Below are 57,671 nucleotides of genomic sequence, written 5' to 3'. Positions count from 1 at the left end.
TTCATCACCGGCGGTGTGCACGCCGACCGCGTCATCGTCTGCGCCCGCACCTCCGCCCCGACCGAGCAGGACCGCCGCTTCGGCATCTCCCTGTTCGCCGTGGACACCAAGTCCGAGGGCTACTCCATCGGCCGCAAGCTCGACAAGCTGGGCCTGAAGACCTCCGACACCGCCGAGCTGGCGTTCGTCGACGTCAAGGTCCCCGTCGAGGACCTGCTCGGCGAGGAGGGCAAGGGCTTCTACTACCTCGGCCACAACCTGGCCTCCGAGCGCTGGGGCATCGCCTTCGGCGCGTACGCCCAGGCCGCCGCGGCGATCCGGTTCGCCCAGCAGTACGTGACCGAGCGCACCGTCTTCGGCAAGCCGGTCGCCCACTTCCAGAACACCAAGTTCGAGCTGGCCGCCTGCCAGGCCGAGGTGGACGCCGCCCAGGCCGTCGCCGACCGCGCGCTGGAGGCCCTGGACGCCGGCGAGCTGACCCCGGCGGAGGCCGCCTCCGCGAAGCTGTTCTGCACCGAGGTCGCCCACCGCGTCATCGACCGCTGCCTCCAGCTGCACGGCGGCTACGGCTACATGAACGAGTACCCGATCGCCCGCCTGTACGCCGACAACCGCGTCAACCGCATCTACGGCGGCACCAGCGAGATCATGAAGACGATCATCGCGAAGTCGATGGGGCTGTAAGTCCCCTTGAGCAAGGCACTGACCGGTCTCCTCGATCTGCTCGACCTGGAGCAGATCGAGGAGAACATCTTCCGCGGCCAGAGCCGCACCTCCCTGGTGCCGCGGGTGTTCGGCGGGCAGGTCGCGGCGCAGGCGCTGGTCGCGGCCGGCCGGACCGTGCCCGGAGACCGCACCGCGCACTCCCTGCACTCGTACTTCCTGCGCACGGGGGACGCGGGCGCGCCCATCGTCTACTCCGTGGACCGGATCCGCGACGGGCGCTCCTTCACCACCCGGCGGGTCGTCGCCGTCCAGCACGGCCAGCCGATCTTCCACCTCTCGGCGTCCTTCCAGACGCACGAGGAGGGCCTCGACCACCAGGTCTCCATGCCGGACGCCCCGGACCCGGAGACGCTGCCCACGGCCGAGGAGGACCTGCCCGCCTACCGGCACCTGTTCCAGGACGGGGCCACGGTCGAGCGGCTGCTGGAGTCGCGGGCCGCGGTGGACCTGCGATATGCCACGACCCCGCCGTGGGGCACCATCGGCGAGCCCGTCGAGCCGCGCTCCCAGGTGTGGTTCCGCACCGCCGGCAAGCTCGACGGGGACGACCCGCTGCTGCACACCTGCCTGGCCACGTACGTCTCGGACATGACCCTGCTCGACTCGGTGCTGCTCGCGCACGGCCGGGGCGGCTGGGCCGTCGGCGACGTGGTCGGCGCCTCCCTCGACCACGCGATGTGGTTCCACCGGCCGTTCCGGGCCGACGAGTGGCTGCTGTACGACCAGGACTCGCCGACCTCGCAGCGGGGCCGCGGGCTCGGCCAGGCCCGCATCTGGACCCGGGACGGCCGCCTGGCCGTCACCGTCATCCAGGAGGGCGTGGTCCGCGTCCCGCGCACCTGACGCCGGGGACCGGGCGCGGCGCGCCCGACGCCCGGGCGCGGTGCGACCGCGCCCGGTCCGGGCGCCCGCGCCCGGTCCGGCGTCAGTCCCCGGCGAGGCCGGCCGCGTCCAGCAGGTAGGCGACCAGGGGGTCGTAGTAGCGCGGGTCGCGGACGTGGTCGTCCAGCGGGACCACCACCTGTACGGTTCCCTCGGCCTCGCCGAGGAAGAGCGCCGGGTCGTTGCAGTCGGCGTACCCCACCGCGTCCAGGCCGCGCTGCGCGGCGCAGCCCGCCCAGCCGTGGTCGGCGACGACCAGGTCCGGCAGGGGCCGGCCCGCGGCGGCGAGCCCGTCCAGGATCGCGGCCATCGGCTCCGGGGAGTGGGTGTGCCACAGGGTGGCGCCCCGCTCCAGGACGGCGACGTCGGCGAACTGCCACACCGAGGCCTCGTCGGCGATGAGCCCGGAGGGGATGGCGACGATCTCGCAGCCCGCGGCCCGCAGCGCCGCGGCCGTGGCGCGGTGCACGTCCAGCAGGCCGCCCGGGTGCCCGGTGGCGAAGAGGACGCTCTGCCGGTCCAGGGCCGCCTTGCGCAGCCGGGCCGCCATCCGGTCGAGGGCGGCGGCGGTCAGCTCGGGGTCGATGGTGTCCTGGCCCTGCCGGTGCTCGGCGTCGTCGACGACGCCGCAGCGCTCCGCCATCACCGCGAGGACGTCCTGCTCGTCGCTCCAGCGGTCGCCGAGGTCGAGGCCGAGCCAGTAGTGCCGGTCCCCGTTGGCGAGGGCCCGGTAGTGGGCCAGGTTGTTCTCGCGCGGGGTGGCGACCTGTCCGGCGATCCGCGTGCGGACCAGGTGTTCCACCAGTTCGGCGCGGGTCGGTACGGACGTCGGTATCGGCACGGTCGGCTCAGTCGGCTTCGGCATGCGGCCCATTGTGCCGCCGCCCCGCCGGAGGCGGGGCTTCCATCCCAAGCGGCGGACCGGGCGCGTCACGCGCTCAGCGCCCGGAACGCGCCGTGCGCGAGCCGCCGCAGCAGCGACTCCGTGGCCTCGCGGCCGGGCGTCCCCAGGTGGGGCGTGGAGTTCAGCAGGCCGAAGACGGCGTGGACGGCGACGCGGACCTCGGCCTCGCCGACGCCGGGGTGCAGTTCGCGCACGACGGCCACCCACAGTTCGACGTACTGGCGCTGGAGCTGCCGGACGAGCTTGCGGTCGGCGTCGCGCAGCCGGTCCAGCTCGCGGTCGTGGAGGGTGATGAGGGCGCGGTCGTCGAGGGCGAAGTCTATGTGGCCGTCGATCAGCGAGGCCAGGACGGCGGCCGGGTCGCCGTCGGCCTCCTCGACGCGGCGCCGGCCTCCGGTGAGCAGCCGCTCGCTGATCCCGACGAGCAGCTCGGCGAGCATGGCGTCCTTCCCGGCGAAGTGCCGGTAGAGCCCGGGGCCGCTGATGCCCACCGCCGCGCCTATCTCGTCGACGCCGACGCCGTGGAAGCCGCGTTCGGCGAAGAGGCGTGCGGCCTCGCTGAGGATCTGCTCGCGACGGGTGGGTGCGGCCGCTGAAGTGCTCATGGGCAACCATTCTAGACAGGGCCGTTAGCGGTCGTTAACCTAGGCGCCACACACGTTAACGCTCATTAACCGTGGATCCGAGCAAGGGAGCTCGACCGATGCAGCAGGCACCCGTGCTGACCAGCGCCGCGGACCCGGCGTCCGAGGCCTGGCGCACCAACGAGGCGGCCCACCGCGAACTGTCCGAGGGGCTGCGCGCCCGCCTGGCGGCGGTCCGCCTCGGGGGCGGCGAGAAGGCCCGGGCCCGCCACACGGCGCGCGGCAAGCTGCTGCCCCGTGACCGGGTGGACGCGCTCCTGGACCCGGGTTCGCCGTTCCTGGAGCTGGCCCCCCTGGCCGCCGAGGGCATGTACGGGGGCGCGGCGCCGGCCGCCGGGGTCATCGCGGGCATCGGGCGGGTCAGCGGCCGCGAGTGCGTCGTCGTCGCGAACGACGCCACCGTCAAGGGCGGCACGTACTACCCGATGACGGTCAAGAAGCACCTGCGGGCCCAGGAGGTGGCGCTGGAGAACCGTCTCCCCTGCCTGTACCTGGTCGACTCCGGCGGCGCCTTCCTGCCGATGCAGGACGAGGTGTTCCCCGACCGGGAGCACTTCGGCCGCATCTTCTACAACCAGGCCCGCATGTCGGGCGCCGGCATCCCGCAGATCGCCGCCGTCCTCGGCTCCTGCACCGCGGGCGGCGCGTACGTCCCGGCGATGAGCGACGAGGCCGTCATCGTCCGCAACCAGGGCACGATCTTCCTCGGCGGGCCGCCGCTGGTGAAGGCGGCCACCGGCGAGGTCGTCACCGCGGAGGAGCTCGGCGGCGGCGAGGTCCACAGCCGCGTCTCCGGCGTCACCGACCACCTCGCCGAGGACGACGCGCACGCGCTGCGGATCGTCCGCAACATCGTGGCGACCCTGCCCGAGCGGGGCCCCCTGCCGTGGGCGGTGGAGCAGGCCGAGGAGCCGAAGGTCGACCCGTACGGCCTGTACGGCGCGGTCCCCGTCGACTCCCGCACCCCCTACGACGCCCGCGAGATCATCGCCCGCATCGCCGACGGCTCCCGCTTCCAGGAGTTCAAGGCCGAGTTCGGCACGACCCTCGTCACCGGCTTCGCCCGCATCCACGGCCACCCCGTCGGCATCGTCGCCAACAACGGCATCCTCTTCGCCGAATCCGCCCAGAAGGGCGCCCACTTCATCGAGCTGTGCGACCAGCGCGGCATCCCCCTGCTGTTCCTGCAGAACATCTCCGGCTTCATGGTGGGCCGCGACTACGAGGCCGGCGGCATCGCCAAGCACGGCGCCAAGATGGTCACGGCCGTCGCCTGCACCCGCGTCCCGAAGCTGACGGTGGTCGTCGGCGGCTCGTACGGCGCGGGCAACTACTCGATGTGCGGGCGGGCGTACTCGCCCCGCTTCCTGTGGATGTGGCCCAACGCCAAGATCTCCGTGATGGGCGGCGAGCAGGCGGCGTCCGTCCTCGCCACGGTCAAGCGCGACCAGATCGAGGGTGCCGGCCAGGAGTGGTCCGCGGAGGACGAGGAGTCCTTCAAGGCCCCGGTCCGCGCCCAGTACGAGGAGCAGGGCAGCGCCTACTACGCCACCGCGCGGCTGTGGGACGACGGGGTCATCGACCCCCTGGAGACCCGGCAGGTGCTGGGGCTCGCCCTGACCGCCTGCGCGAACGCGCCGCTGGGCGAGCCCGGCTTCGGCATCTTCCGTATGTGACCTGCGACCTGTGACGTGAGGACCCCCAAGATGTTCAGCACTGTCCTTGTGGCCAACCGGGGCGAGATCGCGGTCCGGGTCATCCGCACCCTGCGCGAGCTCGGCATCCGGTCGGTGGCCGTCTTCAGCGACGCCGACGCGGACGCCCGCCACGTGCGGGAGGCCGACACGGCCGTCCGGATCGGGCCCGCCGCCGCCTCCGAGAGCTACCTGTCCGTGGAGCGGCTCCTGGAGGCGGCCCGGCGGACCGGCGCCGAGGCCGTCCACCCCGGCTACGGCTTCCTCGCGGAGAACGCCGCGTTCGCGCAGGCCTGCACGGAGGCCGGACTGGTCTTCATCGGCCCGCCCGCGTCCGCGATCTCCCTGATGGGCGACAAGATCCGGGCCAAGGAGACCGTCCGGGCGGCGGGCGTGCCCGTGGTCCCCGGCTCCTCGGGGAGCGGCCTGTCCGACGCCGAGCTCGTCGAGGCCGCCGAGAAGATCGGCATGCCGGTCCTGCTCAAGCCGTCCGCTGGCGGCGGCGGCAAGGGCATGCGCCTGGTCCGCGACGGGGCGGTGCTGGCGGAGGAGATCGCGGCGGCCCGCCGCGAGGCCCGCTCCTCCTTCGGCGACGACACCCTGCTCGTGGAGCGCTGGGTGGACCGGCCCCGCCACATCGAGATCCAGGTGATGGCCGACGCCCACGGCAACGTCGTCCACCTCGGCGAGCGCGAGTGCTCGCTCCAGCGGCGCCACCAGAAGGTCATCGAGGAGGCCCCGTCCGTCCTGCTGACCCCGCAGATCCGGGCCGCCATGGGCGCCGCGGCCGTCGAGGCCGCCCGCGCGTGCGGGTACGTCGGCGCGGGCACCGTCGAGTTCATCGTCCCCGGCGGCGACCCCTCCTCCTACTACTTCATGGAGATGAACACCCGCCTCCAGGTCGAGCACCCGGTGACCGAGCTGGTCACCGGCCTGGACCTGGTCGAGCTCCAGCTGCGGGTGGCCGCCGGCGGCGAACTCGGCCTCACCCAGGACGACGTGCAGCTGACCGGGCACGCGATCGAGGCCCGCGTCTGCGCGGAGGACCCGGCGCGCGGCTTCCTGCCGTCCGGCGGCACGGTCCTGGCGCTGTCGGAGCCGTCGGGGCGGACCGTGCGGACCGACTCCGGGCTGGCGGCCGGGGTGGACGTGGGCTCCACGTACGACCCGATGCTGTCGAAGGTGATCGCGTACGGGCCCGACCGGGCGGCGGCGCTGCGCGTCCTGCGCGGGGCGCTCGCGGACACGGTGATCCTGGGCGTGCAGACGAACGCGGGCTTCCTGCGCCGGCTGCTGGCCCACCCGGACGTGGTGTCCGGGAACATGGACACCGGGCTCGTCGAGCGCGACCTGCCGGGCCTCCTGCCGGACGGGGTCCCGCCCGAGGTGTACGCGGCCGCCGCGCTTCTGGCCCGCGAGCCCGCCCCGGACGCGGCGGCCGGACAGGGGTGGGCGGACCCGTTCTCCGCGGCCGACGGCTGGCGCCTCGGCGGCACCCCGGCCTGGACGGTCCACCACTTCCGCCTGCCCGGCCAGGACCCGGTCGCCGTCCGCACCCGCCGCCTCGGCGCGGAGCTGGAGATCGAGCACCCGGGTGCAGAGGGCGGCCCGGCCCGCGGCCGGATCGTCTCCCTCACCGCCGACCGGCTCACCGTCGAACTCGACGGCGCCACCCACGCGTTCGGGCACGCCGCCTCCCCGGAGGGGGTCTGGCTCGGCCGCGACGGCGACAGCTGGCACGTCCAGCACCACGACCCCGTCGCGGCCGCGCTCGGCGGCCGCGGCCACGCGGGCGCCGACACGCTGGCCGCACCGATGCCGGGCACCGTCACCGTCGTCAAGGTCGCGGTCGGCGACAAGGTCGCCGCCGGGCAGAGCCTGCTCGTCGTCGAGGCCATGAAGATGGAGCACGTCATCTCCGCCCCGCACGCCGGCACGGTCGCCGAGCTGGACGTCTCCCCCGGGACGACCGTCGCCATGGACCAGGTCCTGGCCGTCGTCACCCCCGACGAGGACGAGGAGGCGGGCGCGTGAACGGGCTCCCCATGGCCGTCCCGGCCCCCGGCCTGCCCGCCCGCGTGCGCATCCACGAGGTCGGCGCCCGCGACGGGCTGCAGAACGAGAAGACGGCCGTCCCCACCGAGGTGAAGGCCGAGTTCATCCGCCGGCTGGCCGCCGCCGGGCTGCGCACCGTCGAGGCGACGAGCTTCGTCCACCCCAAGTGGGTGCCGCAGCTCGCCGACGCCGAGCAGCTGTACCCGCAGCTCGCGGACCTCGCCGGGGCCGGCGTGCACCTGCCCGTGCTCGTGCCCAACGAGCGCGGCCTGGACCGGGCGCTCGCCCTGGGCGCCGACCGGATCGCCGTCTTCGGCTCGGCGACCGAGACGTTCGCCGCCCGGAACCTCAACCGGACCGTCGCCGAGTCCCTCGCCATGTTCGAGCCCGTCGTGGCCCGGGCCAAGGAGGGCGGCGCGCACGTCCGCGGCTACCTGTCCATGTGCTTCGGCGACCCGTGGGAGGGGCCCGTGCCCGTCGCGCAGGTCGTCGGCACGGCCAAGGCGCTGCTGGACCTCGGCTGCGACGAGCTGAGCCTCGGCGACACCATCGGCACCGGCACCCCCGGCCACGTGCGGTCCCTGCTCACCGCCCTGAACGGGGCGGGCGTGGCGACCGACCGGATCGGCGTGCACTTCCACGACACGTACGGCCAGGCCCTCGCCAACACCCTCGCCGCGCTGGAGCACGGGGTGGCCACCGTGGACGCCTCCGCCGGCGGCCTCGGCGGCTGCCCGTACGCGAAGAGCGCCACCGGCAACCTGGCCACCGAGGACCTGGTGTGGATGCTCGACGGCCTCGGCATCGAGACCGGGGTCGACCTGGCCGCCCTCACCGCCACGAGCGTGTGGATGGCCGAACGGCTGGGGCGCCCCAGCCCCTCCCGCACCGTCCGCGCCCTCTCCCACAAGGAGTGAAGACACCATGTCCCTCGACCACCGCCTGACCCCCGAGCACGAGGAGCTCCGCCGCACGGTGGAGGCGTTCGCGCACGACGTCGTCGCGCCGAAGATCGGCGACTTCTACGAGCGGCACGAGTTCCCGTACGAGATCGTGCGCGAGATGGGCCGCATGGGCCTGTTCGGCCTGCCCTTCCCCGAGGAGTACGGCGGCATGGGCGGCGACTACCTCGCCCTCGGCATCGCCCTGGAGGAGCTGGCCCGCGTCGACTCCTCGGTCGCCATCACCCTGGAGGCGGGCGTCTCGCTGGGCGCGATGCCGCTGTACCTCTTCGGCTCGGAGGAGCAGAAGCGGCAGTGGCTGCCGAAGCTGTGCTCGGGCGAGGTGCTGGGCGCGTTCGGCCTGACCGAGCCGGGGGCCGGCTCGGACGCCGGCGGCACCCGCACCACGGCCGTCAAGGACGGCGGCGAGTGGGTGATCAACGGTTCGAAGTGCTTCATCACCAACTCCGGCACGGACATCACCGGCCTGGTCACCGTCACGGCCGTCACCGGCCGCAAGGACGACGGCCGTCCGGAGATCTCCTCGATCATCGTGCCGTCCGGCACCCCCGGCTTCACGGTGGCCGCCCCCTACTCCAAGGTCGGCTGGAACGCCTCCGACACCCGCGAGCTGTCCTTCGACGGGGTGCGGGTCCCGCTGGAGAACCTGGTCGGCGAGGAGGGCCGCGGCTACGCGCAGTTCCTGCGCATCCTCGACGAGGGCCGCATCGCGATCTCGGCGCTGGCGACGGGCCTGGCGCAGGGCTGCGTGGACGAGTCGGTGAAGTACGCGAAGGAGCGGCAGGCCTTCGGCCGGCCCATCGGCGACAACCAGGCCATCCAGTTCAAGCTGGCCGACATGGAGATGCGCGCCCACATGGCCCGGGTGGGCTGGCGCGACGCCGCGTCCCGGCTGGTGAACGGCGAGCCGTTCAAGAAGGAGGCGGCCATCGCGAAGCTGTACTCCTCGACGGTCGCCGTCGACAACGCGCGGGACGCCACGCAGATCCACGGCGGATACGGGTTCATGAACGAGTACCCGGTGGCCCGCATGTGGCGCGACTCCAAGATCCTGGAGATCGGGGAGGGCACGAGCGAGGTCCAGCGGATGCTCATCGCGCGCGAGCTGGGCTTCACGGGCTGACGCACGGGCGGGCCGCGGCCGGGGGCCGGCGCAGGGGGAACGATCCTGCGCCGGCCCCCGGCCTTTGTGCGCCGCTGCAATTCGTTTTCTGCCGAATTGCCGGGTACTCGGCAGAACGGCTTTTCGCTCCCGAAGCCGACGGACCGGCAATTCACTTTCTCCGGACGGCACTTCACGGGAATGCCGGATCACGGAAGGTCTCCCGCAGATCACGATTGGCGCTCGGGCGCGGACCGGCCTTGCATCCCCGCCGGAGATCCCTTTAGGTTAGGCTTACCTTCCCCACCGAACGGCCCGTTTCGGCCGCCCGGCACGTATGAAAGCGGACACCGACATGCCCAAGTCCCGTACCTCCTACCTCACCCGCCGCGGCCTGGTCGCCGCCGGCGGCGCCCTCGGCCTCGTCGCGGCGCTGACCGCGTGCGGCGGCACCGACAAGGCGAAGAGCGGCGGCGACGCGGACAAGGGCGCCGCGGCGTCGGGCGCCTGGACCTTCAAGGACGACCTGGGCAAGGACGTCAGCCTGAAGGCCGCCCCGAAGAACGTCGTGGCCTACACCGGCACCGCGGCCGCGCTGTACGACTACGGCGTCTCGGTCAAGGGCGTCTTCGGCCCGACCAAGACCGCCGACGGCAAGCCCGACGTGACGGCCGGCTCGATGGACATCTCCAAGGTCGAGATCCTCGGCAACGTCTACGACGAGTTCAACGTCGAGAAGTACGCCTCCCTGGCCCCCGAGCTGCTCGTCACCAACACCTGGGACGGCACCTACTGGTACGTGCCCGAGGCCTCCAAGGACAAGATCCTGGCCCTGGCCCCGGCCGCCGCGATCGGCGTGGGCGGCGACGCCTCCATGGACAAGTCCCTGGCCCGCACCGCCGACCTGGCGAAGGCCCTGGGCGCCGACCTGAACAGCAAGAAGGTCACCGACGCCAAGGCCCGCTTCGAGGCCGCCGCCGGCAAGGTCCGCGAGGCCACCAAGGCGAACCCGGGCATCAAGGTGCTCGTCGGCTCCGGCTCGGACGCGCTGTTCTACGTCTCCACCCCGAAGACCTCCGCCGACCTGAAGTACTTCGAGTCCCTCGGCGTCGAGTTCGTCTCCCCCGAGCAGGACAAGCTCGACCAGGGCGGCTTCTTCGAGAGCCTCAGCTGGGAGAACGCCGGCAAGTACAAGGCCGACCTCGTCCTCCTCGACAACCGCACGGGCACCCTCCAGCCCGACGCCCTGAAGGCCAAGCCGACCTGGAACGAGCTGCCCGCCGTCAAGGCCGGCCAGGTCGCCCCGCGCGTGACCGAGCCGATCTACTCCTACGAGAAGTGCGCCCAGGTCCTGGAGGACCTCGCCAAGGCCATCCAGAACGCCAAGAAGGTCGGCTAGTACCCCGGCCGGCCCCACGGCCGGCAGGAGATACATCCGGGACCCGGGCCCGCGGCCGACGCCGCGGGCCCTCGGTCCTGCCGCGGCACGGCCACACCCATCCGGCGCCGGACCCCGCTGACCCGCGGTCCGGCGCCCGCCCGACACCCAGGGGGGATCCACCCGCATGTCCGACTCCGCGTCCGGCACCGCGACCGCGCCCGCACCCGAGGCCGCAGCCGCCCACTTCCGCTTCTTCGCCCCGGAAGTGCTCCGCACCCGCCGCCTCGGCCACTCCTTCCTGCGGGTCACCTTCGGCGGCGACGGCCTGGCCGGCTTCCGCTCGGGCGGCTTCGACCAGAGCCTCTCGCTCTTCCTCCCGCCCGCGCACCGGGTCCACACCGAACTGCCCTCCACCGCCGAGGACACCTGGTTCGCCGCCTGGCGCGGGATGCCGGACGGCGAGCGGCCGGTCATGCGCTCGTACACGGTCCGCGAGCAGCGCGACGGGGACGGCGGCGCGGTCGAGGTGGACATCGACTTCGTGCTCCACGGCGACTCCTCCCCCGCGTCCGCCTGGGCCGGCCGGGCCGCCGCAGGCCACCGGATCCTGGCCATCGGCCCGACGGTGGCCGGCAACAAGTCCGTGCGCTTCCAGCCGCCGGCTGGCACCGACGCGCTGGTGATGTACGCGGACGAGACGGCGCTCCCCGCGGCCGCCGCGATCCTGGAGCGCCAGGCGCCGGGCATGCGGGTGCGGGCGTTCTTCGAGGTCCCGCACGCCGACGACCGGCTCGACTTGAAGACCGCCGCCGACGCGGAGATCACGTGGATCGTGCGCGGGGCCGGCCCCGGCCGGGCCGAGCGCGTGGTCGAGGCGGTGCGGGCCGCCGGACTCCCGCAGGCGCAGCGCCCGTACGGCTGGCTCGCGGGTGAGGCGGGCACGATCCGCGCCGTCCGCCGGCACCTCGTGCAGGAGCGCTCCCTCGACCGGCGCGCGGTGCGCTTCACCGGCTACTGGCGCCTGGGCGCCAGCGAGGAGCAGCTGCTCGCCGAGGCGTACGCGGGCAAGGCCGCCAGCGAGGACCCCGCCTCCGCGCTGTAGGGCTGCGGACGGCCCCAGCGGCCACTTCAGGCCAACGGGCTCCGGCAGGGGCCTTTCGGCATGCCGGCCGGCCGCCGGCCGAGGTGCTCCCGGGTCCTGGCTCCAGCGGTCCGCAAGCCGTCCGATACCCCGTCACCAGCGTTTTCGTTGCCGTCCCACCAGCGGCCTCCACGATTCTTCATGTCAAGGGACCTGGCCGACTCCGACCGGGACCCACCCCCATTTGGCTCAATAATTAGGTTAGGCTAACCTAAGGCTTGCACCTGATCTTCCCCCCTCTTCCCCTGCCCCGGAGGAAAGTTGATGCGCTCGCATCTCCTGAATGAGACGACCGCGGAGCTCTACCGGCGTTCCGTCACCGAGGGCGTCGAGCGCGTCGCCGCGAAACTCGCGTCCACCCAGCGGCCCCACACCGGAATATCCGTGGACGAACTCGCCCCGGTGGTCAACGGAATCGACCTGGACCGCCCGCTGGAGGACCCGGCCGCCGTCCTGGACGAGCTGGAAGAGGTCTACCTGCGCGACGCGGTGTACTTCCACCACCCGCGCTACCTGGGCCACCTCAACTGCCCGGTCGTCATCCCCGCCGTCCTCGGCGAGGCGGTCCTCTCCGCCGTCAACTCCTCCCTGGACACCTGGGACCAGTCCATCGGCGGCACGCTCATCGAGCGCCGCCTCATCGACTGGACCGCGGCCCGCATCGGCCTCGGCCCGGACGCGGACGGCATCTTCACCTCCGGCGGCAGCCAGTCCAACTTCCACTCCCTGCTGCTCGCCCGCGACGAGGCCTGCCGCAAGGCCATGCAGGCCGCCGAGCGCCCCCTCGCCAAGTCCGAGGTCCTGCCCCGCCTGCGCATCTTCACCTCCGAGGCCAGCCACTTCAGCGTCAAGAAGTCGGCGGCCATGCTCGGCATGGGCTACGAGGCCGTCATCGCCGTGCCCGTCGACCGCAACCGCCGCATGGACACCTCCGTCCTCGCGCTGGAGCTGGAGGAGTGCGCCTCCGAGGGCCTCATCCCGATGGCCGTCGTCGCCACCGCCGGCACCACCGACTTCGGGTCCATCGACCCGCTCCCCGAGATCGCCCGCCTGGCCGCCGAGCACGGCACGTGGATGCACGTCGACGCCGCCTACGGCTGCGGACTGCTGGTCTCCCCCACCCGCCGGCACCTGCTGAACGGCATCGAGCACGCCGACTCGGTCACGGTCGACTACCACAAGTCCTTCTTCCAGCCCGTGAGCTCCAGCGCGATGCTGGTCCGCAACCGCGACACCCTCAAGCACGCCACCTACCACGCGGACTACCTCAACCCGCGCCGCATGGCCGAGGAGCGGATTCCGAACCAGGTCGACAAGTCGATCCAGACCACGCGCCGCTTCGACGCCCTCAAGCTCTGGATGACCCTGCGCACCATGGGCGCCGACGGCATCGGCTCGCTCTTCGACGAGGTCGTCGACCTGGCCGCCGCCGGCTGGGACATCATCGACGCCGACCCGCGCTACGAGGTCGTCGTCCGGCCGCAGATCTCCACCCTGGTCTTCCGCTACGTGCCCGCGGACGACGTGCGCCCCGACCTCGTAGACGAGGCCAACCTGCACGCCCGCAAGGCCCTGTTCGCATCCGGCGAGGCCGTCGTCGCCGGCACGAAGGTCGACGGCAGGCAGTACCTGAAGTTCACCCTCCTCAACCCGCAGACCACCACGGCCGACATCGCGGCCGTGCTCGACCTCCTCGCGTCCCACGCCGAGCAGTACCTGGGAGAATCCCTTGCAGTCGTCTCGTGAGCCCCGTGACCCCCGCCGGCCCCTCGACTTCATCGGTATCGGCCTCGGTCCCTTCAACCTGGGACTCGCCTGCCTGACCGCCCCGATCGACGAGCTCGACGGCCTCTTCATCGAGACCAAGCCGCACTTCGAGTGGCACGCGGGGATGTTCCTGGACGGCGCGCACCTGCAGACGCCGTTCATGTCGGACCTGGTCACCCTGGCCGACCCGACCTCGCCGTTCTCGTTCCTGAACTACCTCAAGGACCAGGACCGGCTGTACTCCTTCTACATCCGGGAGAACTTCTACCCGCTGCGGACCGAGTACAACGACTACTGCCGCTGGGCCGCCGACCGCCTGGAGAACGTGCAGTTCTCCACCTCCGTCACCGAGGTCTCCTACGACGAGCGGGCCGGCGTCTACGAGGTCCGCACCGACCGCGGCGAGACCCACCTGGCCCGCCGCCTGGTCCTCGGCACCGGCACCCCGCCGTACGTCCCGCCGGCCTGCGCCGGCCTGGGCGGCGACTTCTTCCACAACTCCGCGTACATGGCGAACAAGGCGGAGCTCCAGAAGAAGAAGTCGATCACCCTGGTGGGCTCCGGCCAGAGCGCCGCGGAGATCTACTACGACCTGCTCTCCGAGATCGACGTCCACGGCTACCAGCTCAACTGGGTGACCCGCTCCCCGCGGTTCTTCCCGCTGGAGTACACCAAGCTCACGCTGGAGATGACCTCCCCGGAGTACGTGGACTACTTCCACGCCCTGCCCGAGGAGACCCGCTACCGGCTGGAGACGCAGCAGAAGAACCTCTTCAAGGGCATCGACGGCGAGCTCATCAACGCCATCTTCGACCTGCTCTACCAGAAGAAGGTCACCATGCCGGGCCCCGTCCCGACCACGCTGATGACCAACACCGCGCTGAACTCGGCGGCCTACGACACCACCGCGGGCACCTACACGCTGGGCCTGCGCCAGGAGGAGCAGGAGCGCGACTTCTCCCTCGCCACGGAGGGCCTCGTCCTCGCGACCGGCTACAAGTTCGTCCTGCCCGAGTTCCTCGCCCCGATCCGCGACCGCATCAACTTCGACGGCCACGGCCGTCCCGACGCGGCCCGCAACTACACCATCGACACGGCCGGCCGCGAGGTCTTCCTGCAGAACGGCACCGTCCACAACCACTCGATCACCTCGCCGGACCTGGGCATGGCCGCGTACCGCAACGCGTACATCGTCAAGGAACTGCTCGGCCGCGAGTACTACAAGGTCGAGAAGTCCATCGCGTTCCAGCAGTTCGCCGCCCCGGAAGGCGTGCACGCATGAGCACCACCACCGAGATCCTCCACACCCGCACGGACGCCGTCCTCGGCACCTTCGCGATCCGCGCCATGGACCCGCTGACCGACGCAGAGCTGCTCCACGGGTGGGTCACCCACCCGAAGGCGGCGTTCTGGATGATGCAGGACGCCTCCCTGCCCGACGTCGAGCGCGAGTACATGAAGATCGCGGCCGCCGAGCACCACGACGCGTTCATCGGCCTGCACGAGGGCCGGCCCGCGTTCCTGATGGAGCGCTACGACCCGAGCAGGCTGGAGCTGGTCGGCCTGTACGACGCCGAGCCCGGCGACGTCGGCATGCACTTCCTCGTCGCGCCCAGCGACACGCCCCTGCACGGCTTCACCCGCGCCGTGATCACCACGGTCATGGCGGCGCTCTTCGCCGACCCGTCCGTCCGCCGCGTCGTCGTCGAGCCCGACGTCGACAACAAGGCCGTGCACGCCCTGAACGAGGCCGTCGGCTTCGTCCCGGAGCGCCCCGTGCAGAAGCCGGAGAAGACCGCCCTCCTCAGCTTCTGCACCCGCGAACAGTTCGAAGCGGCCACCGGCCTGACCACGGGAGCGTCGATATGAGCCTCTCCGACGCGATCTCCCACCTCTCCCCCGAGCTGTGGGCCCGCGCCAACCGCGCCCTGGTCCGCAAGGCCCTCGCGGAGTTCTCCCACGAGCGCCTGCTGGCCCCGCGGCCCCTGGAGGACGGCTCCGGCTACCGGGTCCTCAGCGACGACGGCACGGTGGAGTACCGCTTCCGCGCCGTCCGGCACGCCCTGGACCACTGGGTCGTGGACGAGGCCTCCATCGTCCGCCTGAAGGACGGCGCCGAGGCCGAGCCGGACGCCCTCGACTTCCACATCGAGATGCGCGGGGCGCTCGGCCTGAGCGACGAGGTCCTGCCCGTCTACCTGGAGGAGATCTCCTCCACCCTGGCGGGCACGGGCTTCAAGTACACCAAGCCGCAGGTGCCGGCCGCGGTCCTCGCGAAGTCCTCGTTCCAGGACATCGAGACGGGCATGACGGAGGGCCACCCCTGCTTCGTCGCCAACAACGGCCGCCTCGGCTTCGGCGTGCACGAGTTCCGCTCGTACGCGCCGGAGGCGGCGAGCCCCGTCCACCTGGTGTGGGTGGCCGCGCGCAAGGACGTCTCCACCTTCACGGCCGGCGCCGGCCTGGACCACGACTCCTTCATGCGCGCCGAGCTGGGCGAGGCGGCCATCGCCGGGTTCGAGGCGAAGATGGCCGCGCTCGGCCTGGACCTGGCGGACTACCACCTGCTGCCGATCCACCCCTGGCAGTGGTGGAACAAGACGACCGTCACCTTCGCCGCGGAGATCGCCAACCGCCGCCTGGTGCTGCTCGGCGAGGGCGAGGACGCCTACCTGGCGCAGCAGTCCATCCGCACCTTCTTCAACACGAGCGCCCCCGAGAAGCACTACGTCAAGACGGCGATCTCGGTGCTGAACATGGGCTTCATGCGCGGCCTGTCCGCGGCGTACATGGAGGCCACCCCGGCCATCAACGACTGGCTGCACCGCCTCATCGAGAACGACGAGGTGCTGCAGTCCGTCGACTTCTCGATCATCCGCGAGCGGGCGGCGATCGGCTACCACCACCGCCAGTACGAGCGGGCCACGGACCGGTACTCGCCGTACCGGAAGATGCTGGCCGCGCTGTGGCGCGAGTCGCCGGTGGGCTCCCTGAAGGAGGGCGAGCGGCTGGCCACGATGGCCTCGCTGCTGCACGTGGACGCCGACGGGCGGTCCTTCGCCGCCGCGCTGATCGAGGAGTCGGGGCTCTCCCCGGCCGAGTGGCTGCGCCACTACCTGCGCGCCTACCTGGTGCCGCTGCTGCACTGCTTCTACCAGTACGACCTCGCGTACATGCCGCACGGCGAGAACACCATCCTCGTCATCGAGGGCGGCGTGGTGAAGCGGGCGATCTTCAAGGACATCGCCGAGGAGATCGTCGTCATGGACCCGGACGCGGTCCTGCCGCCGGCGGTCGAGCGGATCCGGGCGGACGTCCCCGAGGACATGAAGCTGCTGTCGATCTTCACGGACGTCTTCGACTGCTTCTTCCGCTTCCTGGGCTCGATCCTCGCGACCGAGGGAGTCTGCGACGAGGACACCTTCTGGAAGGCCGTCGCGGACTGCGGCCACGCCTACCAGGAGTCGATGCCGCAGCTCGCCGAGCGCTTCGAGCAGTACGACCTCTTCGCCCCGGAGTTCCAGCTGTCCTGCCTGAACCGGCTCCAGCTGCGCAACAACAGGCAGATGGTCGACCTGACCGACCCGTCGGCCGCGCTCCAGCTGGTCGGCACCCTGCAGAACCCCGTCGCGCCCTTCGCGCGGCGGTAGGCACGGGGCGGGCCGGTGTGCGACGACGGTCCCTCGCACACCGGCCCGCTCCTCCGCCGCCCCCTCTACCGCCGTGTCTGCCAGGGCACGTCCGGCGCCCGGTGGTAGCCGATGCCCTGCGCCTCCATCCGCGGCGCCTGCGTGGCCAGCCGCGGCCCGTACTCCGCCCAGTCGGGCGGCCCCTGGCTCCAGCCGAGCTCGGCGAGGCCCAGCACCCGCGGGAACGCCATGTACTCCAGGTCCTCGCGGGTCGCGACGGTCTCCGTCCACAGCGGCGCCTCGACCCCCAGCACCGCCCCGGCCGGCAGCCCGGCCAGATACGCCCCGGGGTCCCACTCGTACGCCCGGCGCACCGGCACGTAGCCCGCCCAGGACAGGCCCGGCTTCGTCGCCGCGTCGTACTTCATGTCGAGGTAGAGCCGGTCGGCCGGTGACAGGATCACCGGGTGCCCCGCCTTCCCGGCGGCCGCGACCCGCTCCTTCTCCGCCGCGCCGGTCCTGTCGTGGCCCCAGTACTGGAGCACCGCCCCCGGCGCCGGCCGCGCCCCGGCCAGCTGGTGCCAGGCCACCACCGTCTTGCCGTGCCGGGCGACCGCCTGCTGCGCCCGGTCCATGAACTCCGCGTAGTCCGCGGCCGGGGTGGCGGACGCCTCGTCGCCGCCGATGTGCAGGTAGCGGCCGGGGGTGAGGGCGGCCACCTCGGCGAGGACGTCCTCGACGAAGTCGTAGGTCCGCTCGATCCCGGTGCACAGCGAGCTGAAGCCGACCCTGGTGCCGGTGTAGCGCGGGGGCGCCTTCCCGTCGCAGTTCAGCTCCGCGTAGGAGGCGAGCGCGGCGTTCACGTGCCCCGGCATGTCGATCTCCGGGACGACCTCCACGTACCGCTCGGCCGCGTACCGCACCAGGTCGCGGTACTCGTCCTTCGTCCAGTACCCGCCGGGCCCGCCGCCGACCTCGCTGCCGCCGCCGTACTCGGCGAGCCGCGGCCAGGAGTCGATGGCGATCCGCCAGCCCTGGTCGTCGGTGAGGTGCAGGTGGAGGGCGTTCACCTTGTACTGGGCGAGCTGGTCGACGTACCGCTTGACCTGCTCCGTGGTGAAGAAGTGCCGGGCGATGTCGAGCATCGCCCCGCGGTAGGCGAACCGGGGCGCGTCGGTGACCGTGCCGCCGGGGATGGTGCCGGCGCCCGCGGTGGGCAGCAGCTGGCGCAGCGTCTGCCCGGCGTGGAAGAGGCCGGCCGGGGTGCGGGCGGTGAGGGTGACGGCGCGCGGGCCGGACTCCAGCCGGTAGCCCTCGTCGCCGAGGTCCGGGGCGGCGGCGTCGAGCCGCAGCTCGATCCCGCCGCCCCCGGGGGCGTCCACGACGGGCAGCGGCAGCCCGGTGGGGCCGCGGAGCTGCCCGGCGAGGATTTCGCCGACCCGGCGGACTTCCGCGTCGCCGGTGCGGCCGGTCCGGATGACCGTGCCCGGGCCGAGCACGTGGCCGGATCCCGACGCCCGGACGGAGGCCGGGGCGGGCAGGAGCTGTCCGAAGCCGGCGGGGGCGGCGGGCCGGGGGCCGCCCGGTTTCGCGTCGTCGCCGCGGGCGGTGGCGCAGGAGGCGACCGAGGCCAGGAGGAGGAGGGTGCCGAGCGTGCGTCGCAGGACTCTCATGGCCCAGGTATAGGCCAACTCGCGTGCGAGGGGCGGTGCGAGAATCGCAGGATGGCGGAAATCATCCAGAAGGACGGTACGTGGGGCTTCGACGGGGACGCGGTGCGGATCGTGCCCGGGCGGGACAAGGGGGTGGGCCTGCTGCGCCAGAGCCTCGGCGAGGTGGTCGTGCCGCTGCGCGCCATCGCCGGGATCAGCTTCGAGCCGGGCCGCAAGGCCGGACGGCTCAGGCTCCGCCTGCGTGACGGGGCGTGCCCGCTGCTCCAGGTGACCGGGGGGCGGCTGCCGGAGTCCTCGGACCCGTACCGGCTGGCGGTGGATTCGGACCGGTCGGGCGTGGCCGAGTACTTCGTGGACGAGGTGCGCAACGCGCTGCTGCTGGAGCAGGTGGAGTCGGGCCCGGTGGAGGCGTACCTGCTGCCGGGGCCGGCGGTGCCGATCACGGTGGCGGCGGGCGACGGGACGGTCGCCTTCGACGGCGACCGGGTGGGCCTGGACTGGAACTGGACGACGGAGGAGGCGAAGAGCTCCGGGGGCCCGCGGGAGTTCCGGGTGGCGGACCTGCGCGGGGTGGAGTGGTCGCCGTCCAAGGGCCTGGACAACGGGTGGATCCGGTTCACGCTGGCCGGGGCCCCGCCGGCGCCCGCGCCGAAGTACGACCCGTACACGGTGGAGCTGTTCGGTTTCCGGAAGGACCCGCTGATGGCGCTGGTCGCGGCAGCCGTGGCGGTGCGGATGCCGCACCCGGCGGCCGTGCCCGAGCCGGTCCCGGCGGCGGCCGCGGCGGCCGCGCCGGAACTCGCGGCGGGGGCGCCGGAGCCTTCGGGGCCGGAGGACCACGACGCGCTGCTGCGCCGGCTGCGCGAGCTGGGCGATCTGCACCAGTCGGGGATCCTCACGGCGGACGAGTTCACCGCGGCCAAGCAGGCCGTTTTGCGGCGTTTCTGACCGCTTCCTTAGCGGATCGACGCATTCCGCTGGTCCAGACCAGCGTGATCCTGCCCGGTTTCGGGCAGGATCTTTGCGTTCCTGCACTTCTCCCGTCAATATCTACGAGTGCTCGACCGCCGCCCGTCGTACGACGACCTCGTCGACCACCTGGTACGCAGCACCTCGCTCCAGCGCGGGGAGGCCGCACGGGTGGTACTTGACGTGCTCGCGTACTTCGACGAGACGACCGAGGAGTTCGTCCGCCGCAGGCACCGCGAACTCCAGGCCGGCGGGGCGGTCAACGCCGAGATCTTCGAACGGATCGCGGCCGAGCTGCCGCACCGCGCCGTGGCGCCGCCGGAGCTGTCGCTGCGGCAGCTGCGGCGCATCGTCTACGGCTGAGCGCCGCAGCACGGCACGGCACGGCACGGGCAATCCGAACCTCAGGAGGGGCAGTACTTCATGTGCGGAATCGTGGGATACATCGGCAAGCGCGACGTGGCGCCGCTGCTGCTGGAGGGGCTCCAGCGCCTGGAGTACCGCGGGTACGACTCGGCGGGCATCGTCGTCAACAGCCCGAAGTCCACGGCGCTCAAGGTCGTCAAGGCCAAGGGCCGCGTCCGTGAGCTGGAGACCCGGGTCCCCAAGCGCTTCGCCGGCACCACCGGCATCGCGCACACCCGCTGGGCCACCCACGGCGCCCCGAGCGACATCAACTCCCACCCGCACCTGGACGCGGAGAACAAGGTCGCCGTCGTCCACAACGGCATCGTCGACAACGCCGCGGAGCTCCGCGCCAAGCTGGAGTCCGAGGGCGTGGTCTTCGTCTCGGAGACCGACACCGAGGTCATCGTCCACCTGATCGCCCGCTCCCAGGCCGAGACCCTGGAGGAGAAGGTCCGCGAGGCCGTCAAGGCGATCGAGGGCACCTACGGCATCGCCGTGATGCACGCCGACTTCGCCGACCGCATCGTCGTCGCCCGCAACGGCTCGCCGGTCGTCCTCGGCATCGGCGAGAAGGAGATGTTCGTCGCCTCCGACGTCGCCGCGCTCGTCGCCCACACCCGCCAGGTCGTCACCCTCGACGACGGCGAGATGGCCACCCTGAAGGCCGACGACTTCCGCACCTACACGACCTCCGGCGCGACCACCACCGCCACCCCGGAGACCGTCGAGTGGGAGGCCGCCTCCTACGACATGGGCGGCCACGACACCTACATGCACAAGGAGATCAGCGAGCAGCCCGACGCGGTCGACCGCGTCCTGCGCGGCCGCATCGACGACCGCTTCTCCACCGTGCACCTCGGCGGCCTGAACCTCGACCCGCGCGAGGCCCGCGGCATCCGCCGCGTCAAGATCCTCGGGTGCGGCACCTCGTACCACGCCGGCATGATCGGCGCGAGCCTCATCGAGGGCATGGCGCGCATCCCCGCGGACGCGGAGCCGGCCTCCGAGTTCCGCTACCGCAACCCGGTCGTGGACCCCGACACCCTCTACATCGCCGTCTCCCAGTCCGGCGAGACGTACGACGTGCTGGCCGCCGTCCAGGAGCTCAAGCGCAAGGGCGCGCGCGTCCTCGGCGTCGTCAACGTGGTGGGCTCCGCCATCGCCCGCGAGGCCGACGGCGGCGTGTACGTGCACGCCGGCCCCGAGGTCTGCGTCGTCTCCACCAAGTGCTTCACCAACACGGTCGTGGCGTTCGCGCTGCTCGCCGTGCACCTCGGCCGCATCCGCGACCTGTCCGTCACCGACGGCAAGCGGATCATCGAGGGCCTGCGCCGCCTGCCCGCCCAGATCGAGGAGATCCTCAAGGGCGAGGAGGACATCAAGGAGCTGGCCGCCCAGTACGCCGACGCCAAGTCGATGATGTTCATCGGCCGCGTCCGCGGCTACCCGGTCGCGCTGGAGGCCTCCCTGAAGCTCAAGGAGATCTCCTACATCCACGCCGAGGCCTACCCGGCCTCCGAGCTCAAGCACGGCCCGCTCGCCCTGATCGAGCCGGCGATGCCGACGGTCGCGATCGTCCCCGACGACGACCTGCTGGAGAAGAACCGCGCCGCCCTGGAGGAGATCAAGGCCCGCAGCGGCCGCATCCTCGCCGTCGCGCACCGCGAGCAGGAGAAGGCCGACCACACCATCATCGTCCCGAAGAACGAGGACGAGCTGGACCCGATCCTGATGGGCATCCCGCTCCAGCTGCTGGCCTACCACACCGCCCTGGCCCTGGGCCGCGACATCGACAAGCCGCGCAACCTGGCGAAGTCCGTCACCGTCGAGTAGCGGCGGCCGGCGGCCGCACCGCCGAAACGCGCCGAGGCGCGCCGCAACCGCCGAACGGCCCCCGGTCCGAAGACCGGGGGCCGTTCGCGCGTTCCGCGCCGCCTTCCCGTGCGGCGCCGCCTGGCGGGACGGCGCCGAGCGGGTCAGCCCGCGGCGGCCGCGCTCCTGCCGCCCGATGCCCGGCCCAGTGCGGTCGGCCAGTTGGCGAGCGCCGCCGTCGCGCCGTACCAGGCCATCAGCCCGGAGACGGCGGCCACCCAGCCGGCGGCCTTGCCCAGACCGCCGCTGCCGGCGAGCGTCCCCACGGCGAGGAGGACGAGGGAGAGGGTGAGCAGGGCGTAGGCGCCCTGGCCGAAGAGCCCGCCCGGCGCGCCCAGGGTGAGGGTCAGCGCGAGCAGGGCGAAGAGGAGCAGGAACAGGCCGGCGGCGTTGGCCGAGACCTTGCCGTCGGCCCCGTGGGCCCATGTGAACCAGAAGGCGCCGAGGCCCGCGAACGCCGTGCCGTTGAAGCCGTTCCCGCCGCGGTACTCCAGGAGTCCGAGGACGAACAGGGCGAGGCCGCCGACGTAGGTCGCGAGCGAGACGGAGTCGGCCGCGGACACTCCGCCGACGATGCCGGTGTGTCCGATTCCGAAGGCGAGAAGGGTGAGACCCAGGGCCATGTTCCCGAGGGTCGAGGTGGAGGCCGTGCTTCCCGCAGAGACACCGTTGTCCACGGCGGGCTCCCTTCGATCTGCAGTTGTTGCTGCGTCCCAGCAGCATTTATCTACCCTTTACAGGGGTGCACAACCGCACAATCGACACCAGCGGGATTACGGAATGACAACAACCGGTCGCTGTGCGCGCTTGGCCAGCCGGCCCGCGACCGAGCCGAAGATCCGGCCCACGATCCCGTGCGTCGAGCCGACCACGATGGCGTCCGCCGAGTACTCCCGGCCGACCTCCTCCAGCTCGTGGCAGATGTCGCCGCCCCGCTCGACGAGGATCCACGGCACCTCTGCCAGGTAGTCCGCGCAGGCCAGCTCCAGGCCCAGCACCTCGGTGCGGTGGTCCGGCACGTCGACGAAGACAGGCGGCTCGCAGCCCGCCCACACCGTGGTCGGAAGCCGGTTCGCCACGTGCACGATGATCAGGCCGGAGCCGGAGCGCCGCGCCATGCCGATCGCGTACGCCAGGGCGCGCTCGCTGGAGGTGGAGCCGTCGAAGCCGACCACCACGCCGTGGCGGAAGGCCGGGTCGCAGGGGTGGCGCGCCTGGTCCGCCGCGCGCACGTCGCTCGGCACGTGGTCGGCGAGCGGCTTGCGCTTGCGGTCCGCGGGTTCGGGGAATTCGTGACCGGCCATGGGTGTCTCGGCGAAGAGGTCCTCGGGCGAAGGGACAAGACGGCGGGGCGGCATTGGGTGAAATCGACGACGCAGGGTGACGGAGCTCTGTCCGGGAAGCATCTTCCCAAGCCCTTACCCCTCAGGGTACGGCGACACTCCTGTCCTGCACAGGGCATGCAGCACTTGGAGAGCGTCCCAGGGAGCATGCCGGAGGCGGGCCTCCTTGGCAATGGCCGCTGGCCCCTACAGCCAGTGACGGGCGGGCCGCCGTGCCACCCGTGCGCGCAGTGACCGAGCCCCGCCGGGCGCCGTTGGACAGGCGTCCGACCGTTCAGGAAGAGCCCGCAGGGAGCACGCCGTGCCCGGCCATCCGGTTCCGCCCGCCCAGCCCGCCGAGCCGGCGCCCACCGGCCCGCACGCCGACCCGTACGCCGGTGCGCCCCGGCGTTCCGCGGGCGGCGCGGTTCACCCGTCCGTGCGGTCCGCGCACCGCCGGCACGAGGACCCCGCGGGTGACGTGGTGCGCTGGGCGGTCTTCAGCTGCCTGCTCGTCCCGGTCGTCCTCGTCGTCTACGGGACCTCCTTCGGCGGGGCCGCGGTGGCGACCCTGGGGCTGGTCGCGGTCACGGCCGTGTGCCGGGTGATGCTCCGCCGGTCCGAGCAGGCCGGGCGGGCCGCCGCGCTCGCCCCGGCGCGGGAGCGGGCGGCCGCCGGGCGGCGCCGGCGGCACTCGCGGGGCGCGGGCCCGGCCCGCGGCGGCGGCCGGCACGGCTGTGCGGGTTCGGGCGGGGGCACCCCGCGGGACTGACCGGTTCGCACAACCACACCCGCTTGGTTTCAGCCAACTTCCCGGAAGGTCTGCCCCCTTGCCGGAATGTCCCGTCCCGCCCCCCACCACCAGCGACGACGGCCGCGGAGGGCCCGGCAGACCCGATGAGTACCGGCCACGGCCGAATCCAGGATCCCGCAGGCCGGTAGCGGAGCGGAACGGTTCCTGATCGAATGCTTTTCGCCAAGTTGCCAAGTCGACATAGCGCTGCGTGCTGAACTTGTCACGCCGACACCAGTGGACGCAGTAGATTCGATCATGTTTTACGGCGGGGGATCCACGTGCAAGGCCGAGGGGAAACGTGCAGGTGCGACCAGACCAAGGAGTCGCGACACCCAAGGGGGGCTTAGCCATGAGCCAGGATTCCACCGCCGTCGTCGCCGACGCCGGCAGGAAGCTCGCGGGGCGTCGCCGCAGGGAGATCGTCGCGGTGCTGCTGTTCAGCGGCGGGCCGATCTTCGAGAGCTCCATTCCACTCTCCGTGTTCGGCATCGACCGGCAGGACGCGGGAGTTCCACGCTACCGACTGCTCGTGTGCGCCGGTGAGGACGGTCCGCTGCGGACCACCGGCGGACTCGAACTGACCGCGCCGTACGGCCTGGAGGCGATCGCCCGCGCGGGCACCGTCGTCGTCCCGGCCTGGCGCTCCATCACTTCGCCGCCGCCTCCGGAGGCACTGGACGCCCTGCGTCTGGCGCACGAGGAGGGGGCCCGGATCGTCGGACTGTGCACGGGGGCCTTCGTGCTCGCCGCCGCCGGTCTGCTGGACGGGCGGCCCGCGACGACGCACTGGATGTACGCGCCGACGCTGGCCAAGCGGTACCCGTCCGTCCACGTCGACCCGCGCGAGCTGTTCGTCGACGACGGCGACGTCCTCACGTCCGCCGGCACCGCGGCCGGAATCGACCTGTGCCTGCACATCGTGCGCACCGACCACGGCAGCGAGGCCGCCGGGGCGCTGGCCCGCCGGCTCGTCGTCCCGCCGCGGCGCACGGGCGGCCAGGAGCGCTACCTCGACCGGTCGCTGCCGGAGGAGATCGGCGCCGACCCGCTGGCCGAGGTCGTCGCCTGGGCGCTGGAACACCTCCACGAGCAGTTCGACGTGGAGACGCTCGCCGCCCGGGCGTACATGAGCCGGCGCACCTTCGACCGGCGGTTCCGCTCGCTGACCGGCAGCGCGCCGCTGCAGTGGCTGATCACCCAGCGGGTGCTCCAGGCGCAGCGGCTGCTGGAGACCTCCGACTACTCGGTCGACGAGGTCGCCGGACGCTGCGGGTTCCGCTCGCCGGTCGCGCTGCGCGGGCACTTCCGCCGCCAGCTGGGCTCCTCCCCGGCGGCCTACCGCTCCGCCTACCGGGCCCGCCGGCCCCAGGGCGAGGCGCAGGCCTCCGACCTGGCCGCGGGGCCGGTGCCGCACCAGCGCACCCCGCAGCCGCAGCGGGCGGCGGCGGCGCTGGCCGCCTCCGGCCCGACGGTGACGGAGCTGTACGCCCCGAACCGGGTGCTGCGCGAGCACGCGTAGCACCGGGGCGGGGGCGCACCCCGAACGGCAGGGCCCCGTACCGGTCTCGAACCGGTGCGGGGCCCTGCGCCGTCCCCGGGGGCGCCCGGGTGCGGGCCCGGCAGGATCGGCGCGGGGAGCGCATAAGGTGGACGCATGAACGATCGCATGGTGTGGATCGACTGCGAGATGACCGGTCTCTCGCTGACGGACGACGCACTTATCGAGGTGGCCGCGCTGGTCACCGACTCGGAGCTGAACGTGCTCGGCGAGGGCGTGGACATCGTGATCCGCCCGCCGGACGCGGCCCTGGAGACCATGCCCGACGTGGTGCGCGAGATGCACACCGCCTCCGGCCTGCTCGCCGAGCTGGCCGGGGGGACGACGCTGGCCGACGCGGAGGAGCAGGTCCTCGCGTACGTGCGCGAGCACGTCAAGGAGCCCCGGAAGGCGCCGCTGTGCGGGAACTCGGTCGGCACCGACCGCGGGTTCCTGCTGCGCGACATGCCGGCGCTGGAGGGCCACCTGCACTACCGGATCGTGGACGTGTCCTCGGTCAAGGAGCTGGCGCGCCGCTGGTACCCGCGGGCGTACTTCAACAGCCCGCCGAAGAACGGCAACCACCGGGCGCTGGCGGACATCCGCGAGTCGATCGCCGAGCTGCGCTACTACCGGGAGGCGGTCTTCGTGCCGCAGCCGGGGCCCGACTCGGACACCGCCCGGACCATCGCCGCGAAGTACGTGCTGCCCGCCGGATAGCACGCGGAGCGGCCCTCCGCAGGGGGGTCCCGGAAAACGGGGGCGCGAGCACCCTCCGGGACCCTGTACCCTTTTCTTCGGCCGGTCGGTTTCGACCGGGCATGGTGGGTGTAGCTCAGTTGGTAGAGCACCTGGTTGTGGTCCAGGTGGCCGCGGGTTCGAGTCCCGTCACTCACCCTGGCAGGAGGGCCCCGGTCCGCGGAAGCGGGCCGGGGCCCTTCCGCGTCCGCGGCGCAGAGGGTGCACCGCGACCTGCAGTGCGTCGCCCTGCTGGACCTGGAACCCGGCCCGGTCAGCACGGGCGACGTGGCGCGCCTGAGGGGGCTGACCTCCGGTTCGGCCACGCGCCTGGTGGACCGCCTGGTCAAGGCCGGGATCGTGCAGCGGCTCGCGGATCCCGGCGACCGCCGCCGCTCCCTCGCCGCGCTCGCGCCGAACGCCCGGGCCCGGCTCGGCGAGGCCTGGGAGACCCCGGGCCGGGCGTTCGGCGCCGTGCTGGAGGGTTGTTCGGACGCCGAGCCGGCCGTGATCGCAGACTTCATGCGGCGGGCCGCCGAGGTGGGCCGTGCGCAGGCGGAGCGCCTGCGCTCCGGGGACTGACGGGCGGACGCAGCCTCCCCCCCGGACGGACCCGGGCTACCGCAGCCGGCCGGGGAGTACGTCGTGGAAGAACTCGTAGCGGCGCGGCGTGTCGGGCAGGAACCAGTGGAAGCCCTCCTGGAGGAAGACCGCGGCCAGGCTCACGGCGGTGACCAGCACCAGCAGCCACAGCGCGGCCGCCCCCGCGGTCCGGTAGCGGCCGGGCCCGGCCGCCGGGACGGCGCGGTCCGCGGTCGCGTGGGCGAGGGCGAGGACGATCCCGACGGCCGCGGCGGAGGCCTGGAAGAGGAGCGCCGCCCACACGGGCGGGTGCAGGCCGAGGACCGCGGCGCCGTCCGCCCGGCCGCCCGGCAGGACGGCCTGCCGCCAGGACGCGAAGGAGCCCGCGGCGAGGGCGGTCAGCGCGAGCCCCCACCCGGTCATGTAGTCGCGGCCGGAGACGGCCCCGTCCATCAGGGCCGTCCGCACGATGTAGGCCGCGCCCGCCGCCGCGAGAAGCATGCACATCCGCTGGACGACGCAGAGCGGGCACGGCAGCGCCCCTGCCGCGAACTGGTGGACGAGGCCGCCGGCGGCGACGAGCGCCCAGCCGGCGGTGAAGAGGCAGGCGAACCAGAACTGGACCCGGCCGAGGAGGCCGCCCTCGATCGGCGTCTCCGGGACCATGCTGCTGTGCATCGTGACCACGGTCAGAGGCCCGCCCCGAGCGACGGGCCGCCCGCGGCGTGGTGGGCCGTCAGCAGGACCACCGCGGCGAGCACGGCCCACCAGGCGCCGAGCACGGCCGTCCGCGACGACTCCCGGCACAGGGCGAACAGGGTGGCGAGGAGACCGCCGAAGATGAGGGTGTCCATGCCGCGGACGCTACCCACGCTCCCGCGCGCGCCCCGCGAGGCGCGCCCCCGGCGCCCGCCGGTTACGTCGGTTGACCGGCAGCAGCGCGCCCGCGCCGCCTGCGCCGTCCGCGCCGCTCGCGGCCGCCGTCCGGGCCGGCGCCGCGGCTCCGGCCGTCGAGGGCGATCCACAGCCTGACCTCGGTGCCGCCGAGGACGGAGCGGCCTATGCGCACGTCGCCGCCCGTGGACTCGGCGACCCGGCGGACGATGTCCAGGCCGAGGCCGGTCGAGCCGTCGCGGCCGCCGTCGTTGCCGCGGCGCAGGGCGGCGTCGGGGTCGTCGATGCCGGGGCCGGCGTCGGAGACGAGGACGATGACGGCGTCGCCGGCGTCGTGGACGTCGACGGCGAAGGGAGTGCCCTCGGGGGTGTGCCGGAAGACGTTGCCGAGGAGCGCGTCGAGTGCGGCGGCCAGTTCGGGCCGGGCCACGGGGATCCGTACGGTGCGGTCCACCCCGGCGAGCCGGACGGTGCGGCCCTCGTCCTCGGCGAGCGCCGACCAGAACCCCATCCGGTCGCGGATCACCTCGGAGGCGTCGCAGCCGGCGCCCGCCCCCGGGCCGGGGGCGCGCTGCTCGCGGGCGGTGCGGATGATCGTGTCGACCTCCCGCTCCAGCTGCTCGACGGCCGCGCGGGTCTGCTCGGCGGCCGGGCCCTCGCCGAGCGAGGCCGCGTTGAGCCGGAGCACCGTCAGCGGGGTGCGCAGCCGGTGGGAGAGGTCGGCGGCGAGCTCCCGCTCGTTCGCGAGGAGCTCGACGACCTGGTCGGCCATGGAGTTGAACGCGACGGCGGCGGAGCGGAGCTCCTTCGGCCCGGCCTCCGGTACGCGCGCCCCGAGCCGGCCCTCGCCCAGCTGGTGGGCGGCGTCGGCGAGCCGCTCGGCGGGCCGTACGAGCCGGGCCCCGAGCCGGTCGGCGACGGCGACCGAGCCGACGACCAGGGCGAGGCCGACGCCGGCGAGGACGAGCCAGGCGGTGCCGACGCCGTTGCTGACCTCGGCCTCGGGGACGTAGATCTCGACGACGGCGATGTCGCCGGAGCCCAGGGCCGTGGGCTGGAGCAGGGCGGAACCGCCCCGGGCCAGTGGGACCGTCATGGCCCGGCCCTGCCTGCGGGTCTCCTCCACGGCGCGGACGGCGGCCCGGCCGTTGCCGACCTCGACGGCCTGGCTGCCGCCGACGGCGGGCACGTGCACGGCCATCCGCCCGGCGGCGCCCGTCTGCGTGGACTCCACCGCCTTGCGCAGCTGTACGGGGTCGGTGGTGATGGACAGGGTCGGGCCGATCGTGGCGGCCTGCCGCTCGGCGTTGGAGAAGGCCCGGTCGCTGGCCATCTCCTGGACGACGAGCCCGAGCGGCACCGCGAAGGCCACGACGACCATCACCGTGACCGCCAGGCACACCTTGACCAGGGCCCACCTCACGGGCGCGCCCCCCTGCCGCCGCCGCTCACGCGGGCGGTTCCAGCTTCACCCCGACACCGCGCAGCGTGTGCAGGTAGCGGGGGTTGGCGGCGGTCTCGCCGAGTTTGCGGCGCAGCCAGGACAGGTGCACGTCGATGGTCTGGTCGTCCCCGTACGACTGCTGCCACACCTCGGCGAGCAGCTCGCGCCGGGAGACGACCACGCCGGGCCGGCCCGCGAGGAAGGCCAGCAGGTCGAACTCGCGGCGCGTCAGGTCCAGGACGGCGCCGTCCAGTTCGGCCTGGCGGCGCAGCGGGTCGATGGCCAGCCCGCCCACGCGCAGGACGCGGGAGGGCGCCTCGGCCCCGGCGGCGGCGCGGGCGCGGCGCAGGACGGCGGCGATGCGGGCGGAGAGGTGCTCGACGGAGAACGGTTTCGTCAGGTAGTCGTCGGCGCCGTCGTTGAGCAGCCGGACGATCTCGGCCTCGTCGTCGCGCGCGGTGGCGATGATCACGGGGACGTCGGTGATGCCGCGCAGCATCTTCAGGGCTTCGGCCCCGTCCAGGTCGGGCAGTCCGAGGTCGAGGATGACGACGTCGAAGCGGTGGTGGGCGACCTCCCGCAGGGCCTCCAGGGCCGTGCCGACGCTGCGCACGGTGTGGGCGGCGTCGGTCAGGTGCCGGATGAGGGCGGAACGTACGAACTGGTCGTCCTCGACCACGAGCACACTTGCCATGGGCCGCACCGTAGTCCATTCGGGGGACACCGCGGGGTGTCGGGCGGCGTTCGGGGCGGGTGGTGCAGTATGTGGCCTGATGCGCCGAGGACTTGTACATGCTTTCGCCTGGCTGCTGGCGACCGGGGCGGCGGTGACGCTGTCGTGGTGGGGCGTGCACTCCGTCATGTCCGGAACGGCCTACGATCCGCCGCTCGCGGTGCCGTTGGCGCCGGACGCGCTGTCCTCGGCGACGCAGCGCCCGCCCACCGCCGCGCCCGAGCCGTCCCCGTCGGGCTCGCCGTCCGCCGGGGCCTCCCCGCCGGCCCCGGGCGCGACGCCCGGCGGGCAGCCGTCCGTCAGTCCGTCGCCGAAGGCGTCCGGGGGGCCGGGCTCCCTGCCGGCGGGCCAGGACGCCGCGGACGGCTCCGGCGATGCCGGGCGGGTGAAGGCGTACACGGCGGCAGGCGGGCGGGTGGTCTTCGACCTCGGCGCGTCCTCGGCGGACCTGGTCCAGGCGACGCCGGAGGCCGGCTGGCAGATGCAGGTGTGGAAGCAGCCGTACTGGATCCGGGTCACCTTCACCAAGGGCGACCGCGAGGTGTCCGTCTTCTGCACCTGGCACAGCCATCCGCCGCTGGTGGAGACGTACGAGAACTGAGCGGCCGGCGGGGCACGGGCCCCGCCCCGTCAGCGGAAGACCGAAGGGGGCGGCTGCGGCGATGGGACCGCCGAGGCGTCCGCGACCGGGGCTGCGCCGCCCGCGAAGTCGGTCAGGGCCCGGCCGTGTTCGACGCGCCCGGGGTGCGGGTCGCTCGCGACCCGGCGGGTGAACTCGGCGACGGGCAGTTCGCCGTCGGAGGCGGCGAGCACCGCGTTGCCGAAACGTTTCCCCCGCCACACGACCGGGTCCGCGGCCAGCGCCAGGTTGGGGAAGCGGGCGGCCGCGGTCGCGATCTGGCCCTTCAGGTGCGCGAGCGGCGGCCCGTCCGCCAGGTTCGCCGCGTACCAGCCGCCGGGCGCGAGGGTGCGGCGCACCTCGTCCAGGAACTCGGTGCTCGTCAGGTGCGCGGGGGTGCGGGCGCCGCTGAACACGTCCGCGATGACCAGGTCCGCCCAGCCGTCGGGGACCTTCGCGAGGCCGGCGCGCGCGTCCAGCGCCCGGACGCGGATCCCGGCCTGCGGGTCCGGCGGCAGGTGCTCCCGTACGAAGGCGACCAGCGCGGCGTCGACCTCGACGACCTGCTGCCGGGAGCGGGGGCGGGTGGCCGCCGTGTAGCGGGCCAGGGTGAAGGCGCCGCCGCCGAGGTGGACCACGTTCAGCGGCCGCCGGGCGGGGGCGGCGAGGTCGATGAGGTGGCCGATGCGGCGCTGGTAGGCGAACGCGAGCCGGCCCGGGTCGGCGAGGTCGACGTGCGACTGCGGCGCCCCGTCGATCAGCAGGGTCCAGCCGCCCGCGCGCTCCCGGTCGGGCGCCAGCTCCGCGAGCCCGCCTTCCACCTGCGCGGAGACCGGCGCGGAGCCGCCGCCGGGGCCCGCCGCGGGCGCGCCGGTGCGGCCGCGCCGCGCGCCGCCGGCCTCCGCGCCGCGCGCCTCGCCCCGGCCCTTGTCCTTGCCCTTGCCCTTGCCTGCCACCAGGCCATTGTCCCTGCCCCGCGGGTCCGCCGGCCCGCCCGGCTCAGCTGCAGCTGTCCGCTGCCTCGATCAGCCGGGCCGCCTCCCCCAGCGCCGCCCGCAGCACCGCCGGGTCGGTGACGCTGCCCGCGGGGTCGGGCGGGAGCAGCCAGCCCCCGTCCCGCGCGGCCGGCGGCAGGTCGCCGAAGCGCATCCCGCGCCCGTTCGTCTGCGTACAGGCGCTGCCCGGCAGGTCCCAGCCGTCGGCGGTGCCGGGCGGCACGAGGAAGCCGAGGGTGTCGCCCGAGCCGTCGTGGAGGACCGGCCCGACCCCGCCGTCCCGGTCCGCGGCGCGGCGGATGATGTCGACGGCCTCCAGGCCCTGCCGGGCGGGCACGGTCACGAGGTCCGGCGCACCGGCCCCGGCCGCCGCGACCGCCGGGACGGCGGGGGCCGCCGGGAACCCGGTTGCGCAGGGCGCGCCCTGCGCGGGCGCGGTGTCCATTCCAGTGCTTTCCATACCGGCCTCCACCACCAGAACGCCTCCTCCGTCGCCTGCGCGCGGGGGACGGGAGCCGCAGCGCGCTCCTCAAGGGGTTCAACGCCCCGGTCCGTCAACAGATGCGGCGGCAAGACGCCGCAAAGGATGGCAGTTCATGGCGGATCGCGGGTGAGATATCCGGTTTGTAGCCAAACACCACATCACAGGGCCGCCGCCGGCGGTACGTTGCGTGCGCGCCGGGCCGGCACCCCGCCGACAGCACCGGCGGTGCGTCCCCTGCCAGAGAGGCCACGTCCATGGCGGCGTTCCCGCACTCACCCAACCAGGCGTTCCGGCGGCTGCGCGGAACCCGCTCCCCCGCCGAGTTCGCGGCCCTGGTGCGGCGGGCCGCACGCGACATCGGAGAAACGGTTTCCTGCGACGCCCGCTACATCGGCCGCGTCGAGGCCGGGGAGATCCGCTGCCCCAACTACGCCTACGAACGGGTCTTCCTGCACATGTTCCCCGGCCTGGCCCTGACCGACCTGGGCTTCTCCCCGCGCGAGGCGGTGCGGGGGCGCGCCGCCCAGCGCACCGCCCACTCCCGTACGCAGGCACGGTCCAAGGAGAGCGACGTGCAGCGCCGCGCCTTCATGGCGGGCGGCTCCGCGACCGTGGCGGCCGCCACCCTCGGCCTGACCCTCTTCGGCGACACGCGCCGGCTGCCGGCCCGCGCCGGCGAGCCCGAGGCCGCGGCCGTCGAGGACGCCGTGCGCCGGATCCGGCTGCTGGACGACCGGCACGGCGCCGACGCCCTGTACCGCCGCGCCGCCGAACCGCTGCGCGCCGCCTACGCCCTGCTGGACGCGGGCGCGGCCCGGCAGTCCACCGAGGACCGGCTGCACGCGGGCGCCGGCGAGCTGGCCCTGTCGGTGGGCTGGCTGGCGCACGACTCCGGCCGCTTCGACGACGCCCGCTCCCACTACGCGGAGGCCCTCGCCACGGCCCGCGTCTCCGGGAACGCCGCCCTGGAGGCGCACGCCTTCAGCAACATGGCCTTCCTGGCCCGGGACACCGGCCGCCCGCGCGAGTCGGTGCGGGCCGCGCAGGCGGGCCGCCGCGCCGCCCGCTCCCTCGGCTCCCACCGGCTGCTGTCGCTGCTCGCGCTGCGCGAGGCGGGCGGCTGGGCCGGCCTGGCCGACCGCCGGGCCTGCGAGGACGCCCTCGGCCGGGCGCACGCCGAGTTCGCCCGCGGGGAGGCCGACGCCGACCCGGAGTGGATGTCCTTCTTCGGCGAGGCCGAGCTGGAGTCGCTGGAGGCGCGCTGCTGGGCGGCGCTCGGGGAGCACGCCCGCGCGGCCCGGCACGCCCGCCGCGCCGCGGACCTCCAGGACCCGCACTTCGCCCGCAACGTGGCCCTCTACACCGCGGAGCTCGCCGACGACCTGGCCCGCGCGGGCGCCCCCGACGAGGCCGCCTGGGCGGGCGGCCGCGTCATGGACCTGCTCGCGGACGTGCAGTCCACCCGGGTCGAGAGCATGCTGTCGGGCACGGCCCGCACCCTGGTGCCGCACCAGCGCAGCCCCCGGGTGGCGGCCTTCCTGGCCCGGCGCGCCATGGCCTGACGTCCCCGCGGGGGCGGCCTACGCCTCCAGGTGCCCGGTGTCGTTCCAGCGCTCCAGCGCGGGGGCCCCGTACGCCCAGCCGAGCACCGACAGCGAGGTGGGCTCCAGGCGGATGCGCGCCCCGAAGGAGGCCTCGAAGCCGAGCCAGCGGGCGGCGAGGGTGCGCAGGATGTGCCCGTGGGCGAAGACGAGGACGTCCCGCTCGGCGGAGCGGGCCCAGGCGACGACCTCGTCCGCGCGGGCCGCGATGTCGGCGACGGACTCGCCGCCGGGGACGCCGTCGCGCCAGATCAGCCAGCCGGGGCGGACCGCCTGGATCTCGGCCGGGGTCATGCCCTCGTAGTCGCCGTAGTCCCACTCCATCAGCAGGTCCCACGGCTCGGCCCGGCCGCCGAACCCGGCCAGGTCGCAGCTCTCGCTCGCCCGGGACAGGGGGCTGGTGCGGACCTCCACGCCCGGCAGGGCGTTCCACGGCTCCCCGGCGAGCCGCTCGCCGAGCAGCTTCGCGCCGCGCCGGCCCTCGTCCAGCAGGGGCACGTCGGTGCGGCCGGTGTGCTTGCCGAGCTTGGACCACGCGGTCTGGCCGTGCCGGGCGAGGAGGATGCGGGGCGCCATGGTCGTGTTTCTCCCGGTACTGGTGGTTCGCGGCGGTTCGCGTGCTCGTATCGTCCGACCATCATCCATCACACCGGTACCGGGCAACCCGCACGCCCGAACACACGTCTTAGCCCGCATGACTGAACGGCGGAAGCCCGCGCGCTGGTGGGCCGAACTGCTGCTCCTCGGGCTCCTCTACGGCGCCTACTCCGGCGGCAGACTCCTCGCCCGCGGCGACGTCGGGCTCGCCGTCGGCCACGGGCTCGCGATCCTCCGCGCCGAGGAGGTGCTGGGCATCGACTTCGAGCGGCCCCTGAACCGGCTGTTCACCGGCCACGCCGCCCTCGGCGTCCCCGCCGACTTCGTGTACGCCTCCCTGCACTACCTGGTCACCCCGGCCGTGCTGGTCTGGCTCTACCGCCGCCGCCCGCACGCCTACACCGCCGCCCGCACCTGGCTCGTGGCCTCCACCCTCCTCGGCCTCGTCGGCTTCACGCTCCTGCCGACCTGCCCGCCCCGGCTGCTCGACCCCGCGTACGGCTTCACCGACACGATGGCGCAGTACAGCGCGTACGGCTGGTGGGGCGCCGAGGCGAGCGCGCCCCGCGGGATGGGCGGCCTGACCAACCAGTACGCGGCCATGCCGAGCCTGCACGTGGGATGGGCCCTGTGGTGCGGCGTCCTGCTGTGGCGGTACGGCCGGCGGCCGCTGCTGAGGGCCCTCGGCGCCGCCTACCCCGCCCTCACCGTGCTGGTCGTCATGGGCACGGCCAACCACTACTTCCTCGACGCCGCCGCCGGGGCCGCCGTGATGGCCGCCGGATACGCGATCGCCCGCCGGCTGCCGTCCCGAACAGCGGGTTTCGGCGGTACGCCCCCGATTGTCAGTGGCGGATGGGACACTTCCGCCCGTGAGCTCCTACCCGCACAGCGGCCCGCCCCAGACGACGACACTGCGGCAGCGGCTCGCTGACCTGCGCGGCCCGGCCGTGCCTCCCCGTCCGCTCGACGCCCGCGCGCTGGCGGCGCTCGCCGCGAACCCGGGCTGCGGCAGACGCGCCCTCCTGGACGGGGCCGGAGTCGACAAGACGGCACTGGCGGCGGCCCTCGGCTCACCCGCGCCGTTCGGCCAGTCGCAGTTCGCGATCATCCGCGGGAACTCCTTCGAGGCCAAGGTCAAGGGCGACGGCGGGGCCGAGCTGCTCCGCCTGGTCCACCTCCACCTCGGAGCCGGCGCAGAACCGCCCCGCGCCGGCGCCCGCGTCCCCGACCTCGCCGCCGCCGGCCCCGAGGGCCGCGCCGCCCGGACGGCGCTCGCCCTGCGCGAGGCCACCACCGCCGGCGAGTGGACCCTGCTGGACCACCCGATGCTCGCCCTGGAGGTCGCCGGCACCCCCGCGTACCTGGAGCCCGACGCCGTCGTCGTCCACCCCGACGGCCGCTGGACCGTCGTGGAGGTCAAGTCGTTCCCGCTGCTCGACGGCTCCGCCGACCCCGCCAAGGTCGGCGCCGCCGCCCGGCAGGCCGCCGTGTACGTCCTCGCCCTGGAGGCGACCGCCGCCAAGGTGGAAGCCGCCGAGGTCGGGCACACCGTGCTCCTCGTCTGCCCGAAGGACTTCTCCAACCAGCCGGCCGCCGCCCCCGTCGACGTACGCCGCGAGCGCGCGGTCACCCGCCGCCAGCTCGCCCGCCTCACCCGGGTCGAGGAGCTCGCCGCGGACCTCCCCCCGGGGCTCACCTTCGACCCGGCCCGGCCCGCCGACGAACTCACCGAGGCCGTCGCCGCCGTCTCCGCCTCCTACGCCCCCGAATGCCTCTCCGCCTGCGAGCTGGCCTTCCACTGCCGGGAACGGGCCCGCGCCGCCGGCGAGGCCACGGCGCTCGGCCGCTCCGTCCGCGGGGAACTCGGCGGGTGCGCCACCGTCGCCCAGGCCCTCGACGCCGCCGCCGGCCGCGGCCCCGCCGACGACCCGACCGCCGCCGCCCTGCTCCAGGCGGCCCGGCTGCGCGCCGAGGCCCTCGCCGAGGCCGCGGACCGCGCCGCCGCCCGGGCCCTCGCCGCCGCGGAAGGCGCCGAGGCCCCCGAGGAGGGCGCATGCCCCTGCTGAACACCCTCGCCCGCCTGGAGGCGGTCCGCGCGGGCCGGGCCCGCCCGCTGGCGACCGTCCGCCACCGCCACCTGTCCGAGCGCCCGCTCGTCCTCGTCCCGCTGACCACCGCGGGCGAGGCCGGCGCGCCCCTCGGCGCGCTCGTCGGCACCGACCGGGCCGCACCCCGGCTGCTGGTCGTGCCGCAGCCCCGCGACCGCGACCTGCGCTGGTCCTTCCTCGCCGACCTCGCCGACGAGGTCCTGCCGTACGTCGAGTCGTACGCCGACGCCGTCGAACCGGTCGAACGCACCGAGACCGACCCGGAGACCGGCGTGCGCGGCAAGGTCTCCGCCGAGCTGTGCCTGGACGCCCCCCAGCTGGTCGTCCCCAGCCGCGCCGGCGTCGACCACGTGCGCCTGCTGGGCCGGTCGATGCGGTTCCGCCGCACCGCCGAGGAAGACCCCGACAACCCGTACCCGGCGCCCGCCCGGGTCCCGCTGCTGGGGCGCTGGCTCACCCACCTCGGCGAGCGCTCCCGCGTCCCCGGCTCGGCCATGCTGCTCGCGGCGACGGAGGTGCTGGCCCGGCACTGGGCGACCGGCCAGAGCAACCTGGAGGACCAGCACCTGGGCGCCCTGCTCGCCTGGATCGACCCCCCGGAGGGCGAGTCCGGCGCCGCGGCCGCGCTCCGCGCCGAGTCGGGCCGCGACCGGGAGGGCCGCCTCCTGGTCCCGCCCGCCGGGCCCGCCACCGACCCGGCCTTCGACAACAAGCTGCTGGCCCCCGCCATGGCCCGCTACGACGCCGCGCGCGCCTCCGGCCGCCCGGCGCAGGCGGCCCGCGCCGCGGAGGAGGTCCGCGAGCTGGTCGCCGGGCAGATGCGCCCCACCTGGGACGCGGTGTGGCGGGCCCTGGACCTGCTGCGCGGCCTGCCGCCCGCCGAGCGGGCCGAGGAGCGCTGGGTCCGCGACCGCTGGTCCTACACCGGGCACCGCGACCGGGTCCGGGCGGGCGAGCCGCCGCAGCCGCGCCGCGACGACGCGGTCACCGCGGCGCAGAAGCTCGCGACTCGGGAGACGGAGCAGGTGCGCCTCGACGCCCAGGAGGCCCTGGACGACCCGCTGGTCATGGCCGGCCGGCGGCTCGCCGGCGAGGCCTTCGCGGGCGAGGTCACCGAGGTCGTCATGGAGTGGACCGACTCCAAGCGGCCGAGCCCCCGCCCCCTGGTCACCGTGTTCACCGAGGACCGGCCGCAGCTCGCGGAGGAGGGCGGCCAGAAGGTGTACCGCTCCCTGGACGGGCGCCCGCAGAGCGCGCAGTTCGTCCGCCGCGAGGAGGACGGCCGCCTGGTGCTGCGGCTGCTGGACAAGATGGGCCGCGGCCGCGAGCCGGAGCCCGGCTCGGTGCCGGAGAAGGGCGACCGCATCTGCTGGACGCTGTTCGAGCACGACGCGCGGGGCGGCCCGAAGCTGCCCGACCCGGAGCAGACCCCGTGGACTCACGGCGGCCCGCCCGGATCCGCGGCGGCCGAAGCCGCCGCCTGGCAGCCCGACGCCGTGACCGACGAGGACCTCCTTTGACCGCGAGCCCGATCCCCCGCCCCACGCCCGCCCCCGGCGCCGTGCCCGCCGCGTCCGACCCGGGCGCGGCCGCCGCCGCGGCGACCGCCGCGATCCTGCGCGACACGCTGCACGGGCCGGAGCGCGGCGTCGTCGTGGACTCCCCGCCCGGGGCCGGCAAGTCCACCCTGGTGGTGCGCGCCGCGCGCGAGCTCGCAGCGGCCGGCCGCCGGCTGATGATCGTCGCGCAGACGAACGCGCAGGTCGACGACCTGGTGCTGCGGCTCGCCGACAAGGACCCGGAGCTGCGGGTGGGCCGCCTGCACAGCAGCGACGCCGACGCATACGACCCGGCGCTGCGGGACCTGCCGTCGGTCACCCTGTCGGCGAAGCCGGGCGACCTGGCGGAGCTGCCGGTCACCATCTCGACGGCGGCGAAGTGGGCGTACGTGAAGAACACCGAGCCCTGGGAGCACGCCATCGTCGACGAGGCCTACCAGATGCGCTCGGACGCGCTGCTGGCCGTGGCCGGGCTGTTCGAGCGGGCCCTGTTCGTCGGCGACCCCGGGCAGCTGGACCCGTTCAGCGTGGTCGGCGCGGAGCAGTGGGCGGGCCTCTCCTACGACCCCTCCGCCTCGGCGGTCAGCACGCTGCTCGCGCACAACCCGCAGCTGCCGCAGCACCGGCTGCCCGTGTCCTGGCGGCTCCCGGCGACCGCCGCGCCGCTCGTCTCGCGCGCCTTCTACCCGTACTCGCAGTTCCGCAGCGGCACCGGCCCCGGCGAGCGGAGGCTCTCGTACGGGGCCCCCTCCGACGGCTCCGGCCCCGACCGGGTGCTGGACGAGGCCGCCGAGGCCGGCTGGGGCCTGCTGGAGCTGCCCGCCCGGCACACCCCGCGCACCGACCCGGAAGCGGTCCGGGCCGTGGCCCTGGTGGTCCGCCGCGCCCTGGACCGCGGGGCGGTCGCCCGCGACGAGCACTCCCCCGACCCGGCCCCGCTCACCCCCGACCGGATCGCGGTCGGCACCGCGCACCGGGACCAGGCGGCCGCGGTGCGCGCCGCGCTGGCCGGGCTCGGGGTGGCGGGCGTGACGGTGGACACCGCGAACCGGCTGCAGGGCCGCGAGTACGACCTGACGGTGGTGCTGCACCCGCTGTCGGGGCGGCCGGACGCGACGGCCTTCCACTTGGAGACGGGCCGCCTGTGCGTACTGGCCTCGCGGCACCGGCACGCGTGCGTGGTGGTGGCCCGGGCGGGCATCGCGGACCTGCTGGACGAGCACCCGTCGGCGGAGCCGGTCCAACTGGGCGTGACGGTGAAGTTCCCGGACGGCTGGGAGGCGAACCACGCGGTGCTGGCCCACCTCGCGGAGCACCGCGTGGCCTGGCGGCCGTGACCGCAGCGCCGCCCCCGCGCCGGGCGGAGTCCGGCACGCCGCCGCAGGCGGCCGACGGAAACAGCCCGGACGGCCGGGCGGCGAACCACGCGGTGCCGGCCCCCCTCGCGGAGCACCGCGCGGCCTGGCGGCCGTGAGCCGGGCACGGGGGGCGGGCCCTCTTGCGCGGGCGTTGGACAATGGAGGGTGGCCCGGCGCCCGGCCCGGTCCCGTAACGCGCACCAGGAGGAGACGCATGGCAGAGCCCGAGCGGACCGAGCGGAAGCTGCGGCCCGCGCCGCTGCTCTTCGAGCCGTCGGAGGCCGTCGCGGACCCGGAGCACTTCTTCGACCTGGAATCGATCGAGGACCCGCGGGAGCTGCTGGCCCGGGCCACCGAGCTGACGCTGGCCTTCCGGGCGGCGGCGGAGCGGGCCATGGAGTTCCAGGCCGTGGCCGCGGCGCAGCTGGCCGATCCGCGGCGGTTCGACCGGCTGGACCCGGCGCTGATCGCGTCCGAGGCCGAGTGGACCGAGGACTACGCCCTGAAGATGATCGAGTTCGGGGAGACCCTCCAGCGCGGCGGTGGCCCCGGCTGCGGGTAGCCCCCGCGAGGGGCCTGGCAAACGCCGCGACAGGAACGTCCCGTGGCATATGCGGGGCGGAACATAGCGCAGCCGGGGCCGCCGTGTCCCGGTTTTCCGTAACTCGTGGAAACCGCTCCGCCACGGACGGTAGATCATTGCCATGACGACGCTGACGACGGCCTCCGCTTCCGCCTGTCCCGACCGGGACTCCCGTACGGCCACCCAGGTCACGGCGCAGGGCGCCGCCTGGCTCGCCTCGGCATCGGCCCGGCCGGAGGACACCCTGGAGGCGTGGCAGGCCCGGCCGTGGGCCCCGGCCGTACTGCCCTGCGGCACCGCCTTCGACGTCGTCAACGTCCCGTCGGTCCTCGGTCGCCGCATGCTGGACCTGCTGTGGTCGGAGGGGCCGGGCAGCGGTCCCGTCGCGGTGCACCGGGGGCGGGTGCTGCTCTTCGCCGCCCCGGGGACCGCGCACCGGCTGCCGGCGCTGCTGGCCTGGGAGGAGTGGGGGAACCCGGTGCCGGCACCGCTGTGCCACGGCCTCGGCGACGCCGTCGGCGTGCCGCCGCTGGACGCGGCGCCCGGCCCCTCCCGCTGGCTCGTCGCCCCCGACACCCGCCGCCCGTGGCTGCCCGGGCCGGAGGCGCTGCTGTGGGCGTACGTGCGCGCGGCCCGAGCTGCGGATATCGATTTTTCCTTCCGGGCCTCCTCCTGCTAATGTCTTCCTCGTCAGCAAGCGCCGCTAGCTCAGTTGGTTAGAGCAGCTGACTCTTAATCAGCGGGTCCGGGGTTCGAGTCCCTGGCGGCGCACAGACGGAGGAAGGCCCCCCACGCGAGTGGGGGGCCTTCCTCGTTGTCCGGCTCGGCCGGGCCCCGCCACCCCTCAGGTGGTGATCTTGACGGTGTAGGCGCCGGAGGCGGTCCGGTCGGCGACCTCGATCCGGATCCGCTCGCCGGGCACGGTGAACGACTCGCCGACCTCCAGCGGCGCGTCCGCCAGCGGCGGGTACACCGAGCGGTCCCAGCAGGCCTCGGTGTCCGGGTGCCCGTCCAGCACCTCGATCGGCCCGCCGCCCGAGGGTGCCTCGTTCCGCACCCGGTAGACCAGGACGCCCTCCGTGCAGGTGTCCCCGTCGTTGCCGGCGGAGCCCCGCGCCTCGACGGCGACCGCGCTGCCGGGCCCCGTGCGGACCACGGCGAGCCGGGTGCCGCCGGAGGAGCCGGGGGGCGGGGCGACCCCGACCGGCTGGAGGGTGTGCAGGGAGGAGCCGGACTGCACGCAGTCCACCTGCGAGGCGTCCAGCCAGCCCAGCTTCCACTTGTGCCAGGCGAACAGGTCGGGAGACATCCCGAACTGGCTGCCCATGACGTCCCAGTCCCCGACGTGGGTGTCCCAGTCGCCCTTGCCGTCGCTCGGCCGGTGGTAGAGGTCAGGCAGGTCGAAGACGTGCCCCGTCTCGTGCGCGAGGACGTTGCGGTCCGGGGGGTGCCGCTCGAAAACGGTGACGATCCGCCGCAGGTCGGTGCCGTCGGCGCGGATCGGCCGGTCGAAGTTGACGACCTTGGTGGCGTCCGAGTCGACGCCCGGCGCGTCCGGGTCGGCGACGAAGTAGACGACGTCGTACCGCGAGAAGTCGATCTCCCGGTCGGCGGCCGTCACCGCGTCCCGCAGGTACGCGGCCCGGTCGGCGGGCGCCCAGTCGCGCTGTATCCCGTACGCCGTGGACGGCTGCGGCATCGGGATCCACTGCTGCTGCGGGTGCGCGACCAGGCGGAACCGGCCGTAGGAGGCCCGGTCGAAGAAGTCGCTGGTGGCGGGGAAGTGGTCGGCGGCGAGCTCCTCCGGGGTCAGCACGGCCCGGTGGTCGGGGAAGGACAGGAAGACCATGACCGCGTCGAGGCTGCGCACCGGCCGCGGGTAGGCGCCGTTCCAGGTGTCGAGGCCGAGGGAGTGGTGGGCCGCCGTGCGGGCCAGGGCGCACGGTCCGGCGCCGGAGTCGGCGGCGGCCGGCCCGGTGACGAGGGACATGGCGGCGAGCGCGGACAGGGAGGTGAGCGCCGCCGCCGCGCTGCGAAGGCGGGAGCGGTCCACTCCCCCGGGTGTCTGCTGTCGCCGCACATCGACCTCCGGTGGTGAGTTTCGTACCCTCTCGTCCCACCCTGAGTCGATTGTCTTACTAACGCCCTGTTCCGGTGCCCCACACGAGTGAGGGGTGCGGCAAGCCGGTGACCCACGCGTTCACTCTCTTGCCTACAGAACGTCACGTTCGATCACCCGAGGCCGGAAGCCGGAGCCAGTCGCTCACACCTGCACAGAAACGATCTCCCAGGAGGCGCCGACGGACCGTCAGCACGCGGAGGCGCGGCCCCCCACACGGCGACGCCGCTGGATAGGGCCGTCCGGCTGCCTCTATGATCGGCACACTTTCCTGCGCGGACACACACGAGCACTGCGGGAGCCACGGTGAGCGGCACCTCTGACGAAACCGGTTCGGCGGCCGACAGCATCCGATCGGCCATTACGGAGCGTCACCCTTCAGTGCCTGTCATGTCCTCGGCGCCGGAGCGGGCGGAGCCCGAACCGCGCGACTACCGGGCGGCGTTCAACGCCGCGCACCTCGCGATGGCCGTCGTCGACCGCGGCGGGCAGGTCGTCGCCGCGAACCCGGCGCTGGCCTCCCTGCTGGGCGCGGAGCCGCACGCGCTGGTGCGCCGGCGCGCCGCCGACCTCGTCGACCTGGGCGCGGAGGCCCGCACCTGGCAGGCGTACCAGGAGGTGCTGCGGGGCCGGCAGGCCCGGCTGCGCTGCACGCGCCGCCTCAAGCACCCGGACGGGCACTCGCTGTGGACGGAGGTCACCCTCGGCCCGGTGCCCGGCACCCGGGACGTCCTGCTCTCCGTCGCCGACATCAGCGACCGCCGCGATCTCCAGGCCCGGCTGCGGCACCTGCAGATGCACGACCCCGTGACGCGGCTGCCCAACCGGGCCCTGTTCTTCGAGCGGCTCTCCGCCGCCCTGGAGTCCTCCTCGTACGAGCACGGCGGCACGGGCCGGATCGGCCTGTGCTACCTGGACCTGGACGGATTCAAGGCCGTCAACGACACCCTCGGGCACCGCGTCGGCGACCGGCTGCTGACGGCGGTCGCGGCCCGGCTGACGCGGTGCGCCGACCAGTCCGGGTACGGGCGGACCGGCGGGCACCTGGTGGCCCGGCTCGGCGGCGACGAGTTCGCGCTGCTGGTGGAGGACTCCACCGGCACCGAGCAGCTCGCGGACCTGGCCCGCAGCGTCCTCGCGGCGATCCAGGAGCCGTTCGACCTGGCGGGGCAGCGGCTGTCGGTGTCGGCGTCGATCGGCGTCGTGGAGCGGGCCGCGGAGGGCACCTCGGCGACGGGGTTGATGCAGGCCGCGGACACGACGCTGTACTGGGCGAAGGCCGACGGCAAGGCCCGCTGGACCCTCTTCGACCCCGAGCGCAACGCCCACCGCATGACCCGGCAGGCCCTCAGCTCCACGCTCCGGCCGGCGGTGGAGCGCGGCGAGTTCGCGGTGGAGTACCAGCCGCTGGTGGACCTGGAGAGCGGCACGGTGCGCGGGGTGGAGGCGCTGGTGCGCTGGAACCACCCGCAGTTCGGCAACCTGACGCCGAATCGGTTCATCGGCATCGCCGAAGAGGACGGCTCCATCGTGCAGTTGGGCCGCTGGGTGCTGCGGACCGCCTGCCGGCAGGCGCGGCGCTGGCAGATCGAGCATCCCGGCGACAGCCCGGTCTTCGTGTCGGTGAACGTCGCCGTCCGGCAGGTCTGGGACTCGGACCTGGTGGGCGATGTCGCCGGGATCCTTGCCGAGACCGGGCTGGCGCCGCAGCTGCTCCAGCTGGAGCTCACCGAGTCGGCGGTGATGGGATCGGCCGGGCGGCCGCTGCAGGCGCTCCAGGCGCTCAGCGACATGGGGGTGCGGATCGCCATCGACGACTTCGGGACCGGGTACTCGAACCTGGCCTACCTGAGCCGGCTGCCGGTGTCGGTGCTGAAGCTGGACGGGTCCTTCGTGCGCGGCTTCCGCTACGACGACGGGACCCACCCGAACCCGGCGGACGAGACCATCGTCGAGGCCCTCGTCCAGCTCGCGCACCGGCTGGGCCTGACGGTGACCGCGGAGTGCGTGGAGACCGCCGGACAGGCGGCCCGGCTGCGGCGCGTGGGGTGCGACACAGGGCAGGGGTGGCTGTACTCGCGGGCCGTCGCGCCGGAGCGGATCGCGGAGATGATCGGCACCCGCCCGGGTGCGGGCCGCGACCGGAGCTGACCGGCGGCGCGACGGCCGGCACCCTCGGGCCGCCGGTCAGGGGAAGCAGACGCGGGCGGCCTCGGCGGCGCCGGCCGGCAGCAGGCACATGCGGGCCCCGGCGGGGCCCTTGGCCGCCGCGGCCATCGGCGTCGACACGTAGGTTCCGAGGGCCCCTTCCGACATGAGCAGCACCTGCGGCTGCGCGCCGCCGGGGACGGACAGCTCGACGCGGTCGCCCGCTGCCAGGCCCGACGCCCGCACCCACACCGCCCGGCACATCCCGCCGTGCCGCAGCTCCAGGTGCCGCCCGCCCGCCGCGTCGGCGGCGAGGACGGTGTCGACCATGCCCGCGCCGCCGCAGCCCATCCGTGTCGGGTCCTGGCCCGTGCACGACTCCGCCGCGCAGCCCGGGTTCCGGATCGGCTTCTCCTCCGGCCCGGCTGCCGCCCGCTCCGGCTCCGGGCCGCGCAGGGCGAGCAGCGCCGCGCCCGCCGCGAGGGCCGCCGCGCACACCGCCCCGGCCGCGGCGGCCGCAGGACGCCACCGCCGGGCGGGCGGGGCGGGCGGCCCGTCCACGGCTGCGGACGCCGCGGGCGCGGCTACGGCGGGTGCGGGACCGCCCGGCGCGGCAGGTGCGGACCCCGCGGGGCGGGCCCGGCCGCTCCACGCGCTGTCGGCGAGCTCCCACAGCGCCAGCAGCCGGGCGGGCGGCTCGTGCGCGACGGCGCACAGCGCCTCCACGGCCTTCCGGGGCGGCGGCTGCTTGCCGTTGAGGTACCGCTCCCACGACGACTTGCTGTACGGGGTGCGCCGGGCCAGCGCCGCGAGGCTGAGCCCCGTCCGCTCGCGCAGCCGCCGCAGCTCCGCGGCGAGCTGCCCGCACTCCGTGTCCGTGATCACTTACGCAGCTCCCCCCAGGTCTTCGGGCCGACGATGCCGTCCGCGACGAGCCCGCGCGCCTTCTGGAACCGCGTCGCCGCGTCCTTCGTCGCCTGGTCGTACAGCCCCTCGGTGCTGCCCGGGTCGAAGCCGTGCTCGCGCAGCAGGCACTGGACCTCGACGACGTCGAAGCCGGTGCTGTTGGTGTCCAGCAGGATGGTGCGGCTCGTGCCGTGCCCGGCCCGCAGCTCCGTCCCCTCCCGCTTCACCTCGCAGGCGTACGCCACGCCCCGCCGGTAGCCGGACTTGCCGCCCGCGGAGGCCCCCTGGGCCGTCTGCACGGCGTCCGCCGCCTTCCCGCCGTCCGACCGGGCGCCGCCGGCCAGCAGGCCCGCGGTGAAGGCCACCGCCGCAGCGGCGGCGATCCCGGCCAGGAACCACCCGAGGGACACCGTCCGCCCGGGCCGGGCCCCCGCCTGCCCGCCGTCGGCTTCGCCTGCGGCCGGCGTGTGCGTCTCCTCCGGGGGCGCGGCCGCGGCCTCCTCCGCCGGGGCGTCCTGCTGCTCCTCCGGGTCCTTCGGGGCGGCTGCTCCGGCCGCGGGCTGCCGCGCCCGTACCGCCACGTCGTGCAGCACCGTCAGCCGGGTCGGCTCCGTCCCGCACACCCGGGCCAGCTGCTCGACCGCCTCCCGCGGCACGGGCTGCTTGCCGTTGAGGTACCGCTCCCACGACGACCGGCTGTAGGCGGTCTTCGCCGCCAGTGCGGCCAGGCTCAGACCGCTGTGGTCCTTCAGCCGCCGCAACTCCGCGACGAGCCGGCGCTCCCGGCTGTCGAGTGCGGCGGGCAGTTCCTTCCAACGCGCCACTGTTCCGTTCCCCCCTGTTCTCCCCCAGCATCGGGCCGCCCCGGCCGGGGTTCCAGGTCCGGACCACTGGTTGGCGAGAACCATGCGCGTCGGCGGCGTCCCGTCGGCGCATCCCACGGACGTGCATCCCAGCAGGTCAGAGCGTGGGACGTCCCACGCTGACCCGGTTCGGCAGCCGCCCCTGGACTTGGTGCAGGTTGGCGGAGGAGAGTCGCTCCGTCAGCCGGGCCGCCGCAGCAGCGTGCGGGCCGGCCGCACGGCGGGACGGGCCGGTCGCGCATTCGGGGGAAGCGCGGTCGGGCCGGACCGCGGAACGGGGGAACGCGTCGGGCCCGGCCTCCCGCCAGGGGGCCGGGCCCCGCCGCGCCACTGCGTGCCGCGCCCGCCTCCGGCCGGTGTCCGGATCGGGCTGCCGCACGACGCACCGCCGCCCCGCACCCGGGCTGGTGGGTGCGGGGCGGCAGGCCGCTCGGCGCGGGGTGGGGGGATCAGCAGGCGCCGAGGTCCTTCCAGACACCCCAGTCACCGGTGGTGCCGGGCTCCTCGTTCTGCGTCCACCACTGGGCCTTCCACTTGCGGCCCTTGTGGGAGACCTCCGTGCCGCCGGTGTAGGCCGTGCCGGCCGCGTATGCCGGGAGGGAGCCGCAGCCCGTCGCGGGCGGCGTGGTCGGCGGGGTCGTCGGAGGCGTGGTGGGCGGGGTGGTCGGAGGCGTGGTCGGCGGCTGGGTGGTGCCGCCGAGGGCGTCCGAGATCTGGTTCAGCAGCGTGGTGCCCGCGTCCAGACCGAGCAGGGAGTACATCATCGCCCCGCCGAGACCGCGGCTCTTGCCGTAGTCGACGCGGGCCTGGATGGACTTCTGGTTCAGGCCGGTGAAGAACTCGCCGTCCTTGTAGAAGTACGAGGACTTCGACTGGTCGTCCCAGAAGGTCGTCGCCGGGTTGTCGACGATGCCGCCGAGCTCCTTGTAGTGGGCGATGCCCGCCTGCTGGCTGTACTGGCGGGGGCTGGAGCCGCCGGTCGCGGGCTGGGCGAGGCCGCCTGCGGTGCCCGCCGGGACGCCCTTCCAGCCGCGGTAGTAGAACTCGTAGCCCAGCGTCAGCTTGCCGGCCGGGAAGCCGCCGGCGATGCCGTAGGCCGGGTCGCCGTCGATCCAGGCGTCGATGGCGTTCTCGATGCTGTACTTCTCGGTGCCCGGCGCGATGGGGTCGGTCGGGTCTGCCGGCGAGTTCCGCAGCGGGGACTGGTGGTAGGTGGGCCCGTCGCCGTCCCAGGCGCCGTGCATGTCGTACGTCATGATGTTGGCGTAGTCCAAGTACCGGCCGATCTTGTCGGTCTCGATGTACTTGATCTTGTCCTGGCCGGCCGGGAGGGCCGCCGTCAGCATCAGCTTCCTGCCGCCGTTCGCGGCGCCGTACTCGTCGAGCTGCTTGCGGAACTCGGCGAGCAGGAGCGTGAAGTTCTGCTTGTCCTCGGGGCCGTGGTGGTTGCCGAGGTGGCCGCCGGAGGAGCCCGGATACTCCCAGTCGATGTCGATGCCGTCGAAGATGCCGGCCGCGGTGCCGGGGCCGCCGAAGCCGCCCTCGACGGGCAGGTTGCCCTTGATGTACTGGTCGATGCAGGAGGAGACCAGCTTCTTGCGGCTCGCGTCGGTCTTCGCGGCGTCGTGGAAGTACTTGGAGTAGGTCCAGCCGCCCAGCGAGATGTTGATCTTCAGGTGGGGGTACTTGGCCTTCAGTTCCTTGAACTGGTTGAAGACGCCCACGATCGGCTGGTCCCACTTGTCGGCGACGCCGTCGACGGAGTCGGCCGCGCTGAAGGACTTCTGGTAGTCGGCGTAGGAGTCGCCCGCACCGTCGCCCGCGTTGGGGTTGTTGTCGTCGCCCGCGGCCTTGTTGGCCATGAAGCAGGTGAGGTCGGTGGGGTGGATGTTGCCGAACGAGTAGTTGATGACGTCCAGCTTGCCCGCGATGCCGCGGGTGTCGAGGTGCTTCGGGTAGAAGGCGTTCCCGTACACGCTCCACTGGTCGTAGTACGCGATGCGGATGTTGCCGCTGCTGCCGGCCGCCGCGGCGGCGTCCGCGGCCTGGGCGGTGCCGAGCCCCGCGAGGCCGGCCACGGCTCCGGCCGCCAGCGCGGCCGTGGCGGCGGCCGCGATGAGGGGTTTGCGGATGTGCATGTACTGCCTCCGGGGAAGTGGGGAGGGAGGGCAAGAGGTCCGGGTGGGAGAAGTGATAGCGATCACCGACATGCGCCGTCAATGGTTTGGACCAAAGAAGGACTAGACCACTCGCGGGGTAAATCCCCTCGTCAGAGGCGTGCAGGGGCACGAAAAACCGCTCGTCACCCCGGGTGACGAGCGGTTTAAGGGTGCCTTAGGAAAGGCTGCCGCAAGGTTTCGGCAACAAACCAGCCGAACCCCGTTCGTACGCCGTCAGTCGCCTTGCGGCTCCCCCGCCGGCATCCCGTACGCGTCCGCGACGAGTTCGTAGGAGCGCAGCCGGGCGGCGGCGCCGTGCGCGTTCGCGGTCAGCATCAGCTCGTCGGCGCCGGTGCGGGCGGCCAGCGCGTCGAGCCCGGCGCGGACCTCGTCCGGGGTGCCGTGCACGACGTTGGCCAGCCAGCCGTCGGCGAACTCCCGCTCCGGCGGCGAGAAGTCGTACGCCGCCGCCTCCTCCGGGGTGGGGATCAGGCCTGGTCGGCCCGCGCGCAGCCGGAGCATCGACAGCGCGCCCGTGAGCGCCTGGGCGCGGGCTTCGGCGGCGGTGTCGGCGGCGAGCGCCGACACTCCGATCACGGCGTACGGGGCGTCCAGGGCGGCCGAGGGGCGGAACGTCTGCCGGTAGAGGTCGAGGGCGGGCAGCGTGCCGGCGGCGGAGAAGTGGTGGGCGTACGCGAAGGGCAGGCCCAGCTCGCCGGCGAGGCGGGCGCTGAAGCCGGAGGAGCCGAGCAGCCACAGCGGCGGGCGCCCGGCCGGCCCCTGCACCGGGCCGGGCACGGCGTGGATCCGGGCGTAGGGGTGGCCGTCGGGGAAGTCGTCGTCGAGGAAGCGGGTGAGCTCCGCGAGGCGGCGGGGGAACTCGTCGTGGCCCTCCTCGGCCCGGCCGGGGCCTCGCAGGGCGGCGGCGGTGCGGCCGTCGGTGCCGGGGGCGCGGCCGAGGCCGAGGTCGATCCGGCCGGGGGCGAGCGCCTCCAGGGTGCCGAACTGCTCGGCGACGGCGAGGGGGGCGTGGTTGGGCAGCATGACGCCGCCCGAGCCGAGGCGGATGCGGGATGTGTGGGCGGCCAGGTGCGCCAGGATCACGGCGGGCGAGGAGCTGGCGACACCGGGCATGGAGTGGTGCTCGGCGACCCAGTGCCGCCGGTAGCCGCGGGCTTCGGCGAGCTTGGCGAGGGCGACGCTGGTGCGCAGGGACGCGCTCGCGGTGCTGCCGCTGCCGACGGTGACGAGGTCCAGCACCGACAGCGGGACGGGGGCGGTGCCGTGCGCGGTGCCCCGGACCGGGTGGGGCGCGGGCGCGGCCCCGGATTCCGGTTCCTGCGCGCCGCCGGCCGGGCGGGCCTCCCGCGCGGCTTCCCCGTGGTCACTCATGGCAACTCCCGTCTCGCTCGTACGTCCGTACGGGGAGTCGAACCGGGGAGCGGGGGCGGGCATTCCCGGGGCGGCTGCACTGCTGTGGGGTCGGGCCCGTGACCCTGGCATATGCCAGTGGCGTAGGTCCTGGCGGGAGGGCGTTATCCGGCCATCAATCTCCCCAACAGGCACTCCGGATGCGCCTCTTGGTGGCTATCGTGGTACGGCAAGCGGTAACGACCTGCTAGGGGGAGACCGTGGCGCTGAAGCCCGAGCCGACCGCGCCGTTCCACTCGGTGCAGTACGCCCTGCGCGTGCTCGAAGCGATCGCCCGCCACACCGGCGGCGTGTCCGACGAGCAGATCGCGCGCGAGACCGGACTGCCCGCGGTCCATCTCGCTCCGATGCTCCTGATGCTGCGCCGCGAGGGGTACGTCCTGGAGGTGTCGGACGGCGCGTACGCGATAGGCGACTCGCTGGTCCTGCTCGGCTCGGGCGCGGACCGGCAGCAGGCCCTGCAGGAGAAGCTGCAGGAGACCCTGGACCGGCTACGGGACTCGGTGGGTGCGGCGGTCTACATCAGCCGGTACGTGGACGGCGAAGTGAGGATCACGCAGTTCGCGGACAGCCCCCGCACCCCGAAGGTGCACGAGTGGGTGGACTTCCGCTCCGCGGCGCACGCGAGCGCGGTCGGCAAGTGCCTGCTGACCCAGCTCGACCAGAACGGGCGGCGCGACCACTTGTCCCGGCACAAGATCGCCCGGCTGACGTCGAAGACGATCGTGAGCGAGCGGGTCCTGTTCTCGAAGCTGGACAGCCAGCCGGCCACGGTGCCGGTGCTCGACCTCCAGGAGTACGCGCTCGGGACGGTCTGCGCGGCAGTGCCTATCACCGCGGGCGCGTCGGTGGGCTGCCTGGCGCTGTCGATGCCCGTGGAGCACGCGCACCGGCTGCGGGCGGCGGCGGAGACCCTGAACCGGAAGGCCGCGCCGCTGCTGCTGTCGCTCACCCTGTAGGCCTGCCGGCCTTGTGACGCGGCTCACGGGAGAGGCCGCGGTGCGAGGGACGCCGGGGAAACACTTCGGGCGGCTCCCGGTGGAACCGGAAGCCGCCCGAAGGACAGGTGCGCCGCCAGGGACTCGAACCCCGGACCCGCTGATTAAGAGTCAGCTGCTCTAACCAACTGAGCTAGCGGCGCCTGCTGACAGAGAAAATACTACCTGGTCCGCGGGGGTGCTCCAAACCACCCCCGCGGCCGGGTGCTCCTGCGGCGGTTAAAGCTCCGGTTCCGGTTCCGTGGCGGGTCAGAACTGGACGTCGGAGCAGGAGTAGAAGGCCATCGGGGTGTCGTGGACGGTCCAGACGGCCAGGATCAGGTGCCGGCCCGTCTTTCCGGCGGGCATGACGCCGTTGTGGACGGTCGTCATGGCGGGCCGGGCCCCGTTGTAGGCGACGGTGAGGAACGGCTGCGGCTCCAGGGCGGCGCGGGTGAGCGGCCTGCCGGAGTCCCAGCCGTTCCTGGTGACGTAGTACTTGATGTCGGTGGTGGCGTGGTTGGCGGTGAACTGCCACCGGAAGGCATAGCCCTGTCCGGAGGTGACCTGGGTGGCGGGCCAGGTGCCGCCGCGCGGGTCGTCGAGCTGCGCGAACTCGGGGTGGCCGCCGGCGCATATCGTGCCGTCGGCGGGGCCGGCCGCGGGGAAGCCCTTGAAGCCCTCGACGCTCTGCGGCTCCCACTGGATGGGGCCGCAGTTCGAGACGGTCCGGTTGGCGCAGAGCTTCTGGCGGCTGATCGGGCTGTCGGTGTAGCCGTGGCTGCTGGCGGAGGGCGCGGAGGCGAGCGCGAGCCCGATGACGCCGGCGAGACCGAGCGCGGCGGCGGAGCCTGCCCGTCCGGAGGGGCGCACGGGCAGGCGTGAGGGCATGCGGAAGAGACGCATGATGCGGTGCTCCTTGAACGTGGGGGGGAGGTCCGGGGAGAGAGCGCGAGAGCGTGCGCACGCGTGGGGACGGCCGCGGGTGGGTCCGCTGCCGCACGGGCGGAGTTTTCAGGTCTAGACCAAGTCCCAGGTTATTGACGCCAGTTGGCCATGTCCAGACCATTGCGGGAACCGATGGTCCGGACCACCGGACCCCGCCCGCACCCGGCCCGACCTCGGCGCGCGGGAAGCCGTACGGGCCGTGCGGCGAATGCGGGAGCGGCGGCGGGCTGTCCGAAGACAGGACACCCCCGCGGGCAGGGCGACGGCCCCGACCCGCCCGTGGGGGCGGGGCCGGGGCCGTCAGGCCGGGGCTCGGAGGGCCGAAGGGCCGGGAGCCGGGAGCCGGGAGCCGGGAGCCGGGAGCCGGGAGCCGGGAGCCGGGAGCCGGCGGTGGGCCGGTTACTCGGAACGGCCGGTGTAGAAGGCGACGGTGAGGTCCTTCACCAGGGCCTTCCGCTCGTAGTCGTCCAGCTCGACCAGGCCCCGCGAGGTCAGCCGGTGGACGGTGTCGTCGACGGCGTCCACGACCGACGTCAGGACCGTGTCCCTGTGCTTCGCGTCGATCGCCGCGACCCGGCGGCGGCGCATCGCCTCGGCGACTTCGGGCGCGTACTCGATCCGCGTCGGCTGCGCCGAGTACACCTCGATGCCGACCGCCTCGGTCTCGGCGGCGAGCATCCTGGTCAGCGCCTCGCCGACGGCCTCCGTGTCGCGCAGGGTCGGCGCGTCCTCGTGGAAGGCGTCGGCGGGCAGTTGCGACAGCACCCGCGCCATCGCCGCCTCGACCTGCTCGGCCAGGTACTCGGTGTGGTCCTCGACGGCCAGCGCGGCCCGCGCCGTGTCCTTGACCTGCCAGACGACCTGCACGACCACCTGGAGGGCGAGGCCCCCGCAGTCGACCGCGGGCATCGGGTCGCTGCGCCAGTGGCGCAGGCGGACGTCGATCCGGCGGCGCAGGAGGAGCGGGCTCACCCAGGTGAGGCCGGTCCGGCGGACCGTGCCGCGGTAGCGGCCGAACAGGGTCAGCACCCAGGCGTGCCCGACCTTGCCGCGGCCGAGGCCGCCGAGGGAGAGCAGGGCGACGATGCCGAGGAAGGCGAGCGGCGGCCAGTGGGTGGCGCGCAGCCCCTGGTAGGCGCGGGGCGCCACACCGAACGCGGCCGTGAACTCGTCCGGCACGGCTCCGGCCCGCCACAGCACGGCCAGGCACCCGCCGAGGGCGAGCCCGCCCACCGCGACACCGACCCAGCCGGGCAGGACGGGCCCCCGGTGCTCTCGCAGCCGGTCGTCCCCCCGCGGCACCCGCCGCCCGGGAGCCGGCCGCGGCACCGGCACCGCACGCCGGGCGGACCGGCCCGGCGCGGCGGCCGGGGTGCCGGCGCCGGGGGTGCGCGGCTCGGCGGGGAACGGCAGGTGCACCGGGACGGCGGTGACGTCCACCCCGCGGACCGCGGCGGAGGACACGCCGCCCTGCGCCGCCTCCCCGCTGCCGCCCTCGACGCCGCGCGCCACGGCCAGGGAGACGATCTCCACCACGGAGCCCCGCCCCGCCGGCACAGCGTGCTCTTCCCCTTCCACGTCCGCATCACCGGTCGCGGCATCCCCGGCAACACCCGGCCCGGGCACACCGACCGGCTCGTCGGGAGAGCCGGAGGCAGACCCACTGCCGACCGGGTCGGCTGCCGCGTACGCACCGGGTCGACCGGCCGAGTCCGCCGCGTACGGGCCGGGCACACCGGCCGGCGTGTCCGCCATGCCGGGCAAGCCGTCGGCGTCAGCCGGTGCGTACGGGTCCGGCGCGCCGGACCCGTGCACCGCGTACGCGCCGAGCGTCCCGCCCGGGATGCGGGGCGCGCCGGCGGCTTCCGCTGCCGCGGAAGGGCCCGGCTCGCCGGCGGTGTCCGCGTGCGCGTAGGGATCCGGCTGCGCGCAGGGGGCCGACGTCTCGGCGGGGTCCACCGCATGCGCGGCGGGCACGCCGTGCGGCCGGTGCCGGGGGCCGGACCTCCCGGCGGCACCCGCCGTCGCATACCGGCCCGGGTCGCCCGGCGAGGCCGCCGCTTGCGGGGCGGGCCCGCCCGCAGAATCCGCTGAAGCGTGCGGGGTGGACACTCCATCCGTGGTGCCGGACTCGGCGGCGTCGTCCGTTGCGGCGTACCGGCCCGGCCGGCCGGACGGGTCCGCCTGCGCGTACGGGCCGGGTGCGTCGGCAGGGTTCACCACATGCAGGTCGGGCACGAGGTGAGGCCCGTCCGCGATGTCGGGCTGGTCAGCGGCACCTGCCGCCGCGTACCGGGTCGGCACAGAGGACTGGCCGTCCGGGCGCGATGCTCCGGCCGTGTCCGCCGCATGCGCGCCCTGCGCGTCGAGCGGCCCGCTCAGGGAGCCGGGCTTGCCGGCGGCGGCTGCCGCCCGACCCGGCAGGTCGGCGGCGTCCGCCGGATGCGCGCCGGGCGCTCCGTGCGACCCGTCCCCGGTGCCGGGCACCACGGCGGCGTCCGCCGTTGCGTGTCGGCCCGGTGCGTCCGGCGCATCCGCCGGTTGCGGGCGGCCCGGCACGGGGGCGGGCTCCGCCGCGGTGGCGGACGCCCTGCCCTGCGACGCGCCGTGCTGTCCGGGGCGCGGGTCCTGCTCGGTGGCGGCGGGCGGTGTCGCCTGCGGGTCGGGGGCGGCTGCGGGGTGCGGGATGTCCAGGGTCGCCGTGGCCGGTGCTTCGGGCGCCGCTGCACCCCCGCCGCCGGGGGCCGTTCCGTTGCCGTCCGCGGGCGCGGCCGGCGCGTGGCCGGGCTCGGTGCGGGCTGCCGGGACATCCCCGAGGGCGGTGTCGTCGCCGGCGGTCCGGCCGTGCGGGAGGAGGACCTCCCGAGCCGTCAGGACCACGGCGCCCGGCACCCCGGCGACCCACCGGGAGCGCACCGGTGCCGGCAGGACGGCGACCCGGGCCGCGGGGCCGATGTGCAGCCGGGTCTGCGCCACGGCCACCGCGGCCGGGCTCGACGCCCTGTGCCCGGCCGGCGGGGGGGCCGGGTCCGCGCGCAGGGAGGTGATTCCCGCCTGCACGGACTCCGGACGCCCCGGGCGGGCCGGCGCCTCCGGCGGACGGTGGCCGGACCGCGAAGGAGAGGCGCCCGGGTCCGCGTACCGGGCGGTGGCACCTGCCGGTGCGGCCTCCGGACGGGCAGCGGTCCGGGCGGGGGCGTCCCCCGGGCGGTGTCCGGCCGCCGACGGGGCCGCGCCCGGGTCCGCGTACCCGGCGGTGGCAGCTGCCGGTACGGCCTCCGGACGGGCCGCGGTCTGAGCGGGGGTGCCCGCCGGGCCGTGTCCGGCCGCCGACGGGGCCGCGCCCGGGTCCGCGTACCCGGCGGTGGCAGCTGCCGGTACGGCCTCCGGACCGGCCGCGGTCCGGGCGGGGGTGCCCGCCGGGCCGTGTCCCGACCGTTCCGTGTGCTCGGCTGCGGCGCCTGCCGGCACCGCGGCCGGACGGCCCGGCAGCTGGTGCGACGGCGGGATCGCGCCGGGCCGAGCGTACGGAGCAGTGGAGGTCGGCGCCGGAGGGTCCGTCGGGCGGGGGCCGGGCGGGCGGCTGCCGGGCGCGGGCGCCGGTACCGGTTCCGGGCGGGCGGCGGGTGGCTGCGGGTGGAAGTGCGCTCCGGGTTCGGTCGCGGCCGGGGTTCGCCCGTGGCCTTGTGCGGAGGCGGCCCGTGCCCCGGCCGGCGGCCTGGCGGAGGGGACTTCGGGGCCGGGCGGAGCCGCCGGCGCGGGACCGGCCGGGGCCGGTCCTGCCGCGGCGGTGTCCGAGACCGGCGGGTCCGTCGGGGCCGGCACCGCCGCGGCCGGGGCCTCGCGGCCCGGGGTCGGCGTGGCGGTCCCGGCCGCTGCGACGCCGGCCGAGGCCGGGGGCGTCGGGTCCGTCGGCAGCAGGGACGCCAGGCCGCGGCGGCCGGGCCGCGGGGCCGGGCGCATCGTGCCCGTGCCGTGGACGACGGGGGCCGACGGGGGCCGCAGGCCCCCGGTGGAAACGGGCGGCACGCGGAGGGTGCCGGTGGTGGAGGTGGTGAGCGTCGGGTACATCGTTGCCTCCGTCATGCGAACAACCGCCGCCAGGTTTCCGGGCCCGGGTATCCGTCGGCCGCGGCGCCGCGCCAGCCCTGGGCGCGCTGGAACGCCTCGACGCTGCGGCGGTCGGCCTCGCTCCAGCCGGGTCCGGGACCTGTGGTGTAGTGCTTGCCGAAGCCCTTCTCCACCAGCCGGCGGCCGAGGGCGGCGATGGACGGGTGGGTGGATCCGGGGCGGAACACCGACGCCCCCGGGTAGGCAGGCATCGCGACAGTGCCCGGTCGGGCGGCGCCGGTGCTTGGCCGCGCGGAGGCGCCCGGTGCGCCGGGGGCGGGAAGTGCCGCCGGGGCGGGCCGAGCCGCCGGGGTGCCGGGGCGGGCCGGGGCGCCCGGCCTGCCGGCCTGCGACCCGGTCGGGCCCGGCGCCGGGTCGATGGTCGGGCGGATGTCCTTGCCCCCGCCCTCCACCAGCAGCTGCCAGGTGTACGGGCCGGGGATGCCGTCGGCGTCGGCGCCCGTCCAGCCCTGCGCGCTCTGGAACGCCTGTGTCGCCAGCCGGTCGGCGTCGCTCCACTTCGTGCTCGGGCCCTTGGGGTAGAAGCGGCGGCCGCCGCGCTCGATGAGCATCCGGCCGAGTTCGGCGACGTGCGGGTTGTCCGCGCCCGGCCCGAACATCGCGGCCCCGGGGTACTCCTTCGACGGCGCCGCCGGCTTCGGGTCCGCACCCGGGTCGGGGGCGGCCGGCTCCGGGGCCGGGGTGGTGAGGCCGCCCGTCACCCCCGTGAACCGGTACGGGACGTACTTGGAGGAGTTGTTCCAGTACCCGTACGGTGTCGCCGCCTTCCGCGTGGCCGGGCGGGTCTGCTCGTACGCCGTGTAGTGCGTGCGCGTCTCGTCGACCCAGCCGCCGAAGAGGACGACGTGCGAGCCGTTGGTGGGGTCGGCCGGATTGTGGAAGAGCAGCATGTCGCCCGGCAGGAGCTCGTCCTTGGTGATCCGGGTCGCGAACTTGTCGAGGCTGCCGGTCCACTCGTTCGAGCCGAGGTTCCAGGCCATGGAGACGTAGCCGGAGCAGTCCTGCCGGTATCCGTCCGTCCAGTACGAGGACATGCTGTACGGGACCTTCGCGTCCAGCCACAGCTTCGCCCGGTTGATGATCGTGGCCCGGTCGATGCGCCGGACCGAGGAGGGCGCGCCCGGCGCGCCGCCCGGCTTGACCGGCCCGGGGCGGCCGTGCAGCGGGGAGCGGTCGCCCTGCGGGGTGCCGGCCGGGTCGTCGCGGGTGTCCCGATCGGGGCGGGCGCCCGGGTCGTCGCGGGCGTCCCTGCCGGGCCGGGAGCCCGGGTCGTCGCGGGCCTCCCGACCTGGGCCGGCGCCGGTGTCGCCGCGGGTGTCCCTGCCGGGCCGGGAGCCCGGGTCGTCGCGGGCCTCCCGACCTGGGCGGGCGCCGGTGTCGTCGCGGATGTCCTGGCCGGGCCGGGAGCCCGGGCGGTCAGGGTTGTCCCGACCTGGGCGGGCGCTCGGGACGTCGCCCGGGTGGCCGTGCGCCGTGTCGGTGCGGCGGGCGTCCCTGCCGGCGGCAGGCCGTCGGGGCTTACCGGTGTCCGCGGGCCGAGGGTCCGCAGTGGGCCGGGTGCGGGTGGCCTCGTCCGTCCCCGGCCGGGTGTCCGCCGCGTCACGGGTACGGGCACCCCCGGCGCTCCCCGCACGGGCGGCCTCGGCGGCCCCGGGCCGGGTGCCGGCGGCGTCACGGCCGAGGGCGTCCGTGGCGCTCCCGGGGCGGGCGTCCGCGGCGGTCCCCGATCGGGTGTCCGCGGTGTCTGAGCCGCCCGCCGCGCGGGCCTCGCGGCTCGGGGCCGTGCCCGTCACCGTGTCGGGGGCCGGGGCGTGGGCCGCCAATGCGGTCGAGGCCGTGCCGCCGCCGAGTACGGCCCCCGCGGCCGTGGCCAGGACGAGCGCCCGGCGTGCGCCCCGGGCGGCCGGGTGGCCGCCGTCCCGGAGCGGTATGGCCCTGGCGCGGGCGAGGGAGCGCCGGCGCTCCGCGCAGCCCGGGCAGCCGCAGTCGCCTGCGGGCTCGTACTCCTCGAAAACGGGCGTCGGCATCGGCACATGCACCGGGGGCTGCATCGTCATGCGGTTCCGTCCACTCCCCTGCTCGTGGCTGATCGGGGCCGCCGCAAATCTGTCGGGGCGTCAGATTCGGCTCGACCCAGACATATCGTGCACGATAAACCACTCAAACATGGGCTAATCGGACAAGGTGGGCGCGGCTGGTCATGAGCACCCCCGGAGGTGGGGTAGAG

47 protein-coding genes, 3 tRNA genes and 2 pseudogenes (1 of these 52 running past the window's edge) are annotated in these 57,671 nt (G+C 74.5%); 31 read left to right on the top strand and 21 right to left on the bottom strand.

Translation table 11 applies throughout. The features are described 5' to 3' along the window. Together IE170_RS06500 and IE170_RS06495 are read left to right on the top strand one after the other, a co-directional pair. On the top strand, positions 1-684 hold the 3' portion of the coding sequence (locus IE170_RS06500) for an acyl-CoA dehydrogenase family protein (RefSeq protein ID WP_189808323.1). The gene continues 474 nt to the left of window position 1, outside the view; the window shows 684 of its 1,158 coding nt (coding positions 475-1,158); the start codon falls outside the window, past its left edge; it ends in the stop codon at positions 682-684. 6 nt (positions 685-690) lie between these two features. Then, complete coding sequence (locus tag IE170_RS06495; RefSeq protein WP_189808322.1) at positions 691-1,569, top strand: acyl-CoA thioesterase; 879 nt, start codon at positions 691-693, stop codon at positions 1,567-1,569. Between the two features lie 82 nt (positions 1,570-1,651). On the opposite strand, the gene IE170_RS06490 is transcribed toward IE170_RS06495, so the two are convergent. Both IE170_RS06490 and IE170_RS06485 read right to left on the bottom strand, forming a co-directional pair. Beyond that, positions 1,652-2,482, bottom strand: coding sequence for a phosphatase (locus IE170_RS06490; protein WP_189808321.1), 831 nt, complete (start codon positions 2,480-2,482; stop codon positions 1,652-1,654). A 56-nt stretch (positions 2,483-2,538) separates the two neighbouring features. After that, complete coding sequence (locus tag IE170_RS06485) at positions 2,539-3,117, bottom strand: SACE_7040 family transcriptional regulator (RefSeq protein WP_189808320.1); 579 nt, start codon at positions 3,115-3,117, stop codon at positions 2,539-2,541. Positions 3,118-3,215: 98 nt separating this feature from the next. Between IE170_RS06485 and IE170_RS06480 the strand changes: the two genes are divergently transcribed. From IE170_RS06480 to IE170_RS06435, 10 genes are all read left to right on the top strand, one after another. Further along, entirely contained in the window at positions 3,216-4,832 is a 1,617-nt protein-coding gene (locus IE170_RS06480) for a carboxyl transferase domain-containing protein (protein ID WP_189808319.1), read from the top strand. 30 nt (positions 4,833-4,862) lie between these two features. Continuing rightward, positions 4,863-6,884, top strand: coding sequence for an ATP-binding protein (locus IE170_RS06475; RefSeq protein WP_189808318.1), 2,022 nt, complete (start codon positions 4,863-4,865; stop codon positions 6,882-6,884). A gap of 11 nt (positions 6,885-6,895) precedes the next feature. Next, on the top strand, positions 6,896-7,822 hold the full coding sequence (locus IE170_RS06470) for a hydroxymethylglutaryl-CoA lyase (RefSeq protein ID WP_189808494.1): 927 nt from the start codon (positions 6,896-6,898) through the stop codon (positions 7,820-7,822). Positions 7,823-7,829: 7 nt separating this feature from the next. Further along, on the top strand, positions 7,830-8,990 hold the full coding sequence (locus IE170_RS06465) for an acyl-CoA dehydrogenase family protein (RefSeq protein ID WP_189808317.1): 1,161 nt from the start codon (positions 7,830-7,832) through the stop codon (positions 8,988-8,990). A 334-nt stretch (positions 8,991-9,324) separates the two neighbouring features. Next, entirely contained in the window at positions 9,325-10,368 is a 1,044-nt protein-coding gene (locus IE170_RS06460; RefSeq protein ID WP_189808316.1) for an ABC transporter substrate-binding protein, read from the top strand. A gap of 166 nt (positions 10,369-10,534) precedes the next feature. Further along, positions 10,535-11,452 carry a siderophore-interacting protein gene (locus tag IE170_RS06455; RefSeq protein ID WP_189808315.1) on the top strand — a complete coding sequence of 306 codons (918 nt, stop codon included), beginning with the start codon at positions 10,535-10,537 and terminating at the stop codon, positions 11,450-11,452. Positions 11,453-11,755: 303 nt separating this feature from the next. Further along, positions 11,756-13,237 (top strand): pyridoxal phosphate-dependent decarboxylase family protein, encoded by a 1,482-nt coding sequence (locus IE170_RS06450; protein WP_189808314.1) that lies wholly within the window; start codon positions 11,756-11,758, stop codon positions 13,235-13,237. Next, positions 13,221-14,540 carry a lysine N(6)-hydroxylase/L-ornithine N(5)-oxygenase family protein gene (locus IE170_RS06445; RefSeq protein WP_189808313.1) on the top strand — a complete coding sequence of 440 codons (1,320 nt, stop codon included), beginning with the start codon at positions 13,221-13,223 and terminating at the stop codon, positions 14,538-14,540. Before IE170_RS06450 ends, IE170_RS06445 begins: the two co-directional genes overlap by 17 nt. Beyond that, complete coding sequence (locus tag IE170_RS06440) at positions 14,537-15,127, top strand: GNAT family N-acetyltransferase (protein WP_189808312.1); 591 nt, start codon at positions 14,537-14,539, stop codon at positions 15,125-15,127. Before IE170_RS06445 ends, IE170_RS06440 begins: the two co-directional genes overlap by 4 nt. Beyond that, a complete protein-coding gene (locus tag IE170_RS06435; protein ID WP_189808311.1) occupies positions 15,124-16,908 on the top strand; it encodes an IucA/IucC family protein in 1,785 nt (594 codons plus the stop codon). The genes IE170_RS06440 and IE170_RS06435 overlap by 4 nt, the downstream gene beginning before the upstream one ends. Positions 16,909-16,973: 65 nt before the next feature. On the opposite strand, the gene IE170_RS06430 is transcribed toward IE170_RS06435, so the two are convergent. Next, positions 16,974-18,560: a beta-N-acetylhexosaminidase gene (locus IE170_RS06430; protein WP_189808310.1), complete on the bottom strand. Its 1,587-nt coding sequence runs from the start codon at positions 18,558-18,560 to the stop codon at positions 16,974-16,976. 51 nt (positions 18,561-18,611) lie between these two features. On the opposite strand from IE170_RS06430, the gene IE170_RS06425 reads away from it, so the two are divergent. From IE170_RS06425 to glmS, 3 genes are all read left to right on the top strand, one after another. Then, positions 18,612-19,508 carry a DUF4429 domain-containing protein gene (locus IE170_RS06425; protein WP_189808309.1) on the top strand — a complete coding sequence of 299 codons (897 nt, stop codon included), beginning with the start codon at positions 18,612-18,614 and terminating at the stop codon, positions 19,506-19,508. Between the two features lie 108 nt (positions 19,509-19,616). Beyond that, on the top strand, positions 19,617-19,892 hold the full coding sequence (locus IE170_RS06420) for a hypothetical protein (RefSeq protein WP_114057660.1): 276 nt from the start codon (positions 19,617-19,619) through the stop codon (positions 19,890-19,892). A 60-nt stretch (positions 19,893-19,952) separates the two neighbouring features. Then, a complete protein-coding gene (gene glmS, locus IE170_RS06415; RefSeq protein WP_189808308.1) occupies positions 19,953-21,770 on the top strand; it encodes a glutamine--fructose-6-phosphate transaminase (isomerizing) in 1,818 nt (605 codons plus the stop codon). Between the two features lie 143 nt (positions 21,771-21,913). Here glmS and IE170_RS06410 read toward each other — a convergent pair whose 3' ends face one another. Continuing rightward, a complete protein-coding gene (locus IE170_RS06410; protein ID WP_189808307.1) occupies positions 21,914-22,486 on the bottom strand; it encodes a GPR1/FUN34/YaaH family transporter in 573 nt (190 codons plus the stop codon). 96 nt (positions 22,487-22,582) lie between these two features. Beyond that, on the bottom strand, positions 22,583-23,113 hold the full coding sequence (locus IE170_RS06405; RefSeq protein WP_189808306.1) for a universal stress protein: 531 nt from the start codon (positions 23,111-23,113) through the stop codon (positions 22,583-22,585). Positions 23,114-23,453: 340 nt separating this feature from the next. Between IE170_RS06405 and IE170_RS06400 the strand changes: the two genes are divergently transcribed. The 5 genes from IE170_RS06400 to IE170_RS06380 all read left to right on the top strand — a co-directional run bounded on the left by IE170_RS06400 (position 23,454) and on the right by IE170_RS06380 (position 26,784). Continuing rightward, on the top strand, positions 23,454-23,903 hold the full coding sequence (locus IE170_RS06400; protein ID WP_373298950.1) for a hypothetical protein: 450 nt from the start codon (positions 23,454-23,456) through the stop codon (positions 23,901-23,903). Between the two features lie 373 nt (positions 23,904-24,276). Continuing rightward, a complete protein-coding gene (locus IE170_RS06395; RefSeq protein WP_189808305.1) occupies positions 24,277-25,446 on the top strand; it encodes a helix-turn-helix domain-containing protein in 1,170 nt (389 codons plus the stop codon). A gap of 135 nt (positions 25,447-25,581) precedes the next feature. Next, entirely contained in the window at positions 25,582-26,184 is a 603-nt protein-coding gene (gene orn / locus IE170_RS06390) for an oligoribonuclease (protein ID WP_189808304.1), read from the top strand. A gap of 104 nt (positions 26,185-26,288) precedes the next feature. Continuing rightward, positions 26,289-26,361: transfer RNA gene (locus IE170_RS06385), tRNA-His, on the top strand. Positions 26,362-26,424: 63 nt separating this feature from the next. Next, positions 26,425-26,784 (top strand): MarR family winged helix-turn-helix transcriptional regulator, encoded by a 360-nt coding sequence (locus tag IE170_RS06380; RefSeq protein ID WP_229884615.1) that lies wholly within the window; start codon positions 26,425-26,427, stop codon positions 26,782-26,784. Positions 26,785-26,820: 36 nt separating this feature from the next. On the opposite strand, the gene IE170_RS06375 is transcribed toward IE170_RS06380, so the two are convergent. From IE170_RS06375 to IE170_RS06360, 4 genes are all read right to left on the bottom strand, one after another. Beyond that, entirely contained in the window at positions 26,821-27,462 is a 642-nt protein-coding gene (locus IE170_RS06375; protein ID WP_189808303.1) for a disulfide bond formation protein B, read from the bottom strand. Positions 27,463-27,473: 11 nt separating this feature from the next. Then, entirely contained in the window at positions 27,474-27,638 is a 165-nt protein-coding gene (locus IE170_RS06370) for a DUF5993 family protein (protein ID WP_189808302.1), read from the bottom strand. Between the two features lie 62 nt (positions 27,639-27,700). Further along, positions 27,701-29,101, bottom strand: a complete 1,401-nt coding sequence (locus IE170_RS06365; RefSeq protein WP_189808301.1) for a sensor histidine kinase — start codon at positions 29,099-29,101, stop codon at positions 27,701-27,703. Positions 29,102-29,126: 25 nt separating this feature from the next. Beyond that, positions 29,127-29,816, bottom strand: a complete 690-nt coding sequence (locus IE170_RS06360) for a response regulator transcription factor (RefSeq protein ID WP_114057667.1) — start codon at positions 29,814-29,816, stop codon at positions 29,127-29,129. A gap of 79 nt (positions 29,817-29,895) precedes the next feature. Here IE170_RS06360 and IE170_RS06355 point away from each other — a divergent pair, with 79 nt between their 5' ends. Continuing rightward, the gene (locus IE170_RS06355; protein WP_189808300.1) at positions 29,896-30,456 is read left to right on the top strand and encodes a hypothetical protein; all 561 of its coding nucleotides are present in this window, start codon (positions 29,896-29,898) and stop codon (positions 30,454-30,456) included. A gap of 29 nt (positions 30,457-30,485) precedes the next feature. On the opposite strand, the gene IE170_RS06350 is transcribed toward IE170_RS06355, so the two are convergent. Further along, positions 30,486-31,430, bottom strand: a complete 945-nt coding sequence (locus IE170_RS06350) for a spermidine synthase (RefSeq protein WP_189808299.1) — start codon at positions 31,428-31,430, stop codon at positions 30,486-30,488. Between the two features lie 43 nt (positions 31,431-31,473). Further along, complete coding sequence (locus tag IE170_RS06345) at positions 31,474-31,929, bottom strand: hypothetical protein (protein WP_189808298.1); 456 nt, start codon at positions 31,927-31,929, stop codon at positions 31,474-31,476. A gap of 278 nt (positions 31,930-32,207) precedes the next feature. Between IE170_RS06345 and IE170_RS06340 the strand changes: the two genes are divergently transcribed. After that, entirely contained in the window at positions 32,208-33,515 is a 1,308-nt protein-coding gene (locus tag IE170_RS06340) for an NsdA family TPR-like regulatory protein (protein WP_189808297.1), read from the top strand. An 18-nt stretch (positions 33,516-33,533) separates the two neighbouring features. Here IE170_RS06340 and IE170_RS06335 read toward each other — a convergent pair whose 3' ends face one another. After that, the gene (locus tag IE170_RS06335; protein ID WP_189808296.1) at positions 33,534-34,130 is read right to left on the bottom strand and encodes a histidine phosphatase family protein; all 597 of its coding nucleotides are present in this window, start codon (positions 34,128-34,130) and stop codon (positions 33,534-33,536) included. A gap of 118 nt (positions 34,131-34,248) precedes the next feature. Here IE170_RS06335 and IE170_RS06330 point away from each other — a divergent pair, with 118 nt between their 5' ends. The 7 genes and pseudogenes from IE170_RS06330 (at position 34,249) to IE170_RS06300 (ending at position 40,533) form a co-directional block, all read left to right on the top strand. Then, positions 34,249-35,085: a phosphatase PAP2 family protein gene (locus IE170_RS06330; RefSeq protein WP_189808295.1), complete on the top strand. Its 837-nt coding sequence runs from the start codon at positions 34,249-34,251 to the stop codon at positions 35,083-35,085. After that, entirely contained in the window at positions 35,024-36,220 is a 1,197-nt protein-coding gene (locus IE170_RS06325; protein ID WP_189808294.1) for a hypothetical protein, read from the top strand. The genes IE170_RS06330 and IE170_RS06325 overlap by 62 nt, the downstream gene beginning before the upstream one ends. Beyond that, positions 36,208-37,782 (top strand): hypothetical protein, encoded by a 1,575-nt coding sequence (locus IE170_RS06320; protein WP_189808293.1) that lies wholly within the window; start codon positions 36,208-36,210, stop codon positions 37,780-37,782. Before IE170_RS06325 ends, IE170_RS06320 begins: the two co-directional genes overlap by 13 nt. A 41-nt stretch (positions 37,783-37,823) precedes the next feature. Continuing rightward, positions 37,824-39,158 carry an AAA domain-containing protein gene (locus tag IE170_RS06315; RefSeq protein WP_189808491.1) on the top strand — a complete coding sequence of 445 codons (1,335 nt, stop codon included), beginning with the start codon at positions 37,824-37,826 and terminating at the stop codon, positions 39,156-39,158. A 235-nt stretch (positions 39,159-39,393) separates the two neighbouring features. Further along, entirely contained in the window at positions 39,394-39,741 is a 348-nt protein-coding gene (locus tag IE170_RS06310; protein WP_189808292.1) for a DUF8844 domain-containing protein, read from the top strand. A gap of 142 nt (positions 39,742-39,883) precedes the next feature. After that, a pseudogene (locus IE170_RS06305) lies at positions 39,884-40,469 on the top strand (bifunctional DNA primase/polymerase). Further along, positions 40,460-40,533 (top strand) — tRNA-Lys (locus IE170_RS06300). The pseudogene IE170_RS06305 and the gene IE170_RS06300 overlap by 10 nt, the downstream one beginning before the upstream one ends. 73 nt (positions 40,534-40,606) lie before the next feature. Here IE170_RS06300 and IE170_RS06295 read toward each other — a convergent pair. Further along, complete coding sequence (locus IE170_RS06295; protein WP_189808291.1) at positions 40,607-41,842, bottom strand: M6 family metalloprotease domain-containing protein; 1,236 nt, start codon at positions 41,840-41,842, stop codon at positions 40,607-40,609. A 429-nt stretch (positions 41,843-42,271) separates the two neighbouring features. Here IE170_RS06295 and IE170_RS06290 point away from each other — a divergent pair, with 429 nt between their 5' ends. Beyond that, positions 42,272-44,032 carry a putative bifunctional diguanylate cyclase/phosphodiesterase gene (locus IE170_RS06290; RefSeq protein WP_223856872.1) on the top strand — a complete coding sequence of 587 codons (1,761 nt, stop codon included), beginning with the start codon at positions 42,272-42,274 and terminating at the stop codon, positions 44,030-44,032. A gap of 36 nt (positions 44,033-44,068) precedes the next feature. Here IE170_RS06290 and IE170_RS06285 read toward each other — a convergent pair whose 3' ends face one another. From IE170_RS06285 to IE170_RS06270, 4 genes are all read right to left on the bottom strand, one after another. Next, positions 44,069-44,914, bottom strand: a complete 846-nt coding sequence (locus tag IE170_RS06285; protein ID WP_189808289.1) for a helix-turn-helix domain-containing protein — start codon at positions 44,912-44,914, stop codon at positions 44,069-44,071. Next, positions 44,911-45,759: a helix-turn-helix domain-containing protein gene (locus IE170_RS06280; RefSeq protein ID WP_189808288.1), complete on the bottom strand. Its 849-nt coding sequence runs from the start codon at positions 45,757-45,759 to the stop codon at positions 44,911-44,913. The genes IE170_RS06285 and IE170_RS06280 overlap by 4 nt, the downstream gene beginning before the upstream one ends. Before the next feature lie 488 nt (positions 45,760-46,247). Next, entirely contained in the window at positions 46,248-47,936 is a 1,689-nt protein-coding gene (locus IE170_RS06275) for a glycosyl hydrolase family 18 protein (protein ID WP_189808287.1), read from the bottom strand. A 255-nt stretch (positions 47,937-48,191) separates the two neighbouring features. Continuing rightward, positions 48,192-49,349: an LLM class flavin-dependent oxidoreductase gene (locus IE170_RS06270; protein ID WP_189808286.1), complete on the bottom strand. Its 1,158-nt coding sequence runs from the start codon at positions 49,347-49,349 to the stop codon at positions 48,192-48,194. Positions 49,350-49,588: 239 nt separating this feature from the next. On the opposite strand from IE170_RS06270, the gene IE170_RS06265 reads away from it, so the two are divergent. Next, entirely contained in the window at positions 49,589-50,347 is a 759-nt protein-coding gene (locus IE170_RS06265) for an IclR family transcriptional regulator (RefSeq protein WP_189808285.1), read from the top strand. A gap of 108 nt (positions 50,348-50,455) precedes the next feature. Here the strand turns inward: IE170_RS06265 and IE170_RS06260 are convergent. From IE170_RS06260 to IE170_RS33570, 4 genes and pseudogenes are all read right to left on the bottom strand, one after another. Next, positions 50,456-50,529, bottom strand: a tRNA-Lys gene (locus IE170_RS06260). A gap of 106 nt (positions 50,530-50,635) precedes the next feature. Then, positions 50,636-51,271, bottom strand: a complete 636-nt coding sequence (locus IE170_RS06255; RefSeq protein ID WP_189808284.1) for a lytic polysaccharide monooxygenase auxiliary activity family 9 protein — start codon at positions 51,269-51,271, stop codon at positions 50,636-50,638. A gap of 441 nt (positions 51,272-51,712) precedes the next feature. After that, positions 51,713-54,295 (bottom strand): SPFH domain-containing protein, encoded by a 2,583-nt coding sequence (locus IE170_RS32450; RefSeq protein ID WP_229884614.1) that lies wholly within the window; start codon positions 54,293-54,295, stop codon positions 51,713-51,715. Positions 54,296-55,395: 1,100 nt separating this feature from the next. After that, positions 55,396-56,697, bottom strand: a pseudogene (locus IE170_RS33570) (peptidoglycan-binding protein); the annotation flags it as partial. Positions 56,698-57,671: the final 974 nt, after the last annotated feature.

Origin of the sequence: Streptomyces toxytricini, assembly GCF_014649915.1 — a bacterium.
GTDB lineage: Bacteria > Actinomycetota > Actinomycetes > Streptomycetales > Streptomycetaceae > Streptomyces > Streptomyces toxytricini.
The sequence above is the reverse complement of the archived record's forward strand: the minus strand, read 5'-3'. Positions and strand labels throughout refer to the sequence as shown.

Coding starts and splice junctions, on each gene's coding strand:
- IE170_RS06485 (WP_189808320.1), bottom strand. CDS start 3,117: ATGAGCACTTCAGCGGCCGCACCCACCCGTCGCGAGCAGATCCTCAGC.
- IE170_RS06480 (WP_189808319.1), top strand. CDS start 3,216: ATGCAGCAGGCACCCGTGCTGACCAGCGCCGCGGACCCGGCGTCCGAG.
- IE170_RS06375 (WP_189808303.1), bottom strand. CDS start 27,462: ATGCACAGCAGCATGGTCCCGGAGACGCCGATCGAGGGCGGCCTCCTC.
- IE170_RS06255 (WP_189808284.1), bottom strand. CDS start 51,271: ATGCGTCTCTTCCGCATGCCCTCACGCCTGCCCGTGCGCCCCTCCGGA.
- IE170_RS06465 (WP_189808317.1), top strand. CDS start 7,830: ATGTCCCTCGACCACCGCCTGACCCCCGAGCACGAGGAGCTCCGCCGC.
- IE170_RS06310 (WP_189808292.1), top strand. CDS start 39,394: ATGGCAGAGCCCGAGCGGACCGAGCGGAAGCTGCGGCCCGCGCCGCTG.
- IE170_RS06395 (WP_189808305.1), top strand. CDS start 24,277: ATGAGCCAGGATTCCACCGCCGTCGTCGCCGACGCCGGCAGGAAGCTC.
- IE170_RS06430 (WP_189808310.1), bottom strand. CDS start 18,560: ATGAGAGTCCTGCGACGCACGCTCGGCACCCTCCTCCTCCTGGCCTCG.
- glmS (WP_189808308.1), top strand. CDS start 19,953: ATGTGCGGAATCGTGGGATACATCGGCAAGCGCGACGTGGCGCCGCTG.
- IE170_RS06475 (WP_189808318.1), top strand. CDS start 4,863: ATGTTCAGCACTGTCCTTGTGGCCAACCGGGGCGAGATCGCGGTCCGG.
- IE170_RS06405 (WP_189808306.1), bottom strand. CDS start 23,113: ATGGCCGGTCACGAATTCCCCGAACCCGCGGACCGCAAGCGCAAGCCG.
- IE170_RS06425 (WP_189808309.1), top strand. CDS start 18,612: ATGGCGGAAATCATCCAGAAGGACGGTACGTGGGGCTTCGACGGGGAC.
- IE170_RS06370 (WP_189808302.1), bottom strand. CDS start 27,638: ATGGACACCCTCATCTTCGGCGGTCTCCTCGCCACCCTGTTCGCCCTG.
- IE170_RS06270 (WP_189808286.1), bottom strand. CDS start 49,349: ATGAGTGACCACGGGGAAGCCGCGCGGGAGGCCCGCCCGGCCGGCGGC.
- IE170_RS06470 (WP_189808494.1), top strand. CDS start 6,896: ATGGCCGTCCCGGCCCCCGGCCTGCCCGCCCGCGTGCGCATCCACGAG.
- IE170_RS06335 (WP_189808296.1), bottom strand. CDS start 34,130: ATGGCGCCCCGCATCCTCCTCGCCCGGCACGGCCAGACCGCGTGGTCC.
- IE170_RS06460 (WP_189808316.1), top strand. CDS start 9,325: ATGCCCAAGTCCCGTACCTCCTACCTCACCCGCCGCGGCCTGGTCGCC.
- IE170_RS06320 (WP_189808293.1), top strand. CDS start 36,208: ATGCCCCTGCTGAACACCCTCGCCCGCCTGGAGGCGGTCCGCGCGGGC.
- IE170_RS06455 (WP_189808315.1), top strand. CDS start 10,535: ATGTCCGACTCCGCGTCCGGCACCGCGACCGCGCCCGCACCCGAGGCC.
- IE170_RS06360 (WP_114057667.1), bottom strand. CDS start 29,816: ATGGCAAGTGTGCTCGTGGTCGAGGACGACCAGTTCGTACGTTCCGCC.
- IE170_RS06330 (WP_189808295.1), top strand. CDS start 34,249: ATGACTGAACGGCGGAAGCCCGCGCGCTGGTGGGCCGAACTGCTGCTC.
- IE170_RS06490 (WP_189808321.1), bottom strand. CDS start 2,482: ATGGGCCGCATGCCGAAGCCGACTGAGCCGACCGTGCCGATACCGACG.
- IE170_RS06450 (WP_189808314.1), top strand. CDS start 11,756: ATGCGCTCGCATCTCCTGAATGAGACGACCGCGGAGCTCTACCGGCGT.
- IE170_RS06355 (WP_189808300.1), top strand. CDS start 29,896: ATGCGCCGAGGACTTGTACATGCTTTCGCCTGGCTGCTGGCGACCGGG.
- orn (WP_189808304.1), top strand. CDS start 25,582: ATGAACGATCGCATGGTGTGGATCGACTGCGAGATGACCGGTCTCTCG.
- IE170_RS06440 (WP_189808312.1), top strand. CDS start 14,537: ATGAGCACCACCACCGAGATCCTCCACACCCGCACGGACGCCGTCCTC.
- IE170_RS06290 (WP_223856872.1), top strand. CDS start 42,272: ATGTCCTCGGCGCCGGAGCGGGCGGAGCCCGAACCGCGCGACTACCGG.
- IE170_RS06435 (WP_189808311.1), top strand. CDS start 15,124: ATGAGCCTCTCCGACGCGATCTCCCACCTCTCCCCCGAGCTGTGGGCC.
- IE170_RS06275 (WP_189808287.1), bottom strand. CDS start 47,936: ATGCACATCCGCAAACCCCTCATCGCGGCCGCCGCCACGGCCGCGCTG.
- IE170_RS06340 (WP_189808297.1), top strand. CDS start 32,208: ATGGCGGCGTTCCCGCACTCACCCAACCAGGCGTTCCGGCGGCTGCGC.
- IE170_RS06345 (WP_189808298.1), bottom strand. CDS start 31,929: ATGGAAAGCACTGGAATGGACACCGCGCCCGCGCAGGGCGCGCCCTGC.